Here is a 57671-nt window from a genome sequence, read left to right on the forward strand (position 1 = left end):
CAATCGTTGCAGTCGCTTGAGTCGGGAAGCCCGCAGGGTGGTTTGGTTGATAGCCAGACTCCATTGAGCCAATGAGGAGTCAGCCAGTTTCAAGAGGGCAATGATCAGCAGGGCCATAAAGCGGATACGCCGTTTATCACATTGAAAATGATCTTTGATGGCATCGTAGACAGCATCTTCGTTACTTTGCATAGGGAGTAGTTGGAGGGGTTTACGTTTAGCGACACAAAACTACCTCAACATCAGCTACTCCCTACTTTTGTCCTGTACTTAGGTTGAACCCATAACTATTAGTTTAGTGCGGAGCTGTTGCCGGAAGGGAGTTTTGCACTCTGAAGGCTAAACGACTGGTCGAGGTTATCACCCTGAGTTACGGTAAACGACCCGTCCGTTTCCAGCACAACGGCCGTCTTTTTACCAGGATGCGCCACGCCCGAATCCCGCAGGGCAGCCAGTACCTCATTTTCCGTAACCCGCTCCCGTTGTAAAGCCCGATGCAGAAAGTCTCCCTGATAGAACAGTAATGTCGGCTCACTCTTTATCGCGTTCCGGAACCAGGGCCACCGGACAGACAGCCACGCCACGCTGAACTGCAGCGCAATGAGTAACCCCAGCGCCGTCAGCCCGTCGGCCAGCCCCGTTTGCCGCGACACAATAATGGTCGACAGCGTGGAGCCAAGCGACACTGTAATGACCAAATCGAAGGCATTCATCTTTGACAGGGTACGTTTTCCCGAAAGGCGCAGGAACGTCAACAATCCGGCGTAGGCCAGTATGCCTACGAACAGAGCCCGCCAAATGCTTCCCCAGCCTTTGAAAACCCAATCGTAAAGCGTGTTCAGGAGGTCATTCATTCGTTTTGTCCGTTTATGCCACTAGTCTATTGTTTCTTTGAAGGCGGACGCGACAGGATAGCCGGTCCCTGAGGCTGTTGTTCCAACAGAACAACCGTGTGCGGGAAAGGCATATCGATACTAGCTTCGTCCAGGGCCAGCTTAATGCCCGTCACCACCTGATCGCTGACTTTCAGCACATTGGCCTGGTGCGACTCCGTCCAGAAGAAAACCGTCAGGTTAACCGACGACCCCGCCAGCTCTGTTACGTATACCCAGGGGGCAGGCTCTTTCAGCACACCTTCGATGCCATAGAGAACGGTGTGAATCACCTGCCGGGCTTCTTCAATGGAATCAGGATAGCCGATGCCCACCACAAACTTTACCCGGCGTATATTATAGGCGGTTCTAACCAGCATAACGCTGGTGTACACATCGCCATTGGGTAGAATAGCCCGTTCACCGTCATACGTTTTCAGGCGGGTGGAGCGCATATTGATCTCCTCTACCGTTCCTTCAAAATCTTTTACCCGAATCTGATCGCCCACTTTGAATGGTTGCCGCCATAGGATGAGTAACCCGGCAAAGTAGTTTTGCAGGATATCCTTGAAGGCAAATCCAATGGCTACTGTCGATATACCCAGACCCGCAATAATATCGCCGGGTTTGAACGAAGGAATCACAATGACGCAGGCCGCCAGAAAACCGAACACACTAACCAGAGCCCCTACAATACGGCTGATCAGGCTGGCCAGCATGTTGTTGATCGAATTCGAGCGTTTAGCCACGTTGTTGATGGCCTTCTTTACCAATCTGCTTACTACCCAGAAGAAGAAATAAACGAAGACCCCTACTATGAGATAGGGTAATCGCTCAGCAGTACCTTTCAGGAAATCGCGAATGGTACCCCAAAACAGCGTAATGCCGTCATTGATGGTGAATGGCGGTTGGTTTACCCTGTCAGGTTGTAAAAAAGACCACAGTAAAAGCATGTTATCGATAAAGCATTAGTTGATAAATCCCGGTCAGTAACAAGAGATTATATATAAATACAACCCACATACTCAACCGTTTGTTAAGTATGTGGGTTGTAAAAACTCAGCCTGTAAACCCGTGTGTACTATAACGACCGCGCTCAGGCGTTGCCTACCCCAGTTTTTTCCAGCTACCCGCATCATGCAAGTCAGCCAGACCCCTGCTGGTTAGCCCCGCCCCTGGCTACTCTGTAGTCATGAATAAATCTGCCTTTTCTACGTATAAGCTGCCCAGGATACAGTCAGTCAGCACCTGGCCAGATTAAGCGCGAAAGTGAAATTACAACCGACAGAATGTCAACAAATTACAAAAAATGCATGATTAAATGATATTATACTTATGTTTGTTACTGAGACGATTTATTGTTTAATATACACGATCCTATATGAAGACTTTGTACGAACAGAATCTGCTTTTGCGTAGTAACCGCGTACTTGTTCAGGCTAGTAAACGAATCAGCTGGCTATTTACAGCACTCGCGCTGTGGCTGACAACCAGTTATGTACAGGCACAGAATTTTCCCGACGGATTCAGTCAGCAATTGGTTGCCAATGGGTTCAATCAACCAAACGTGATTGCCTTCGCACCCGACGGGCGTGTTTTCGTAGCCGAACAGGGCGGGGCACTGCGCGTTATCAAAAACGGTAGCCTGCTGACGGCTCCATTTGTTGGGATTAGTGTCGATTCGGAAGGTGAACGGGGCCTGATTGGCCTGACGCTCGACCCGAATTTTGCCAGCAATCAGTATGTCTACGTGTACTACACGGTTCCTTCCACCCCCCGGCACAATCGTGTCAGTCGCTTTACGGCCAATGGCGATGTTGCCGTGTCGGGTAGTGAACTGGTTCTTCTGGACCTGGACCCGCTGAGTGCAACCAACCATAATGGCGGCTCGCTTAGCTTCGGAAAAGATGGCAAACTGTACGTTGGCGTGGGCGAAAATGCCGTTCCCACTAACGCACAGACGCTGGAAAACCACCTGGGAAAAATCCTGCGTATCAACGCCGACGGCAGTATCCCAACCGATAATCCATTCCCAACGGGTTCGTTATCCCGGCAGCGCATCTGGGCCTACGGTCTGCGAAACCCCTATACCATTGCTATTCAGCCTGGAACGGGTAAAATCTTTGTCAACGATGTTGGACAGAATACGTACGAGGAGATAAACGATGCCACCACGGGCGGCCTGAATTTTGGCTGGCCCAACGCCGAAGGCAGCAGTTCGAATCCGGCATACAATAACCCGCTTTTCTCTTATCCGCATGGTGCCGGGGATGGTAGCGGATGCGCCATAACGGGCGGTACCTTTTTCAACCCGCCAACCACCAATTACCCCACCAGTTTTGTGGGCAGGTATTTCTACCAGGACTTGTGCAATCAGTGGATCAACGTCATTGACGTATCCGGTTCGGGAGCGACCCGTGCGCCTTTCGGAACCGGACTCGCTGGTTTGCCGGTGGGGCTGTCAACGGGACTTGACGGAAATTTATACTACCTCAGTCTGAGCGACAATGCCCTGTACCGAATCATATACACCCCCGCCACGCCCCCACCAACGACCGACTTCACGATTGCGGGCGTGACCCAGGTCAGTTGCGAAACCATTTCGGCCGGGCAGCGCAGACTGACGTTTAGTCCGCAATACACCGGGCTAACGGGCCAGCCAGTTTCTTTTTCGGTCAGTAATGAACTGGTACCAACCACCAATCCGGGGCCGTACATCCTGAACCTATACACCGACAACCCAACTATCACCCTGAAAGCAACCCAGACGGGGACGGCCACAGCAGCCAGTTTTGCGTACAACTGGTTACCCGCCTGTTCGGGCGGTACGGCCCCCAATACCGCACCGACGGTGGCCAATCCAATTCCCGACCAACCAGCCACAGTAGGTCAGGCGTTTAGTTTTGGTATCCCGGCTAATACATTCACCGATGCCCAAACCCCCAACGGGTTGACGCTACAGGTTAATGGATTGCCAGCAGGGCTAAATTTTTCAGCCCCATCTACCATTAGCGGTACGCCCAGTGTATCGGGGGTATCGGAAGTGACGGTAACGGCTACGGACCCCGGCAATTTGTCGGTGAGTACGGTTTTTCGCATCACCGTAAGTCCGGTGGGTACACCACCCCCGCCACCCGCTGGTTTTGCTATCACCGGAGTGACCCAGGTACGTTGCGAAATTGTTTCAGCGGGGCAGCGCAGGCTAACATTTAACCCACAGTACACCGGACTAACGGGCCAGCCAGTTTCCTTTTCGGTCAGTAATGAACTGGTACCAACCACCAATCCGGGGCCGTACATCCTGAACCTATACACCGACAACCCAACCATTACCCTGAAAGCGATCCAGACAGGCACGGCGGGAGAAGCCAGTTTTGCGTACAATTGGTTATCTGTCTGTACCAGCCCAAATACCCGCCTGGGAGCTTCTGACCCGGGCTCGCTACGAATAATGGTATTGGGTAATCCAGTGGAGAACAATCTGACAGTGGAAGTATGGGGTGTAAACGACCAGTCGCTGCTGTTGCAGCTAGTGAATGAGCGTGGTCACTTTATTGAAACTCGCCGGGTGGACCAGTCACAGGATGGACAGTTTTATACGTTTGACGTGAGCCATCAACCCACGGGTATGCTGCTGTTGCAGGCCAGTACGCCCACCCAACGCAATCAGGTGAAAATTATCAGAAAATAGGTACTTGGTGATTTTGGCAAAACAATAGCCTGCCGGATGTTATGCCCGGCAGGCTACTAACCCAGCTTTTTCCAACTACCCGCATCATGCAAATCAGCAACGCCCTTGCTGGTTAGCAAAGCCGTTGCCTGACCGCTGCGCATACCGGATGCACAGCAGAGAATAATGGGTTTTTTGTATTTTTTCAGGGCGGCTACTTTCGAGTCCAGCGTATCAAGAGGCATGTTAACGGCTCCTTTAGCATGACCCGAGGCAAACTCGCCTGGTGAGCGGACATCGATAATAACGGCTCCCTGCGCCCGTAGTTCGTCGAACTTTCCGGTATCGCCCCCGCCAAACAGTGACTTCAATATATTCATCATCGGTCTATTTTTAGTTGATTTACAGGCCCAAGGTAGCAGGTAATCCGCTGATTGTCCGTGACATTTATCACCTTACTATCTTATTCGTCAACCGATGCCCTAGTTCATGGCCTGCGGCTCTTTGTCGGCCTTTTCCTGCCCCGATAAAAACCAGTGCTCACCCGCGTAGACCACCCCCATTATCCCGGCCGACAGCCCAACAACCAGTATGTCGCTGCTGGCTTTCATCCAGACAAAAGCACCCAGCACTACGGCATCAAGCAGAAGAGCCGTACTCACCAGTAATACGTTTGGTTTTATTTCCTTTCGCAGATGACGCAGCACACCCCAGTGAATACCCATATCCATAACGAGGTAAAATATAGCCCCCATGGACGCGATCCGGCTCAGGTCCAGAAAAACAGTTAGTCCAACGGCAATGAGGGCGACGTAAACCAGCATGTGCTGCTGCGTGTTTCCCGGCATACCAAAATCAGCCTGCGGAATGAGCTTCATATCGGTCAGCATCGCCGTCATCCGCGACACGGCAAACATGCTGGCAATAATGCCTGATACCGTAGCAATGATGGCGATGGCTACAGTAAACCAGAGTCCGTATTTGCCAAAAGCCGGGCGGGCCGCTTCGGCCAGCGAATAATCACGGGCTTTGACGATTTCGGCGATGGACAGGTTAGCCGACACGGAGAAGGACACCAGCAGGTAAATAACCGTGCAGATAAGCAGCGAGATAACAATGGCCCGGCCCACGTTTTTAGTCGGCTCTTTTATCTCACCGCCACTGTTGGTAATCGTCGTAAATCCTTTGTAGGCCAGGATAGACAGGGCCAGCGCACTCAAATAATCCACAACGGGTTTGTTGGGCGCATCGGGTACCAGTACTGTTCCAAAATCGAAACCAGCCACCCAGAGTCCGCCGACCGCAACGACCAGAATACCCCCTATTTTGAGTACCGCCATCACGAACGACGATTTCTCGATGAAGTTATTACCGGATATATTGACCAGAAAAGCCACGCCGATTAGGCCCACACCCAGCAAAGGCACCCACATACTGGTTTCGGCCACGTCGAACAACTGCAGCGTATAGGTGCCAAACGTACGGGCAACCAGACTCTCATTGATAATCATTGACAGGGCCATCAGCAGGGCGGCAAAAGCAGTAAACGTGCTCTTGCCATATGCCTTCTGGAGGTACATGGCAATGCCCCCCGCCGATGGGAAAGCATCGGACATTTTCACGTAGGAGTAGGCACTAAACCCAGCCACCACCGCCCCGGCCAGGAAAGCGTAGGGAAACAGGGAACCCGCCAGTTCGGCAACCTGCCCCAATAGGGCAAAAATACCGGCACCAATCATCACGCCCGTTCCTAATGAAACGGCACCGGTCAGGGAGAGACTATTCTTTTTGTAATCAGCCATCCGTTAAAATCGAATTGATAGGCCACCACCCGCCCCGAAGCGGTTGGCGTAGCTGGCCGTGAGTGACACATTACGGGATAAAAAGTAGGACATTCCCACCGACCAGACCGATTCGTATCGGTACGCCCCCGTATCGGTCACCCCTTCCAGCACCGGCCGTTTGGTCCACCCAAAGTCGGCCCGGTATTCGTAGGCACCAAAGAGCATGGTTCGGGGAAAGACCATGAGGGAGCGACTCAGGCTGACGCGGGGCCGCAACCGGCTATCGATGCGTGCATCGAGGTTGAACAGGTAAGGTGTCAGGAACCGGATACCGGCAACGGCAGTCGTGATGGCGTCTCTGGGTGAGGTATCGCGCTCGTTTTCGGTGTTTACGCCCACAAATACCCGGAAGTAGTCATAGAGGTAGCGCTCGTAGGTCACCTCGGCCTCCAGCCGCTGATTCCAGCCGTACACGGCCGACACGTTGAACTGGTTGCGAATGTTGGACGACACCAGGTTGAACTGCGTCATGTGCGACGCGACATCGGCCATGCCCCAGGTATAGAACCCGTTGCCTTCGTTGGTCAGATTCGTTAGCGGGTATCCCTTCAGGCGCGGGTCCCGAACGGTATCGTAACTAACAACCCGCGCCATGCCCCCCACCAGGTGATACAGCACGTGACAGTGGAGAAACCAGCCGCCGTACTCGTTGGCATCGAACTCAATGGTCACCTTCTGCATGGGCGGCACGTTGACCGTGTGCTTCAGCGGAGAGTACGCCCCGTTTTTGTTGATAACCCGAAAAAAGTGCCCATGCAAATGCATCGGGTGGTGCATCATGGTGAGGTTATTAAAGGTGATGCGCACGACCTCCCCCTGTTTTATGCTGATTTTGTCTGCTTCGGAAAGAGGCACCCCGTTCATGCTCCAGATGTACCGCCACATATTACCGGTTAGATTGAGCAGGATTTTTCGCACGGATTTGTTCGGGTCGAGTGTTGTTTTACCGGGCGATTTCAGGTAGTCGTAATTGTACTGAGCAAACATATTCATGCCGGGCATCTCCATGCCGGGCATGGAGGTGCCCTCTTTCATGCTACCCATATCCATCTTCATCCCGCTCATGCCCTCACTTTTTCCGGAATCCATTTTCATGGGCATGTTGTCCATACTGGCTCCTGCTTTGGTGTGGTCCATCATGGAATGGTCCATAGCCGCGTGGTTCGTGGTATCGGCAGACATGGGGTTGCTGCTCATGTCCATTTCCTTTTTATGGTGCATACCCGCCATGCCGCCCATCCCTTTCTTGTTGCCCATCTTCATGCCCCAGTTGTCCATGAGTTGCTGCGGCTCTTCCTCATCGGGGTTGAATTTCATGGCCGGGGCACCCATCCGCATATCCATTTTGGCCATCTGCTGCATCATCGCAATTTTATCGGGGCGGAGTACATTTGGGGCTGGCAAAATAGGGCCCTGTCCCAGGAAAGCGGCTGTTGTACCCGAACCATCCTGCACCGACCCGCGAATTTCAATCTTACCGCTCGGGGGCATAGTCACGATAAAATCGTAGGTTTCGGCGATGGCAATAAAGGTTTTGTTGTGTTTGACGGGTACTACATCCTGTCCATCTGCCGATACCAGCATCGGGTCTTCTCCCCCGAACGTCAGCCAGAACTGCGACGAAGCTGCGGCATTGATAAACCGAAGCCGAACGCGCTCGCCCGGTTTGAACTCCGGGTATTCCTGCGTTTTCTGGCCGTTGATCAGGAAGGCGTTGTAGTAGATATCGGCGATGTCGGCACTCTCCATCCGCTGTTTCCAGAAGTTCAGCTGCGCACCAAAAGCACCCCGGCCAATGACCCGGTTCAGCGGGGTCGAGGTGCCTTTGCGGATATTGTACCACTCGTTTCCCCGCTTCAGGTTACGGAGTACATTCATGGGTTTCTGGTTGGTCCAGTCCGATAGCACCAGCACCAGCTCCTTATCGTAAACCAGGGTCTGTTCTTTTGGCTCGATCACGATAGAGCCGAACACGCCACGTTGCTCCTGCAACTGCGTGTGAGCGTGATACCAGTAGGTTCCCGACTGTTTGAGGGGAAACGTGTACTTCTGGGTTTGCCCTGGCTTGATGGGTGGGGTTGTCAGGTAAGGTACGCCATCGTAGAAGTTCGGCACCAGCAGCCCGTGCCAGTGGACGGAGGTTTCGACATCCAGCTCATTTTTTACGTAGATAACGGCGGTATCGCCTTCGGTAAAGCGGAGGGTGGGGCCAGGAATCCCCCCGTTGACGGTCATACCGGTCACGTTTTTACCGGCCCGGCTCACGGTTTCCTTCCGGATAGTCAGCGTATATTCCCGCTTGGTCGAATCGACGCTGTTTTGCGAGAAGGCTAGTGGTGGCAGCAGTAACATTACCAGCAAAACAAGCCCGTACGGTAATACCTCTCTTCTTTTCACGTTACCACCCGTTTCAGCTACTGGTAAACATACATTCATCATCATACAGTCAGTGAATCAAGGTAGAATCTCCTATCTACAAAACAACTGGCAGGGGAAATCGTCTTTACAAGATTACCGGACTGCGTTATAAAATACGGGACGACCAAATCAGATACTATCCGGGAAGCCCCATTACCCTCGAATCCTTCGTTCCTATTCATTCTTCAGCGTGTCGGGCAGCATCGGGGCCGGGTTATAGAACATCACCAGGGTACCAAGCCGCTTATTGGGAGCCGTGATAGGAGCCGATAATTCGTAGGGTGTTTTATCGTCAAAATAGACTTCTTCCCGCTGAAGCAGGTAGCCCGGAAAACGGTCGGTGAATACAATACCTTGATTCTTCTTATTGGTAGAGATCATCACTTTCCCGTCATCACCTACCAGCAGCATCTCTTTGATGCCCCGGTCTTTCACCAGCGTGTTGAAGTACTCATTTATTTCCCCCGGTTTGTTTTGCAGCAGTGAGTTCCGAACAGCCCACGCAAAGGTTTTCATGCCAAACGTGAGTTGTTGCTGGTCGTTCTGCAACTGGTTCTTCCGCACCGTCGCCCGCATTTCGCTGCGTTCCTGCGCGAATTTCCGATTGAACTGCACGTTTTTGTACAACAGGAATGCTCCGCCAAGCAGTAGCAGAGCAATGACTCCATAAAGGATAAAAACAAGTTTTGAGTTAGTTTTCATAAGGATTGAATCGTTAAGGCAGCGACTGGTGCTGCTACATCATTAAACCATAATGACCTTAACGAGTCCTGAGTAACTCCTTAGAATTTGATTAGATCGTCTGTCTTTCTTCTACTAATGCTGACTTTTGGCTATGGGGCGTCTGATAATCAACTGCTTATCAGACGCCCCATAGTTTTTATTTCTTGTTCATCCATTCGAAACCCGCACTCATCTACCTGATTCAGGCACTCATCGTCTTTCTTTTTCCGGCTTATCAATCGGGTGGCAACTTTGTATCATCAAAAAGGAAAAATCAACCATCTGATTAAAAATAACCATGAAAAAAGTACTTACGCTGATGCTGGGACTGGTAGCCACTACCGCATCGTTCGCCAATCAACCAACCACCACACCCGAAGCCGCTCAGGCCCACGTGATGATGACTGCTACGCACAAAATTAAACTCTACGTTCAACCCATACAGACCAAAGGCCAGCTGGCGATCCTGGATGCCAGCGACCAGAAAGTCTACACGCAGTCTGTAGCGCTGAAAAAAGGACTTAGCCAGCAATTCGATGTATCGGGTTTAGGCAGCGGAACCTTTCGACTGACGCTGACAACGGGCAGCGAAACCCTAACCAAAACATTTGTGGTGCAGGCCAATCCCAATGAGAGTTTTATTGTTCAATAAGTAGGCACAATTCCCTGCTTCAGGGCCTCCTCACAAGTCTCCTTCCCAAATTGATATAGGTAAGGAGACCAATGGGGCCAATAGTCCGTTGCTCAGCCACTTGTTCAGCTTCGGCCTGGGAGCCGACCAGTATTGTTTCGGCATGGCACAGCTCAACGAGGCCTGTATTCCTGCTACACTCGTCAGCTACTAAAAAATGCGTGATACGGCTTCGACGCTGTACCACCAATCGGACCAGCAAGGTGTAAAATCGGGAGTTTGCCCACTTTCTATCCTGAGGTGAAGCATCAGCCTGTATCTTCGTACGTTGCTGAACTGAATTTCTTATGACGAACCGATTACCGGCCCGCCAGAAATGGCTTCTGTCGTTACAGTTGCTGCTATTGTACATGCCCGTGGCCCTCTATATAAATGTACCCGTAGCGGCCCGAACTGGGAAGGATTTCGTTTACTTCCTGCCACTACTGATTGTTTTTATTGTACTGGCTTTCTTCGTTTACTTCGTCTGGATTTCGGCTATCGACCTGATTCAGCAACGGCTGACAGAATGGTTTGGCGACGACTTTCTGCTTGAATTCAATCTGCTGGCCCTTGTTCTGACCATTCTTGTTTCGATTGGGCTGTCGGCCTTGTACATCGTCACGTTTCGGGAAATCACCCAGGGTATCGCTATACTGTATCTTCGGATATGGCCTGAAATACGACCCGAAAATCTGGCGCCTGCCATTTCGCCCGAAGCCCTTATTTTCGCCCAGCGGGTAGGCTACGCCTTTGCGGTTGTTATTATGCTGACGGCGTTTTACATCACCAATAACGCCCGCTCTTATCAGCAGCTAAAAGATGTGCAACTTCGGGCCGAGCGGCTGGAGAAAGGGGCGGTGGTAAGTCAGTTTGAAGCACTCAAGAATCAGATAAGTCCCCATTTTCTGTTTAACAGCCTGAGTATTCTTACCTCGCTGGTACACGAAGACCCAAATCTGTCCGAGACGTTTATCAAGCAGCTGTCCAAGGCGTACCGCTACATTCTGGAACAGCGCGACCAGGAGTTAGTGCCACTCGCTATCGAACTGGATTTCATTAAAGCCTACACCTTTTTACTCAAAATCCGTTTCGAAAAAAAGTTCGACGTCACGATTGATGTGCCCCAGGATATTCAGACTCAATGCCGCATTGCGCCCCTGTCGTTGCAGATGCTGGTGGAGAATACGGTGAAGCACAACCGAATGTCATTGCGGGAGCCGCTGCTGGTGCGGATATACACCAATAATGGCTTCCTGATTGTCGAGAACCCGATGCAGGCCCGCGACCAGCCCGAATTCTCAACGGGGATAGGCCTGAAAAACATCACCGACCGGTATTCGCTCCTCACCGACCAGGCGGTTGAATTTGGCGAACGTGCGGGGAGTTTTATCGTAAAAATACCTTTATTAATGAGCGAAAGAACGAAAGAGTGAATGAGCGAAAGTCGTATTTACCCACTAGTGATTTCCTCTGTTTCACTCTTTCGCTCTTTCACCCTTTCGCTCTTTAACTTATGAACGTAGTCATCATCGAAGACGAGGCCCGTACCGCCCGGCAACTGGAGCGGATGCTGAAACAGTACGACGAAACGATCCACATTCTGATCCAACTCCCCTCGGTGGCGGAGGCCGTGGCCTGGTTCAACGGTAACCCAGCACCCGACCTTGCCTTTATGGATATTCACCTGGAAGATGGACTGGCGTTCGGTATTTTCGAGCAGCTTCACCTAACGCTCCCGGTGATATTTACAACCGCCTACGATGAGTACATGATCAAGGCGTTTAAAGTCAACAGCATCGACTACCTACTAAAACCGGTGGACTACGATGAGATGGTGGCCGCGCTGGAGAAGTTCAAAACCATCCGTACCGTACCCACGCCGGGAGGAAATACCCCGGCCAGCCCCGACCTGAACATGCTGCTTCAGTTGATGCAGCAATCGCGCGACAAGCAGTACCGGGAGCGGTTCATGGTCAGCCTGGGCACCAAAATACGGAGCATCGAAGTGGCCGACATCGCCTATTTTTTCTCGGAAGATAAAGCCACCTACCTGGTCACCAAAGAAGGGCAGTCGCTCCCCGTAGAATACAGCCTCGACCAGTTGGTGAATCTGCTCAACCCCGACCATTTTTTCCGGGTGAACCGGCAGTTCTTCGTGGCCCGCCCCGCCATCCAGACCATCCACAACTACTCGGCAGGCAAACTAAAACTGGACCTGACACCCGCAGCCCGGCACGAGCTATTCGTCAGCATCAGCCGGATGTCGGAGTTCAAGGACTGGCTCGGCCGCTGATTACTCTTCGTCCCGCAACAATCAACACACCTGCGTTTACATAGTGAGCCGGAAAGCTCACTCACGCGGAGCAACTGCACCAAGTTGAGTACCTTTTTGTTGTATTTTTACAAAACAAACGAACATCACAACATGAAAGCAACGACCAAAGGTGCGTCTCAGCCAATAAAGCCAGTAACGACCAAAAAACCCGACGGAAAACCCAAAGTAAAGCTTGGCACTGGTAGAAATGTACTTTTCATGTCTGATACGTTGTTTGACGACGATTTGAAGTAATGAAGAGTTATCTGCTTGACACGCACATTTTTCTAAATGCCTATACTAGTCCGGAGAAAATTGGGAAAACAATCACCCGGATATTGTTAAGTAATAGTTCAAAGTACCTAAGTGCCATTTCGCTAATTGAGATAGCCCAATTGATTGAGTCCAAGCCAAAGGAAATCAAAACAACAGCCCCTTTGCACACATTCATCGACCAGGCGTTGAGTGACTTACAGGTGCAGGTATTGGCAATCACGGCTGAACACGCTCAACGATTTTTCGAAATACAACTGATAAAGGGGCATCGCGACCAGTTTGACCGCATTATCATTGCCCAGGGAGCCAGTACGGGTTTCATCGTTCTATCTGATGACGCCAAGTTTCCGCATTATCCAATTGCACTACTGTCAAACAATGATTGACAGGCGACTAACTTGTCGAAGATAAACACCTGCATCAGAGTTACCAGTCGCGAAACACCCCATCTTGCTACTCTTTCTGCCGGAAACGTTTCGGAGCAGAACCCGTTTTACTCCGAAAAAAGCGGGTGAAGTTGCCTGGTGACTGTTTGCCGATTTTGTAGGCAATTTCACTGATGCTCAAATCCGTTTGCGCCAGCAATAACTTAGCCTCCAGCAATACCATTTCGTCCAGCAGTTCGCGGGCGGATTGCCCCGTTACCAACTTGACACACTTGTTGAGGTGATTCGGTGAAATATGAAGTAGCCGGGCATAATCCGATACCTGTTGCTTCTCGTAAATGAGTTGAGCCAGCGCATATTTGTACAGCTGCGTGGTGCGCAGTGCGCCATGGCCCGACGGCGTATCGGGGGACAGAGTCGGTGGCGTGGCCTGTTTCAGCTCGGTGAAGAGGGTGAGCAGGTAAAGACGCAGGAGATCTTCCGCATCGCCCCGGCTGTTTTGATACACGGTTTCCATTCGGTTTACCAGCACTAACGTATCCTGAAACAGGGCTTCATTGAGGGTGATCAGCGGTTGACCCTGAAAGCGCAGAAAGGGAAACTCCTGTTCAAGGGGCTGGTTTGGACCGTGTCTGGTGAGCAATTCGGAAGCAAAGTGACAGTAAAACCCCTCAATGTCTTCACTCATCCATTCATCAGAACAGATCTGGTATGCGGGGAGAAAAATGAAACTCCGGGGCGGCACCTCATACCGGGTCAGGCCAATTTGCCTCACCATAGTTCCCCCGGTAAGTACCAGGAAATCAATGACCGTTTTGCGATGTGGGGGCACCGGAAAGGCGATCCCATTACGGGCATCTTCCAGCCGGTTCATATGAAACGTAGGGAGCTTCCGGTCGTGTAGCAGTTGCCAGCCCAGCCTGTTGAACACCACGTGGACCAACGCCCCGAGCGTCACCGTGGGTATGTCGGTCGACTTCTGTTTCATCGTGTTCCTGAAAAGGGCGTATTCATTCGTTGCTTCCCTTCAACCCAGTCCTGTTGCTGCCTGCAGTAGAAAGCCTGTTTATCGTATCCGGATTCAAGCCTGAAAATGATTTGGTCCTATCTGGTAAATCACAAAATCCCTGCTTCTACTCACAAGTATGGATTGATTGGGAACAGTTTACGATTGGTTGTGCATATAGACACAGGACGAAAAGTACGTCTTTTGTCATAAAATTAATTCGTATAGTAAAATTTTTACCCTATATGCCCGTCAGAACTTTACTTAATGCCTGTTTACTAAACATGCTCTTTCTCTCCTGTCTCCACGCACAGGGTCGTCTTTCGACAACGATTAACAGCAATTGGCAATTTATCAAGGGTGATACGACTAAAAAGGCAGCCGGAAATACCTGGCAACGGGTATCCATTCCGCACACCTGGAACACGCAGGATGTACTGGATGATGAGCCGGGCTATTACCGGGGCGACGGCTGGTACAAAAAAACGCTCTACATACCGGCGAGCTGGAAAGACAGGGAGGTGTACCTGTATTTTGAAGGAGCGGGGCAAAGTGCCGAGGTATTCGTCAATGGCAAGTCTGTTGGTAACCATCAGGGGGGGTACACCTTTTTCGCCCTGCCCATTAGCCCCGCCCTGCGTTTTGCCCAGGATGGCAACGCAGCCAACGAGGTAGTGATTCGGGTCAATAACAGTCCAGACGAAAACCTGCCGCCCATCATGGGTGACTACAACATCTTCGGCGGACTCTACCGGGATGTGTACCTCAACGTGCTGGATAAAGTCCACTTCGATGCCGATAACCAGGGGTCGAGCGGAATTTTCATCACCACTCCACAGGTAAACGCCACCAGTGCCGCCGTGCAGATAAAAGGCAGCTTTGTCAACAATAGCAGCAGCAGCCGAAACCTGCTGGTGACCCATCAGATCCTGACGCCGGAAGGAAGCGTGCTGGCCGAGCAAAAAGGGACGTTCAAAGCTAACGCGGGGCAGAAAATCGACTTCATACAGGACTTTAAAGCCATCAAAGGGCAGCGATTATGGTCGCCGGACGATCCCTACCTGTACCGGGTGCTGTCGACCATTACGGAAACGGCTTCCGGACAAAAGCTTGATGAAGTTTCTAATCCCCTCGGCTTCCGCTGGTATGCATTCAACGCCAATGACGGCTTTTTCCTGAATGACAAGCCATTAAAGCTTATCGGCACCAGCCGCCACCAGGATTATCCGGGCATGGGCAACGCCCTGCCCGATGCCATGCATGTACGCGATGTGGAACTGCTCAAAGAGATGGGCGGCAACTTCCTGCGGGTGGCCCACTATCCGCAGGACCCAACGGTACTGCAGGCCTGCGACCGGCTGGGCATCCTGGCTTCGGTGGAGACACCCGTCATGGGCTTTACCGACTCGGAAGCCTTCGCCAACAGCTCCAGGCAGCAGCATCTGGAAATTATCCGGCAGACGTATAATCATCCCAGTGTGATCATCTGGTCGTACATGAACGAAATGCTGCTCCGGGTGCCGTTCGCCAACGATTCGACCAAACAGCAGGCTTATTTTAATCACATGGCCAGTCTGGCGCAGGACCTGGAGACGATTGCCCGGCGCGAAGACCCGGCCCGCTACACGCTGATTCCCAATCATGGTGCCTGGGAGATTTATAACAAAGTTGGCCTGACTAAAATCCCCAAACTGGTGGACTGGAACCTGTATCAGGGCTGGTACAGCGGTAACTTCGATGACTTCGGAAAGTTCCTTGACCGGCACCATCGGGAACTGCCCGATAAGCCGGTGCTGATTACCGAATTCGGGGCCGACGCCGATAATCGGATTCATAATTTTACCCCCGTTCGTTTCGACAAGTCCGTGGAGTATACCATGGATTTCCACCAGGCTTACCTGAAGGCAATCATGGATCGGCCTTTTGTTGCCGCGGGCGTCATCTGGAATCTGGCTGAATTCAATACTGCCGTTCGGGCCGAGACCCTGCCCAATATCAACCCGAAAGGTATTTTAACGTACGACCGCAAGGAAAAAGACCCTTACCGGTTTTACAAAGCGAACCTGCTGAAAACACCCTATATCCAGGTAGGGGCCAAAGAATGGAACCGGCGCACGGGCATCGCAGAATCGGAAACCCAGCTCACCTGCACCCAACCGCTGGTGGTATACAGCAATCAACCGAACGTTACGCTGACAGTGAATGGAAAGGTGATTGGCACGGCGGAGACAAAACAGGGTACGGCCCGGTTTACGGTTGCCTTTGCCGATGGGCTTAACCGGGTTGTTGCGTCGGCCACCGGCGGTAACGCCGGGGTGTCCGATCAGGCCGATATTGTCTTCCATCTGCTCCCGTCAAACCTGAAAAGTCAAAAACTTCCCTTCGACGAATTGAATGTTAGTCTTGGTGATGTCCGCTTATTCTACGACGAGAAAACGGGGCAGAACTGGTTGCCGGAACAGGCCTACAAACCCGGCGGCTGGGGCTATGTAGGGGGCAAACCCTACGTCATGAAAAACAATTCCCGGGTAAGTTTCGGGAGCAGCCGGAATATAGTGGGAACCGACCTGGACCCCATCTACCAGACGCAGCGCACGGGCATTGAGCAGTTTACGTTTGATGTACCCGACGGCGATTACGAACTGGTCCTGCATTTCGCCGAACTGCTTTCCAAAAATTCGGGTAATGATGTAGCGTTTAACCTTGGCCCGCGCTCAGCGCCAGAGCCATTCATAGAGCGCAGTTTCGATGTAGCGGTCAATGGCACGGAAGTCATCACGGGCCTCAGCAACGGCGACGTGCTAAATACGGATCAGCCGGTTGTAACGAAGGTAATGGTGAGCGTTCACGGCCAAAAAGGAATTACGGTAAGCTTCAAAGCGAAGCAGGGCGAAGCGATATTGAATGGCATTCAGCTCAGGAAAACGCGCTGATTTACCCAGTGCTAACAAAGTTTCGGAACGCTACTAATCTGCGGTTGCCGTGTAGACTATCAGTGATGTCTGCATAGCAACCGCAGATTATGTTTATACCAGCTACTGCCAATGTGCTTACTACTTCTTTTCATGTCCACGCAACGCAGAGCGTACAACAACCGGTCCGCCGGTAAGTGCCTTACCAGCGGTTTATATGCGCAATTAACAAGCCGATATTAAAGGCAATTTATTCCTTTACTTTTGATGCGATAACGTTGCTAATAACGCTTCCAGATTTTTCAGTGTCATAGCCGTTCCTTCCTTGAAGCCCATGTCAATCATCTTCTCTAAGCGAACGAGTGATTCATTGTAAATACTGACACGTACGGTTGTCTTCCCGTTTTGCTCACTGAACGTTAAATCCCACTCAGAACCGGGTAGTTCTGGATTTTCATCTTTGTCGGCAAACGCGTTCAACAATTTGAAATTGGTTTTCGGACTAATGGCCGTGTATTCCTGGATTGACCAATGCTCTTGTCCTTCAGGACTTACCATCGCGTAAAACCGTCGGCCGCCAACGGCAAAATTCATAAATTTTGTTCTTGAGGTCCAGGGTTTGGGTGCCCACCATTGGTCAAGAATTTCCTGCTTCGTGTACGCATCCCACACCAGCGAAAGGGCGGCATCAAATTCTCGGGAGAAGGTGACCGTTTTGGTTGTTTTGTCAACGGTGAAATCGTTCATTTTTGTTGGTTTTTGAGGGTTGATAATACGTCGTCAAGTTGATTAAAACGAGTTTCCCAAATTTTCCTGAATTGGTTTACCCACTGATCGACCTCTTTTATTTTTTCAACTTCGAGTGAGTAGTAGACCTCCCTGCCTTGCTGTTCCTGTTTCACCAGTTCGCATTCCGTGAGTATGCGCAGGTGTTTGGAAACAGCTTGTCGGGTGGTGTTGAAGTTCTCGGCAATGGCGTTAGGTGTCATTGCCTGCAAGGCAATCAGGGCGATGATTGCCCGCCTTGTAGGGTCGGCTATTGCCTGAAAAATATCTCGTCTCATCTTGTTTACATTTTACCTTTCGAAACCGAATGGTTGCAAATATACGTGCAACCATTCGGTTTCGCAAATTTTTTCAGATTGAAAAAAAATCAGTTGGAATTGACGATCTGGAGGGGCATCATAAAATTGCTGATGACGCGCCGATTACCTCACTTTCAATGCAGCCATACAAACGACACATTTCGTTTTTTGTATCGCTGCATTTATTTCGAGCCCTGCCTGTCGAGACATGGGGCTTGGTGCCTTATTAACAGATAACCCGGCCTGAAAAGTAGACCGGGTCATCTAAATATGGAAGTAGCGTACCGTTGGCGTTGACTATTCCACATACACAACAGTGATAGTGATTAGCTAATTGACTAGCACTAACACGAGACCCCACTGCCATATTATTGGCAATCACTTATGGCCCAACCAAACAGGGGTTGATGGCGACCGTATGGAGCCTTTACACACATGGTGGCGTTGGGCTGAAAACATTGAGTAGGGACGTGCTGCCTGTCGCCGGGAAGCTGCCCATGCGGAGCTTGCCAAATACATATTCCATTTTTTCAACACCTCATCGGATTAACAAAACTTGGCCAATTATGCTGTACATTTCTTGTGAAAGAGGTGAAACTTGAATTGGCATTTCTACCCGCCAAGTGTATGTGCCGCTTTGACAGGGCACACCGCGATAAGTACCATCCCACACGGGCCTATCCGTTTGAAGCATCAATTCGCCCCATCGATTATAAATTGATAACATAAAGCCAGTTGTAAGTCTGCCCTTCAATTCAAAGACATCATTTACGTTATCGCCGTTTGGCGTAAAAGCGGTAGGAGCAAATAACGTGGGCTGACAAACTTCTTCCACCAACACGGTGTCACTATGGCTGCATTGTTGATCGTTCGTCAAACGGATCTGATACGAGCCAGCATTTTTGATGCTCACCGTTTGCGTAGTGCCTACCAACGAATCACTCAGCGTTGACCAGCGGTAGGTCATGTTCGGATTCGTACCGGCATCGAGGATGATTACGTCGGTCGACCCGCCTGAAAAGCAGCCTGAGTAACGTTTAGTTGCGAGACTTACCACTGGTGACTTCCTGATCTCAAGCTGCACCTTAGCTGCCGGGCTAACGCAGGTGTTAGATGCAGTTTGTGTCAAGTAATACACAAACAGACCATCCTGACTAGATGAAACAGGTGGCTGGAACGTAGCACCCGTTCCCACCCGAACCCGCAAAGTAGAATCGCTGTACCAGTCAATCATTGTTCCCACAGCCGTTAGAGCGGGAACCGATTCGCCAGCACATAGTATCTTATTCTGTATTGTTGGGGCTGGTGGAGTTAGCCCAAGACTGACAGTAACGGTATCCCGACTTTCGCAACCCGTGGAGGAACTACCAGCTACTATAACATATAGTCCGCTGCGCTGAGCCGTGATGGTTAGCTGATTAACAGTTGTTCCGTCTGGGAGTTGCCATTTGAGTCTATCCCAAACCCCTGATGAAACCGCATCAAGACGTACAGACGTACCGCACACCTTTTTTGTTTTATCAGTCAGCCGATATGGTACAGGTGGGCTAAAATTCAACTGTAGTTCCTTCTCAACAGAACACCTTCCGTCGGCAAAGCCCGATGCCCGAACTTTGTAGGTAGCCTGACCGCTGACGTTGACGGTCAGTGAATCTTGCGTAGCTCGGGCACCGGAAATACCGGGTCCTGACCACTGAACAAAGCCATTTGAATTGGCAGCGAGCAGAAACGTACCGCATGACTTCGGTACACTGGATGGCATAAGTACAACTGACGGGTTTACGGTAACGCGAACAGTGTCCTTTTTTGAACAATTGCCTTTGGTAGCTGTAACAATATACGTGTTGCTACCGGCTGGTGCTACCAACGGGTCTTTGCTGGCTGGATTGTCTAACCCTGTTGATGGTATCCAGGAAAAGCCAGTCGCGTTACTCGTTGTCATAAGTTTTATGGACTGCCCCTGACATAGGCTGGTATCTGCGATGGTTTTTAACGTGATATCGTTCTCCGTGTCAACCGTAACGGATTTACTCATTACGCAATTATTAGCGTCTTTTATGTAAACAGTATAAGCGCGGGGGACAACGCTGAATGTATTTTTGGCTTGGTAATTGATGGAATCTATTGAATACTGATAAGGCGACAATCCGTTTGTTGCGCTGGCGGTAATTACTCCATCACTATTACCAGAACAAGTTCCTTTTTGTGCCGATACGGATAAGGCCAAATTGCCAATCGTAATCTGTTTAGTTTTGATGAGCGGCTTACCGCAGGCGGTGCTTTTAACGGTCAGGATAACGTTCTTCGTGCCACCCGTGGGCCAGTTCACTACATAAGGTCCCATTCCTTGTCCTGACACAACACGCCCGCCGTCCCAATTCCAGTCAAGGGTGTAATCTGTCTCTGGAACTAATTTGTCGCCAGTATAGGTGACGGTCAGATTTTGAACGGGACTACAGACCGAATTAGGGGTAGCAGAAAAATCAGCGACGGGAACTGTATTTGCTATTGAACAAATATCATTATAAAATGCATTAACGTCTGCTTGCGAAGAGAATTGATTAGAAAAAGAAAGGTAAGCGAAGTTAGCTTCGCCTGACTCGCAATAAGCAAAGCCTTTGTCTCTAAATATGTATATCGGTCTTCCTGCCTGTGCTGCATATTGACCATTTGAATCATTATACGATATAAACAAAGTATTATTAACATACACATTAATTATACCTGATGCTCCATTTCTGGTGAAAGTGAGCAGGTAGTATTCTGAATCGTTGAAGAATGGACATTTTCCTACTATGCCATTGGGCCAGAAATCAAGACAGAAGTTGTTATTATCATAACGCTTGAAATAAATTCCTCTATCTGAGGTTTCCGAATCAGACAGAAAATCTATTATTCTAACCCAACTCGTAGGTCCCCATTTGTTAGTTTTTACATACATCTGGATCGTGTATGTTGTAGTAATACTATTATTTATGTTATCATATTTTAGGCCCCAATGCATATTATTATGGTAGACTATTCTATCGGTACCACATTTGGGTAAAACATCGTTAATAAAATTACCAGCCGTTGGGGCTGGGGAACAGGAACCACCAGTTATTGCCTGAGCTGGTGCTATGTCTGGCCCGCACTCAGGTGCGGCTACAGACAAGTTATCATAAAACCGGTAGGAATGCTTGACAACTTGGCCATTTGTAATAGTTACAATAAATAACGGAAGGAGGTATATTAATTTCATATATGGATAGAAGTAGCCTAGAGATATTGAATTTAGCCAAATTATACATGGACCTATTGTTCACAGTCCCCAAAATAAAATGCTAAGCGCCGACATATCAAGACAGTTCGCTTGCCAACCACAACCCGCCGAACAAGCAAAACCTAACCTCTGGGGCGTTCAATCTGTCGCGTCCAACCCGAAAAATGAAAGTCTTAAACCTGACCTCTGCGGCCTGTAACCTGTCGCCGGAACGCTGCCTTGCACGCCCATTTTAGTCTATTCACCCAACATACTATTGTACGCGATTTTGTGGAACTAGTCATTCCTAAACTATTCAGAATCAACCAGTTTTAGTTCCGAAGAATCGCGCACAACAAATCTGGACCAAATGCTATTCAGCAAATAAATACCTTTCGCCTAAATTAAGCCATATTAAAGCAGTCGAAGTGATTTAACGGTATGGAGAAGATAACTCTACTAAGAAAATGGGGTATTCTGGACTATCCGACCTATTTCTTCTCAGCAGCTAATGAACTCTACCGCATCACGAAACGAGGGGAGCTTCGGCGTATCCCAGCGAACTTCATGGAGGCACCGTTCATCTCAGGGCCAGTATCTCTAAAAACCGACTTTCATTCTTCCCGAAAAAACCAACGCTCATCCGGTTGATGGTTGCACTCGTCGCCTTTCTTTTTCCTCCGGTTGCAGTCTACCGCATCTTTGCGGCAGTCAAATGCAACCAAAATGAAGACGAACAACTTATTTCCCACCTTTCTACTGGCACTGTCCGCCCTGCTCCTGCCGCTGGGCAGTCAGGCGCAGGACACGGCTGGTAAGTCGCTGAAAGAGTGCATCGAATACGGGCTGAAGAACTTCGGCACCGTTCGCATTGCCCAGTACAAGGTCGAAACCGCCAACCAGCAGGGCCGCGAAGCCCTGAGCAAATACCTGCCGCAGGCTTCGGCCACGGGCACGTTCACCAACAACATCAAACTCCAGCAGTCGGTCATTCCGGCGGGCATTTTCGGTCCTGAGCCGCAGATACTGGTCATCGGCTCGAAGTTCCAGAACAATGTGGTGGCGCAGGCATCGCAGACAATCTTCGACCAGTCGCTGCTGCTGGGCATCAAAGCCAACAAACCCAATCAGCAACTGGCTGAACTCAACACCCGCCAGACCCGTGAGGATATCGTGTATAACATTGCCAGCAACTACTATCAGGTGTACGTGGCGCAGCAGCAGATTGGCCTCCTGAAAGACAACATGAAGCGTACCCAGCAGGTACTGGACGTACTGAAGTTGCAGCGCGACAATGGGGTGATTCAGACTATCGACTATACCAATACAGAGGTGACGTATAACAACACCCGGTCGCAGTTATCGCTGGCCGAAAACGACCTGAACATTGCGCTCAACCGGCTTAAGTACCAGATGGGTATGTCGCAGGATGCCGAACTAACCCTGGCCGATTCGGTCGTCAGCGACCAGTTGCCCGTTGTGGACAACACCCCTTTCGAGGCCAAAAGTCTGGTGAGTTTTCAGCAGGCAGCTTCCAATCTTGACTTGCAGAAAATCCAGCTCCAGCGCATCCGGGCGGGGTATTTGCCCACGCTTAGCTTTACCGCTAATTACGGAGCCCTGACAAACGCCCGCACCCTGGGCGACGCGTTTGTCAGCTTCAAAGGATTTGGCGCAGTTGGGCTAAAACTCAATATCCCCATCTTCGACGGGTTCCAGCGCGACGCGCAGGTGCAGCAGCAACGGCTGACCGTACTAACCCAGGAAGAGCAGCAAAAACTGAATACCGCATCGTATCGGCTCCAGTTCAGCAATGCCGTGTCGCAGGTGCAACGGGCGCAGACAAACGCTCAGAATGACCGGCGTACGGTAGAGCTTGCTCAAAACGTATACGACATCACCACGCTGCAATACAAACAGGGCGTGAAAACCCTGACCGACCTGCTCAACGCCGATACCTCGTACCGGCAGGCGCAGTTCAACTACGTCAACTCACTCATCAGTTTCTACACCGCGCAACTAGACCGGCAACAGGCGCAGGGTACCTTACTGGACTTTTATACCGGATTATAAATCAACTGACAACCACGAATTCAATCATACATCAATGAAAAAGTCAACCCTGTTAATCGTCGCCATTCTGATCGGATCTGTCGGTCTGATCGCCTTCCGACTGGCGACCAATAAAGAAAAAATAGACGCGCAGAATGCTCCCGTTGCCGCTGTAAACACCGCCATTCCCGTAACGGTCGCCACCGTTGCCGAGGGCGTTGTGGACCAGCAGCTCGTTAAAACGGGCAACCTGATTCCCTTCCGCGAAGCCAACATCACCGCCACCACCGCCGGTAAAGTGCAGCAGGTTAATTTCAACCTCGGCTCGTTCGTCAAGAGCGGGGCTACCCTGGTGAGCCTGGATAACGAACTGAAGCAGATTTCGCTACAGGCTACTCAACTCAACATCGACAAACTCAGGAAAGACGTAACCCGGTACAACACGCTGCTGGCCGGTAACGCCACCACCGAGTTGCAGGTCAACGAAACGAAGTACAACTACGAAAACGCCCTGAATCAGGCCGAGCAAATCAAAAAGCAAATTGCCGATGCCAACGTAAAGGCCCCCATCAGCGGGCAGATTGTGAAGCGCGACATCGAGCCGGGTGAATACATCAGCCCCGGTACGGTGCTGGGAACAGTGCTGGACGTTTCTCACCTGAAAGTAAACGTGCCCGTCAACGAAAGCGACGTGTATAAACTCAGCAAAGGCCAGTTGGTCAACGTATCGACCGAGATTTTTCCCGGCAAAACCTTCCGGGGGCAGATTTCCTACATTTCGCCCCAGGGCAGTACCGAACACAGCTACCCCGTCGAAATCACCATCGACCAGGCGGGTGTGCTGAAAGCGGGTACGTTCGTCAGCGTCGATTTCACCCGTAAGTCGAACCAGAAAGCGTTGCAGATTCCCCGCGCAGCTCTGGTCGAAAGCGTTCAGAATCCGTACGTGTATGTGCTGGAAGGTAATGTGGCGAAGCAGCGTAAAATTGAGATAGGTCGTGAATTTGGTAATCAGATTGAGGTGCGCAGTGGCCTGTCGGCAGGCGATAAAGTAGTCACCACCGGCCAGTTGAACCTGACCGATGGCAAAACCATACAGATCACCAATTAGTAAGTGAGCGAATGCGTGAATGAGCGAATATCTGTTCGCGTCAGTACCATTCACTCATTGAATCATTCACACAATCACTCATTAAAACTATGTCTATCACAGAAATTGCCATAAAACGGCCGCTGCTGATCACGACAATATTTGTCGTTCTGATTCTGTTCGGGGGGCTGGCGTACACCCAACTCTCGTACAACCTGCTGCCCAAGTTCGAGGCCAACGTTATCAGCGTAGCCACAACCTACCGGGGAGCCTCGGCCGATGAGGTCGAAACCAACGTGACCAAACGAATCGAGGATGCCCTGTCGGCGCTGGAAGGCCTGGACCGCATGACCTCTACCTCGCAGGAAGGCGCGTCCAGCATCGTTATCCAGTTGAAAAGTGGTATCAACACCACCGAAGCGCAGCAGGATGCCCAGCGCCGGGTGGAGCAAATCAGCAATCTACTCCCCGACGGGGCCGACCGCCCAATCATCAACAAATTCTCGACTGACCAGACGCCGATTCTGCAAATGGGCGTTACGGCGAAGATGACGCCCACGGCGTTGTATGATCTCATCGACAAAAACCTGAAACCCCAGCTCTCCAACGTGCCGGGCGTGGGCCAGGTTAACATCATTGGCGGCAACGAGCGCGAAATTCAGGTCAACGTCAGTCAGGAAAAACTGAAAGCCTACGGGCTGTCCATCGGTCAGGTGGCGCAGGCCATCAACGCGGCCAACGCCAGCTACCCCGCCGGTCAGCTTGAAACCCGCGACGCGCAGTATTCGATTCGTTTCGATGCCTCGCTGGAAACGATCAACCGACTGCGCGAACTAATCGTGAACCGCCGGGCCGACGGTGGTCAGGTACTGCTCAAAGACGTGGCCGACGTGGTGGATACCAGTGCCAAACCAACGGCTATCAACCACATCAACGCGCAGCCATCCATCGGTATTCAGATTCAGAAACAGTCCGATGCTAACGCCGTATCGGTAAGTGAACTTGTAAAAGCCCGAATTGCGGGTATCGAAAAGCAATATGCCGCTCAGAACGTAAAATTCAACATTGCCTCGGATCAGTCGATTTACACGCTGGCCTCCGCCGATGCCGTTGTAGACGATCTGGGTCTGGCCATCCTGATTGTTTCGGTGGTGATGCTGTTGTTTCTGCACAGTTTCCGCTCGTCGCTGTTCGTACTGGTGGCCCTGCCATCATCCATGATTCCAACGTTTGCGCTGATGTACATCATGGGCTTCTCGCTCAACCTTATGACCCTCATGGCCCTTTCGCTGGTAGTCGGTATTCTGGTAGATGACTCGATTGTGGTGCTGGAAAACATCAACCGACACCTGGAAATGGGCAAGAACAAACGGCAGGCCGCCCTGGATGGACGGAACGAGATCGGCTTCACGGCGCTGGCCATTACTTTGGTCGACGTGGTCGTATTCGTACCGCTGGCCTTCAGCGGTGGCCTGATCGGCAACATCCTGCGCGAGTTTTCGCTGGTGGTCGTCTTCTCGACGCTGATGAGTCTGCTGGTTTCGTTCACACTGACACCCCTGCTGGTATCGCGTTTCGGCAAGATGCAGGTGCTGAACCCCGGCACACTGTGGGGCAAAATGAACCTCGGCTTCGAGCGGTTGATCGAGACATTAACGGCGGGCTATGGTCAGCTACTGACGTGGAGTCTGGGCCACAAACGCTACATTTTTCTGACCGTGCTGGGCCTGCTGATTGGTTCCATCTACCTGATTCCTGCCGGCTTTATCGGGGCGGCTTTCATCCCGGCCAGCGACCAGGGCGAGATGAGTGTCAGCATCGAACTGGCTCCCACAGCCTCCATTTATCAGACAAACGCCACCTCGCAGCGGGCCGAGCAAATAATCATGAAGCATCCCGAAGTCACCAACGTATTTACCAGCGTCGGAACGGGAGGCAGCAACGGACTATCTACCTCCTCCAGCAGCAATATGGCCACACTGAACGTAAAGCTGGTCGACAAAAAGGAACGTACCCTCTCGACCGATGATATGGGCAAGTTGCTCAAACAGGAAATCAGCCAGATTCCGGGTACGAAAGTCACTGTGAGTCCGGCCAGCATCAGCGGCAATAGTTCATCGCCCATCGCCATTTCGGTGAAAGGCACCGATCTGCCCACTATCCGCAAAGTAGCCGAACAGGTGAAAGAGATTACGGCCTCGGTATCGGGTACGCAGGACGTGAAGTTTTCGGTGAAAGACCCAAAGCCGGAAGTAACGGTGAAACTGGACCGCGAGAAAATGACCCAGCTCGGCATCAGTGCCACGGAAGTTGGTCAGGCCCTCCAAAACGCGTTCCGCGGCAATACCCAGTCGAAATACAAGCAATCGGGCAACGAATACGACATTCTGGTACAACTGGACCAGTACGACCGCAGCCAGCCGTCGGACGTTCGGCACCTGAGTTTTGTGAACAAAGACGGCAACACCGTCGAGTTATCGCAGTTTGCCAGCGTACGGGAGCAGATTGGCGAAAGCGTGCTGGAGCGTATCGACCGGCTGTCGTCCATTACTATCAACTCGCAGGTATTTGGCCGGCCGGTGGGTACGGTTGGTACCGAGATTCAGGAGAAGGTGAGCAAACTACCGCTGCCCGAAGGCATCTCGATCTACTACGGCGGACAGATGCAGCAGCAGGCCGACGCCTTTGGCAGTCTGGGCCTGGCTCTGGCTATCGCCATCCTGCTGGTGTACTTCGTAATGGTGGGATTATACGAGAGTATAGTGTATCCGTTCGTGGTGCTGTTCTCAATTCCGGTCGCCCTGATTGGTGCCCTGCTGGCCCTCGCCCTGACGATGGAAACACTCAATATTTTCTCCATCGTCGGTTTGATTATGCTGCTGGGTCTGGTTGCCAAAAACGCCATTCTGCTGGTCGATTTCACCAATCACCTCAAAGAACAGGGGCATGATGTGGTCGACGCGCTCATCGAAGCGGGCAAAGAACGACTGCGCCCCATCCTGATGACTACTTTGGCGATGGTATTCGGTATGTTGCCCATCGCTCTGGCCTCCGGGTCCAGTGCCGAAATCAAGAACGGCATGGCCTGGGTTATCATCGGCGGTCTGCTGTCGTCGCTGTTACTGACCCTGTTGCTGGTGCCCTCCATGTACCTGGTCGTGGACCGAATCAAGGAACGCTTCTCGGGCAAGAAAAACACAACTCAGAAAGAACTGGAAGCCGAAATGGTATAATAACGGTTTGTTTTTCTGAACTGGTAAGCCCACAAAAAATGGAATTTCCCGTAAGTCGCTAATCGTGTATCTTACGGGAAATTCCATTTTTCGATAAATATCCCTTGCAAAAGCATTACCGTCAAGGACTGATAAAATCGTTATCTTTGGTAAACCGTCGAAAAAGAAATGTCTGACCTTCTGCTCCGGATTTTGGATACGCCCCAGGCCCCGCTCATTCTGCAACGGGCGCAGGCTATTCTGGACAGGGAAGCGCGAAATCGACAGAAGTTTTACAAATGGCGAGATGAAGACAAAAAGGCGGAGTTCATTAACGGCGAAGTAGTCGTGCATTCGCCCGCGCTGCATCGTCATAATTCAACAATGCTACTGTTGGCTTCTCTGCTGAATATGTACGTTAATGACCGTAAGTTGGGTCTTGTTCTTGCTGAAAAAGCGTTAGTTGAATTGACTCGCAACAGTTATGAACCGGACGTGTGTTTTTTCGGTACGGAAAAAGCCAGCCAAATTACCGACGACCAATTGTATTACCCGGCTCCGGATTTCATTGCCGAAGTACTTTCCAAAAGCACCGAGAAGTATGACCGGGAAACCAAATTTGCCGATTATGCGGCTCATAAAGTAGCGGAATACTGGATTATTGACCCGCTCCGGCGCACCATCGAGCAGTACGAAATTGACGCGGATACGGAGGAATACGCATTATGCGGCTCATAAAGTAGCGGAATACTGGATTATTGACCCGCTCCGGCGCACCATCGAGCAGTACGAAATTGACGCGGATACGGAGGAATACGCACTAACGGGTGCATTTGGCATTAAAGATACGGTTACCAGCCAGGCTGTTTCTGGTTTTTCGATTCCCGTACGGGCGGTATTCGATGCGAATGCTAATATGATGGCATTACGCAACCTGTTGATGTAATGAAAATAGATTATCAGCTATCGATTCTTAACCCAATCCCCCTGGTTGAGGTACCTTTTTGCAGGTAGGCTCCGTTTTAGTGCCCCATCAAAACTCCGGGAAACTGTCCAGCCGCCGGTTCAGGTCATAGGCGGCACTAATCAGGCCCAGGTGCGTGAACGCCTGCGGGAAATTACCCAGCTGCTGCCCCCGACGGCCCAACTGCTCGGCAAACAGGCCCAGGTGATTGGCGTAGCCCAGCATCTTGTCGAACAGCAACCGGGCTTTTTCCACCTGTCCCGACCGCGACAGGCACTCGATGTACCAGAAACTGCACATCGAGAACGTCCCTTCCTCGCCATCCAGCCCATCACTAGCTCCTGAATCGAGCCGGTAGCGGTACACCAGCGAATCGGAGACGAGTTCGCGCTCAATGGCTTCCAGCGTACTGAGCCAGCGCGGCTCTTTAGGGTTAATAAACCGCACCAGGGGCATCAACAGGGCCGACGCATCCAGAATGTCGGAGCCCTTATATTGGACAAAAGATTGCTTTTCTTCACTCCAGAATTCCTCATAAATAGTCCGGTAAATCTGGTCCCGTACCGACCGCCACCGCTCCAGGGGTGATGGAAACGACCGGTGCTCTACCACTTTGATGGCCCGGTCCAGAGCCACCCAGCACATCAGCCGCGATTGCAGAAACTCGCACTGCTTACCCCGCACTTCCCAGATACCATGGTCGGGTCGTTGCCAGTTGTTGCAGACAAACTCAATCTGCCGCTCTACGTGCTGCCAGAACGACCAGGTAATAGCCCCGTGAAATTTATCGTAGAGGTAAATGGAATCCATCAACTCGCCGAAGATATCCAGTTGAAACTGGTCGTAGGCTGCGTTGCCAACACGCACCGGGCTCGACTGCCGGTAACCGGCCAGATTCGTCAATACCTTCTCCGGCATTTCCTCCTCGCCATCGATGGTGTACATCAGTTGCAGTGTGCCCTGGTGCTGTTCGATGGTGGCCATTTCCTTACCAATCCAGTTCATGAAGGCGGCTGCTTCTTCCATGAAACCCAGTCGAATAAAGGCGTACATGGCAAATGCCGAATCCCGAACCCAGGTGTAGCGATAATCCCAGTTCCGGCTCCCACCAATAACGGAAGGCAACCCAAACGTAGGCGCGGCCACCATCGAGCCAAATTCGCAGGAGGTCAGTAACTTGAGGGTTATGGCCGACCGACTGACCATTTCGTGCCACCGCCCATTATACTTCGATTTACCAATCCAGTTTTTCCAGAAGTTGAGCGTCTTCTCAAAATCATCGACCGTGTAGTGGTGCAGGGCTTTTTTCACCGACTGTTGCTTATCGCCTGTAGCCGATTCAATCACAAAATGCGCCGTTTCTTTCTCGGCCAGTGTGAACTCCGCGTACACATCTTTACCGTCAATAACCAATGGAACGTCGCAGATGAGTCGAAACGACAGGACGGGTTCGGACTTACTTGTGAAGGTTACTTCATGTTTTGTACCATCGACGCTGTGTTCGGCGCGGGCGTAATCGAACCGGGGCTGACAACTCATCCGAAACGGTATTTTACCCCGTGTTACTACCACGCTGCGTACTAAGGCACAGTTTTCTTCCGTAGTTTTTACCGGCATAAAGTCGGTTATTTCAGCCACGCCCTCCTCGGACAGCGAACGGGTAAGCAACACCGCCGTATCGGGCAGGTACATCTGCTTATAATCGACATCGTCCAGTTGGGGTTTTATGTCGAAAAACCCGCCCTTATCCGCATCCAGGATGGAGGCAAAAATGGTGGGCGAATCGAAGCGGGTAAAGCACATAAAGTCAATCGATCCCTGTATGGACACCAGCGCAACCGTGTGTAAATTCCCAATGAGGCCATAATTGCCAATGGGCTGGTAATCAGTATTAGTCATAGGGTAATGAGCGTTATGCGTACGAATGATCAGAAGAGATACGTAGTAATAACGTCCAAAGAGCAGTGGCTGTTAGAAATGAGTGCCGGACTTTCGTGTATTGTAACGTTCGTTTAGATCTTTGATAAAGTTTTGAACTCTGTCAAAGATCTAAACGAACTTACTCACGGATCAATAATGTATTCGATACTCAACTTCTCTACGATTTAAACTGACGCAGATTATAGGTGAACGTCAGCATAAAATACTGCTTCAGCACCAGCGAGCGGTTATCCTCCAGATACGTCTCTGAAAAAGACCGGCTCACACTGGTATTCTGATTGAGCAAATCGAACACCGATACTTTCAACTCGCCGTTCTGGTTTTTCAGGAATCGCTGGGCAAGGCTGGCGTTCCAGAGCGTAAACTGCTGATTGAATCCGCTCGATAGTCCCGCGTACCGCTGGTAATTCACATCCGAACGCACCACCAGTCCTTTCCAGACATTCCAGACCATGTTGGCCCCGGTTATCTGGGTATTGTAGGACGTATTGAGCTGAGGTTGCAACGTATTCATGACCTTGTTGTAGCCATAATTATACGACAGGGTGAAGTCGATTTTCTCACTGATGTTGCTGCTCAGCACCACGCCCTGACTCACCCCGTACGCATTTGAGTTGTTCACCAGACCATTTATCAGGCTGGGCGTCTGGTTGTACGTTACCGACGTATTCAGATTCAGGTTGCTCTTCATGAAGGTTAGCGGACTACCGAACGACACGAACGCCCGCGAGTTCAGCGACGGGCCGGTGTTAATGGGCCGGGTCAACTGCGTACCCTGCTGCAGATAAATCGTTGTCCCCGCCGAGGAAGTAACGCCCGGCACCACGCCCGCCTGTTCGGCAATGTACAGCGACGAGCCGATGGGGTCCTGCGTGTAGTTGAGGCTCAGCAACGCCACCAGGCTGTTCGCCTTCTGGATAGACGTTTTGGTCAACCGGGCTGTTATAGCGTGGCTGTAGCTTTGTTTCAGATCGGGGTTACCGATGGTTTGCTGCAACGGGTTGGTGTTGTTCAGCACATTCTGCAACTGGGTAATACTGGGTGCGTCGGTGCTGGTGCGGTAAGTGAACCGCAGCCGCAGATCATCCGTAAAGCGGTAGTCGGCAAAGACGGTTGGCAGCAGGTTGGTAAACGCCCGGCTTACCTGCCCCACGCGGGGAAAAAGCTGGTCGCTCTGCAAATCGGCCCGTTGCAGGTTCAGTTGTGCCGAAAGCCGGACTATTTTATTGGACAGGTTATAGCCGAGACCCGCCCGTTGCGTCAGGTAGTCATTGTCGAAACGGTTGCTGAGCAGCGAATCCAGTTGGTCATACTGGTCCGACAGCGGGTTGAGCCGGTAGGTGAATCGGTCGGAGTTGCTGTGATTAAGCCCGGCATTGTACGAAAACTGCATGATGCCCTTGCCCAGCGGCTCGGTATAATTCAGCCCTGCCGAAAACTGATACCCATTCGAGGTGGTATTGGTCCGCTGGTCGATGACCTGACGGGTGGTGTCGGCCTGGAAAAATTCGTTAAGCGACGACAGTGTACTCATACCCGTTTTGTCATTGAGCGCCGTACCGATATTGAGCGAAATGGTGCGCCCCCGCGTCTCGAACCGGTGCCGAAACAAGAGTGTATTATTGAATGTGTAGCCCTGATTGCGGGCCGTATACGTATTGGTCGACTGGTTCAGCAACGCGTCGCCAAGTTGCGTATTGCTGTTGGTGTAGGAACTGGAATTATTGGTCTGGAAACTCAGGCGGGGCGTAATCAGCAGCGAGTTATTCTTGTCGAACGCGTAATCGAGCCGGAAGTTGAGCCGGTGGTTGATATTGTTGCTGTTACTCGTCGACTGTTCGCCGTAGGTTTGGGTTAAATCGTTGATTGTCTGGTAGTAATTCCGCAGTAACGACTGCTCGCTCCGGTTCTGAGTCTGGTTCATAAAGTACGAGCCGCGCACGGTGAGTTTCTCGCCCCATTTATCGGAATAATTGACCCCCAGCGCATTAGTCGTGTTGATACCATTTTGCTGGCCGATCAGAAAGTTATCGGTAGCAGCACCGGCCCCTCCGCCGGAACCACCCCGGCCACCACCACCACGTCGCCCCCCTCCTCCCCGACCACCACCGCCCCCGCTGCTCTGCACGCCGAGTAAATCCTGGCTCGAAAAATTCTGCTGGTTGATGTCATTGCTCTGCCCGATGATGGAAATGCGCTGGTCGCCGTTGAAGATATTTACGCTGGCCCCGGCAGAATATGTCCCGTTGGTACCGACTCCGCCGTATACCCGGCCAAACTGCCCGTTCCGTTTATCGGGCCGGGTTACGATGTTGATAGTTTTGGTGGTATTCCCGTCGTTCACGCCCGTAAACTGCGACTGGTCGCTCTGACGGTCAAAAATCTCGATCTTGGCGATTACTTCGGCGGGTAGGTTTTTGAGAGCAATGGTCGGGTCGTCGCCGAAAAACGGTTTTCCATCCACCAGCACTTCGCGGACGGTTTCGCCCTGCACTTTTATGTCGCCCCCACTCATGTCGATGCCCGGCATCTTTTTGAGCAGGTCTTCGGCCTGGGCGTCGCGGTTTACTTTATAGGCGTCGGCGTTCAGCTGAAGTGTATCTCCTTTTTGTTCGGCACTCACAATCTTTCCCTTCACCACCACCTCGTTAAGCTGCCGGGCTGATTCGCCCAGTACAATGCGCAGTGGTCTCACCTCGCCCGTATCGACCCGTACCGTCTGCGATTTCGTGGCAAAACCCACGTAGGAAACCTGAAGGCGGTAAGCACCTACAGATACGTTTTCGAACAGAAATCGACCGTCAACGTCTGTCACCACACCCCGCTGGGTACTACTGTCGGGCAGACTCGCGAGCCGGACGGTGACGCCAATCAGCGTTTCTCCTTTGGTATCAACTACGGTGCCGCTCAGCGACTGGCCGTAGCCAAACGTAGCTGTCAATAACAGCAACACGTATAGCAGGTGTATTTTCCGGGTTTTCATAAGGTCGAGGGATGGTTTGGTGAATTGGTATCAGGAGTTGGCCGGGAGTTACTAAACCGGCCAACCCCTGCTTACTGTTTTTAACTCTGCTTCTTACCACCGCGGCCGCCTTTACGGGCAGGCATTTCGCGGTCTTTCAGGATGTTGCCTTTACTGTCAGCAATCAGCATGTGCCGGGGCTTGTCCGTTTCGGTCAGCACGACGTAAAACTTGTCTTCTTTGCTTTTGGCAATCCGCTTCATCTCGGCATTTGGGTACTTGCTTTTGATGAACGACGTGGTGGAAGCGGGCAGGTCTTTGGCAGTCAACTTCTCCATCTCGCGGAAGTTATGACCACTACGGTCTCCCCGCCGATGCGTGCTATCCTGTTGCATTCTGACCGGTTTTCCAGTCGTCGTGGCAGTTTGCGCCATGGAGTCAGAAACGTAGAAAAGCGAGGCAACAGCGATGGCAATGAGTGTCTTTTTCATGGTTGTTTTGTGTTTACTGGTTTGATTTGTTGTTTACTGTTCAAGGGTAATGTATTGGGTAATAATTCAGACGTTGTTTGATTTAGCGATTCCCGACTACCTCGTAGGAAGTATAGCCCTGATTATCCGTAACGGCCCGGTAGTAGATACCATCGAATAAGTAGTACGGTATTCCATCGATGTACACCTGGTCGTAGCCGTTGGGCAACTCAGGAATACGGGCACCCACGGGGGGCGCAATGACCTGATAACCGGCATTGTAGGGTAAAGGCTGATAGAATGCCCCGTAGTAATAATAATATGGGTTCGGGCCGACCATAATCTGGGAATACCCCAGGGGCAATACATTCAGCCGGAAGCCGATGGGCGCACTAACGATTTCGAAGGAAGAACCAACGGGCCGGTAATACAGGCCGTTATGGTACCGGTACGACACGCCCCCCAGCGGATAAACCCTGGCTCCGGCCGGAACGACCGCAACGCGGCTACGGTAGGCGGGCAACGCACTGTACCGCGACCGGGCTGCGGGTCGGGTAACGACGGTGGTGCGGACGGGCTGCCGGACAACCACCGTATTACGCACGGGCTGGCGGACGACGATTTCCTTACGAACCGGTTGCCGGACGACTACATCCCGACGGCCGGACTGCCGAACTAGTGCGGTTTGCCGACCTACAGCATTGTTACGATTGTCGCGGTTTTGATGCTGGGCCTGCACCTTTTGGTTGTCACTCAGCAAAGGGCTAACCGTCAGGGCGAGGGTTAAAGCGAGGTATTTTGTGGTTGTGTTCATGATTGTATGCTGGTTGAGTATTAATTCTCTAAAGGCTTTTCACATACTTAGGCCCCATGCCGGATGATAACTTGCGGTCGGTTTGGAAAATATTTTTCACGGAGGATTCTTTACTATCCTGGAGTTATTTGGGCTTCCTCTTTTCGCTTGCGTACCGTTGTTCTTTAGCCAATAGCACTCTGCAACAAAAAAGGGGGGAGAGTCAAAAATGACCCTCCCCCCTTTTCGTGCGTGCAATCGCTGCATTAGTTCGGCGCGTCGGCTGGCGGATTGCGTTCTCCCCGCGCCCGGTTCCCCCGGCCACCCTGCCCCGGCATTCGGAAGGCACCGCCCGCCGTGGCGCGACCCGGCAACTCACTCAGCAGATGGTTGAGCAGCAGCCGTTGTTCCGGGTTGCAGATGGCCGCTACTTTATCGAAGTGAGCCAGCGTCATGAGTTCCACTTCGGCCGACTGCCAGTGAAAAGCCAGGGCTTTCTCCCGTCGCTGCGCTTCGGTAAACGACGAATCAGTTAGCCGGAAATAGGTCTTCCGCTCCTGCCGAAGTTGCCGCTGCCGGGGGCGTACCTGCTTAAAATACACCGTCTGCAAGTCGGCCAGTTGCTGTTTCTGCCGGGCATCCAGGCCAAGCGTGTCGGCCAGAAGGGTACGGCTGCTGGTTCGGGAGGCCCGGTGTGCCGATCGGTTAGACCGTAACCATATCCAGCCCAGTAAGCCAATATTCAGGGCTACCAACACAATGATAATGCCCGTTAGTAAACGGGTACGTCGTGGGTCATTCATAAGGCGTGATGGTAGAATCTACAGAATAATCGCTCTGGAAGGCACTGGCCACCGTCGTCGGCTCATCATCAGCGGCAGGGGTGTTGGCTATGGTAGTGGCCACACTCACGTTGAGAAGCACCAGCATACACAACGCCGAATAGGCGTAGGCGGGTCGGCGCAGCCACCAGGGTAGCCATGTAGCCGACTCCACCGACTCGTTCAGCCGCGCCTGTAGTCGGGTGTAAAAAAACGGACGCGGTTCGGGTTGGGGTCGCTGCCCCCACTGCCGGAAGTCGGTTTCCCACCGGTCCGGCTCATTAGGTTCATTCGTTGATTGATTCATGACCTGAGAGGGATTAATTTTTTACGTAATGTTTGCCGGGCACGAAACAGCAGCGATTCCACTGCTGACACCGATGTTTCCATGACGGCTGCTATTTCCTGGTACGACAGTTCTTCCTGATAGTGCAGGGTAAAGGCTATCTTCTGCGATTCGGCCAGCCCCTGCACGGCCTGACTGATCTGGCGCGTCTGTTCGCTGGCTTCCAGCGTGGTTTCGGGCGTCTGGAAATCGGGCGGGTCATGGCTCGCTTCACCGTCATCGCCAAAGAGTGTGGTCATAAAGGCAAACCGTTTCTTGCGCTTGCGGTCCCGCTCTTTTTTCAACGCTCTCGACGTAGTCAGCCGGTAAAGCCAGGTGGCCAGACTGGCCTCCCCACGAAAATTACCAACCGTCCGAAACACCTCGACAAACACCTCCTGCGCCACATCTTCGGCCTCTTCGGGCGAGGAAACGATGGCCAGTGCCGTTCGGAATACCCGCTTCTGGTAGGTATCCACGAGCCACCGAAAAGCGGGTTCGTGCCCCTGCCGTAGCTGGTCGAGTCTGGTGGTTTCATCAACGGTTTCGTTCACCCTGGTTGTATTCTTTATGTAGTAGGCCCCAAACGGATTCAAAACTTGCGGTCGAAAGAAAAAATAATTTGAGGCTGCTTATCAGGGACACGATCGCTGGAAAATGCCTCTGACTGCTTTCGAGATAATTACATACCCACTTTTGTCAACTTCCTCTTCCAAAGCGACTTCAGGATTGAGTTAACGGCCAAATGTGCCAAAATAATAGTCAGTAAAAAAGCCGCAACAGCTATAGTTGTTGCGGCTTTTTTACGGAGAACCTGTTTAAACTCCTGGGTCATACCCGTAAAATCACCAGGTTTATAACGGGGCAACTACCATCCTTCAGGCAGTTGACTTTTGGGGATGAATTACAATTTATAGTTGAGAACTACATTCAGTTGATTCATATCCACCTTATTAAACACATACTTATCTGTGTTATAGGTAGAGCCAACCGCCCATTTATGTACCCAAAGGAACTGGCCATCGAAGCCGTTCAGGAAACCCGCGAATTGGTAGGTTACATTCAGGTTGGTTTGCACATGGGAGGGCATCCCATATTTATTCAGGCGGTAGTCTTTTACGTCAGGCAGGGCCAGATAGCCCACGCTGGCTTCAAGTTTCAGGCGCCTGACGGGCGTATAAAACAGGTTGATGCCCGTTGCCGTGACGTTGCCGAAGCCTTCGTTTCGTTCACGCATCAGAAACGTATAAAATGGCTCACGACCCCACTCGCGGGGCATCAGAAAACGTCCTTCGCCCGTAATATGGGTGGCGTTCAGAAAAGCCGCCCACTTAGCCTGCTGATAACCAATCCGCCCCGATACCACCGTCGACCGATTGCCGGGTGGGCTGTATGCCTGCATCACTTCGCTATTTCCGCCTGTGCCGACCGTGCACTCACGCGCCAGTTGCAGACCCACCACAACCTGCCGATCCGTGCCGACGGGCAGGGCGGCATCGGCCCGGGCGTAGGCAACGTTGAAGACGTTAAGAACATGGGTGTCCCAGAATTGCCAGGTAATCGGTCCCCGTTTGTGCGTAATTCCAAGCTGAACAATACCGGCTGAGGTCGTGTAACCGGCATACTGCGAGGGTTTGCCCATAGCATCGACGCCAACCGGATACAGGCCAATGCTTTCGCCAATGCTATGCCAGCCGATGGTTGAGCGGGGTGCCATCCGCCACCAGTATTCTGCCTGTATCTTCGTCTGTCCCAACTCGTCCCATTCTATCTTTACGCCCTCGGCAAACGTAGGTGACAGCCGCCCGTCCTGACCGTTGATAAAAGGCGAACGGGGTAGCTGCCGCCCAACTGTGATTACTGATCTTTCGCCGAAATGGTACTGTGCATTCAGTTCTTCCAGGCGGGTGATCAGGGCGTGACTACCCGGGTTTTGCAGATTGAACAGCCCCACTTCGTAGCGGTTTGGCTGATTGGTCAGCGGATCACGCAGGGCTAGGTCCGACGATACCAGGTTGCCGCTGAAGAAGGCCGAACCGCGCAGTTGAAGGTGTCCAAACAATCGGGGCGTTTGATAACCAAGCCCTATCCCCATGCCCAGCGCATACGAATCGGTTAACCCGGGCTTATTGTCAGTAGCTATAAACATGGACCGTACCCGTACCAGAAACCGCTCCTGAGATGCCCATTTTCGCGGTCGGGCCAGGGTGTCAGGCAATTCGGCGCGCACTGCCTTCCCGCTCAGGAGCAGGTAAGTTGTCAATAAAATAAACGGTATAAGTCTGGTCATGCCCCGTACAATCTGATTCGACGGTGTACAAAGCTACCCGACCCGTTACGGCTGGTCAGTGACAATTATCACAGGCATGGCAACAAATGGACAGGGTTGAGAGGCTGGCGCGTAAAGCAGTTCAATAGCCGGCCTTGATGTAACTCCAGCCTGCTTCCTGTTTCAGGACCAGTTCGGCCAGGGCAACGGGCACAAAGGTGGCCTGGGGCAGCAAATCGTCGGGGGTGAGATGCCGGGCGTTGAGGGTATTTTCACACACGGCAAAGACAACTCCTTTTTCGTGAAGTTCCGCAATAGCCCTTCCTAACGGATTGCTGTCATTGCGCATAAAGTCGATGCCTTTATTATGAATGACGACTTCAAGCCGTGCCGCAGGCCAGACGGCCAGCACATTGTTGAGTTGACCAATCAGGGCGCGGTAGGCGGTGGTGTCTGGCGTGGCCAGGTGAAAAACAATGCGGTGTTCGCTGAGGGTATTTTCCATTCGATAGTAACAGGTTTTGGTACCAGCCGGTTTTTATCGGGCAATCCACATAGCAACTGGCCTGGCGTTTTATTTCCTGTGCCCCTGTTTGCAGTCTTGAGGCCGTTCGTAAGTCGTGCCAGGCGGCATACTGCACTTTACATACCACCCTAATGCACCACTTATTGTCTTCATAACAGGTTGTGACGGATGCGTAACACCAGTATCCGTACTAGCAACAGCCAGGGTGTCAGGTGAAGCAGCAGGTCAAACCAGTCCGTGCCCGTCATACCGGTGGCTCCGCCCAGCACCCACCGTATTTTACCCACTACATGCGGTTCGGGCAGAAACGGTGCCAGACCCAGCGTCAGGCTGACCAGTACCCACAGGTTCAGGTTGTTGAGAATCGGTTTCAGGTTGTTCATCGGCTTACTTTTTCGACAAGTTTTGATTTGGGAATGACCCTGCCGGTTGGAACTGGTTTTCGCCACGGATAAAGCAACTGACCCAGAAATGTTTTAGGAAACTGCCTGACACCCTGAAATCCCAGTTTGATGTGACTGCCTTCGTACGGTACATAAGCCGTTCGGTACAGAAAATCCCAGACGCTGAGTGTAATCCCAAAATTAACGCCATCGTGGGCCTGTCGGGGAAGTTTTTCGGCATGGTGCCAAAGGTGCATCTGTGGGTTATTGAACACATATTTTAGCGGACCAATGGGCAGGTATATATTGGCATGATTCAGGTGTCCAATGGCCAGTGTAAACAGATGGACCAGAATAAAGTCCTGAATACCAAACCCGATCATGGCCAGCGGAATGTATTCAAGCGTGCGGTAAATAATCGTTTCCATCCAGTGATAACGCAGGTGCGCGGCAAAGCCCATTTGCTCAACTGAGTGGTGTACCTTATGAAACTCCCACATCCACGGAGTCCGGTGTAAAAGCCGGTGAATGTGCCACTGCACAAAATCGCGTACCAGAAACAACACCACCAACTGCCCCCAAACCGGCAAAGCACCAACCCGGATGGCTACCAGATTAGCGATACCAAACCAGCCGAGAAAATCATTGAAGGCCTGCACGCCCACGTCAGACAGGGCGTTGTAGCCAATGAGCGAAAACAGAAAGTAGTTAAAAAACAGGTAAAACAAATCCAGCCAGAAGTCGTGCCGAAACACAGGCTGATCGGTTCGCCACGGAAACAGTAATTCCAGTAGCCAGACGAAGGCCGAGATGCCCACGAGCCAGTAAAAGTAATTATGCCAGTTGGGCGACAGCAACTCATGGACGAAGTAATCCGCGTAGTTGCGGTAGCCGTCAATGAGGGTGGTGATGTAAGAATAGCTGGTATTCAATTGCAGTGAAGTATCAGGCGTAAAAATATATGGCTCTGAAGCAGGAAAGCCTGCTGAAATACCAGCGGGCTTTCTTAATTTTTTGCATCCATAAAGCCTACTGTTTTGTGGGTGCTGTTTTAATGCCTAACAGGGCGTAGAGCGGGCAGAAGCTGACAAAGCTGGTGAGCAGAAAAATACCCGACACAACGAGTGCAACAATACCGGCTACTCCGGAAAGGATACCCGTAAAGTAGAGCACGATAGCTACCAGGGCTACAATAAACCGGATTATGCGGTCCGTACCGTTCATGTTCGTTTTCATGGCAATTTGAGTGATTGGTTAAGTGATGGAACATGTTTCATTTTTTGATGGCAATCATCCGTACCACATGGGCTGTGCCCTGGTGATACGGACCTTCGTCAAGTTCCACAATTCGGTCTTCGAGCAGCGTAATGGTCAGTTCAGCAAAGGCCTCCTGTAGTTCTTCGACCGAAAACAGCATTGTTTCGTCTTTAGGCCCGCCCGATGTGTAGCGGGGCTGATTTTTATGAAAACCTTCCAGTATGACGTACCCGGCGGGTTTCAACGCCCGAATCAGTTTGGGGAAAAGATCGGCACGGAGGGGCGCGGGTAAATGCGTGTAAAACAACCCAATGACATCGAACTCCCTGTCAACCGGCTCAAAATCCTGACTCGACTGGGTGGTATAGTGAATAGTTACACCCCGTTGTGCGGCCAGTTGGTACGCTTTGTTGCGGCCCTCTGCGCTGAAATCGAAGGCCGTTACCTCCCAGCCGAGTTGGGCGGCATAGACCGCATTCCGGCCTTCGCCCTCGGCGGGTAGCAGCAGTCGGCCAACCGGCAGGCTGTCTATCGTTTCCCGAAAAAATACGTTGGGCTGCGTTCCGTAGGCAAACTCCGGTTCGGCGTAGCGGCTGTTCCAGTAGGCTTCCATAAGTTAGTGCGTAGTAGGTTTGATGAAATTAGTGACCAGATACCCCAGCAGCATACCGTAGGGAACCATGGTTTGCCACTGCTATTTGAGCGGGCAGGTACCGGTTAAACAGCCCACTTCGTTCCAGTACACAAACCCGCCAATACCACCCAGCAGTGTACCCATAACAGGCCACTTATACCTGATTAACGTCTTCATAGTCAATGACTTCAGTTTTTAGTGTTTTTTTACTGGTCGAGCGGGGAATCTGGCAGCCAGTTGCGCCACAACCGGTGTTCATCAGGGCCTGAATGACGAAAAAAGCCCCCAGTAAACCCAGTATGGGTTGTTGTTCGCCCACGGACTGGTAGATAACGATACTGCCTATAACCAGTCGTAGTATGCGGATTAAGCCCCAGGGCTGACGAAGTGCGTTCATAATTCGATAGATTGAAAGTACTGTTTATGCTACTGTGCCGGACCTGTTTTCGGTTGCTTTTCTCCTGGTACCGAATACCCCAGCCGAAACAATTCACCAGCGAGCGCTTTGCGGCTGAGGGTCGCTGAATGAACAATAGTCAGTTGGCTACCGGCAGCATCACTGCGAACCGAAAAGACGCCTTTCAGATTCTTTATTCGTTGACAAACAACCTCCTGTCCGTTTGTTTCAAGGAAGGGGAAAACGGAAAATTGATCTATTTTCATGGAGGCTAGCGTAAAAGGGGATTAATAAGCAGCCGGTTCAGCTACCTCGTTGACAACCGGATTGCCGTTGGCTACCCATTCGTTCATACTGCCCGAGTAGTTCTTCACATTCGTGAATCCATGGCGAACCAGCATCGAATAGCCAATAGTGGCCCGGTCGCCACCCTGGCAATAAATGATAACGGGCCTGTCGCGGCTGATCTTGTCGAGGTTTTTGTCGAGCGTACCGATAAATACATTCTCAGCGCCCTCAACATGACCGGCATTATATTCTGCCGAGCCGCGCAAATCGACAACCTGCACATCGTCCTGATTCAGGTACGTTTTGAACGTATCCAGATCAATGATGTCGCTGGTCTCCAGGTCGATGCCCGGCCAGGTTACATCGTCGATATAGCCCAGCATGTTATCCAGGCCGATGCGCATGAGTTTGCGGGTGAGGTCTTCGATCTGGTCTTCATCGGCCACCAGCATAAAGGGTTCGTTGTAGGACATAAGCCAGCCCATCCAGGTGGCAAAGGCGTTGTTGCCCTGAATATTCAGACTACCCGGAATGAATCCTTTGGCAAAGTCCGCCTTGTTGCGCGTGTCGATCAGCTTCACGCCTTCAACAAATGCTTTTTTTGCCTCTTCAGGCGACAGCTTTTGCTGCGCGGGTATGCTGGTCAGCAGCGGGCGATCCACCTTGTTGAGTTTCTTCATCATAGCGAAATACCGGGGTGGCTCGGGCTGATCGGTCAGCAGATACTCGGTGAAGCCCGACTCATCATCGTCGTACTGGAATGCCCAGTTCCGAATTTTCTCGTAGCCAACGGTGGTACTGGCTACGGCACCGAGCGCTTTCCCACAGGCAGAACCCGCCCCATGACCGGGCCACACCTGCACATAGTCGGGTAAGTCGCGGAATTTCTGGATAGACTGATACATCTGGTGGGCACCTATATCCTGCGTTCCGGCCAGACCAGCCGCTTTTTCGAGCAGATCGGGGCGGCCAATATCGCCCACGAACACAAAGTCGCCCGTAAACAGCATGACCGGCGCCAGGGTAGCGGGTTTATCGACCAGCAGGAAACTGATACTTTCGGGCGTGTGGCCCGGCGTGTGCATCACCGTCAGGGTGAGGTTACCAACGGTAATTACATCGCCATCTTTCAGCCCCACATGGTCAAATTCGTAGGCCCAGTCGGCACCGCCCTCATCGGAGAGGTACAGGGGTGCCCCCGTAAGCGCGGCCAGTTCACGCGAGCCAGCCAGGAAGTCGGCATGGATGTGCGTTTCGGTAATGTGGGTGATACGCAGTCCGTTTTGCCGGGCAATATCGAGGTATGTATCGACATCCCGTTTTGCATCAATGACAATCGATTCGCCCGTTTTCTGGCAACCGATCAGGTAACTTCCCTGTGCTAAACTTTTGTCGTATATATGCTGAAAAAACATGGTCGTATTTGTTTTACTGGTTCTAAAATTTATGAATCAAAGGTAGGTGCCGGGCGAAGGCGAGTCAGTGATAAATATCACTTACCCAGCGTGAAATCAGTGATATTCATCACCTACCCGGCGTTAAAAAAAAGTTCGCGGCTAATGATGTACACGCCCATGATGAGCACGAACCAGCCAAAGGATTTTTTTAGTTTCTGCCCCGGAATGAAGCGGGTGAGGTAGGTGCCGACAAAAATGCCAACGACCGATAAAGCCGTGAACTTGAGCAGGAACGACCAGTCAACAGCAACAGCGAAGGAGTTACCGAAGCCAATCAGCGAGTTGGCCGCTATGATCAGCAGCGACGTTCCGACGGCAACTTTCATGGGCAAACGGGCCAGTAATACCAGTGCCGGAATAATCAGAAAACCACCGCCTGCACCAACAATACCCGTCAGGATACCTACCAGCGCCCCATCCAGAACAATAACCGGCCAGTTGAACGGCCGTTGTTCATCCGTTTCTGTCGTTACGGCCGGGCTGTTGTTCCGTATCATACTCATGGATGCGGCCAGCATAATCAGGGCAAAGAAGACCATGACAGCCACATTTTTGGTCAGCACAAACGTATCGATCGTAAAAACGGGATCGGGAATGGCTGGTACAATAAAGGTACGGGTCAGGTAGATGGTCAGAAAAGACGGAAGGGCGAAGAAGAGGGCTGTTTTGTAGTTGACCTGCTGCTGCCGCATGTAATTGACGGAGCCTACCAGGGAGGTGGTGCCGACAATAAACATCGAATACGTGACCGACAGAACCGGATTGATTCCCAGCAGATACACTAATACCGGAAGCGTCAGAATACTCCCCCCGCCCCCAATCAGGCCAAGGCTGATACCAATGAAAATAGAAGCCAGAAAACCGGCCATGTGAAGAATTGTCATACCGCTTTAATTTTAAGCGAAGTAACAGCATCAGCCCAGCTTAATCAGTGACAGAAGTTACACAAGCAAAAAAAGTCAGGCTGGCAGTTCTCTATTGGTACGCATCAGTGAACAACCGCCTTCTGAGAAGGTGGTTTAAGTATCGGGCAAAGCCCTCTTAAGTTGACTCAAAACGAACGGTTCATGTTTTTGGGCCCTAATCCTATAGAACCAAATGGAATACATGATGCCAATCTACACCATAGAAAACGCAACTTGTGTCTAAAAATCTGTGGGCGTAACCCGTCAGCACGGGCGGGCCCCGCTGCCAGGCAAGTGGATTTCCAAGGTTCATTAAATAGCGGGAATAAGCATAGGGGTCCGCTGTCGGTAGCGTATGTAGGCATCACCAAACGTTCTTACCAGTTTCTTTTCTTCAAAATGAATACCGATGCGGATATACAGAAAAGCCGACAGGCCGAAGAGTACGTGTTTCCAGTCGGGGTGTTGAACAACAACGCCACCAATAGCCAGTATTGTAGCCGAATACAATGGGTGTCGCACGTAGCGAAGTAGTCCAAGCTGCTGAAGATGTTCTGCTCTGGTAGCCTGACTGGCAGGCCAGCCGATGAATTCAGCCAGATTGTAGCTTTTCAGGGCAAACAGGCCAAGTAAAATACCCATCCCAACCACCAGATTCCCGACCCACGCTGACCCGGGCCAGGCACTGAGGAAGTTAACCGGTGCCACATTCAATGCAACCAATACGGGTAAAAACGTAAGCACGGAAAGGCCATTGTACAGCAATCGATAATAGCGTTGTATAAATGGGGAGACCGACTGGAATCGCTGTTTGAACCGGCTTCCAGCGGTAATGCTGTGTATACCACCAAACACCAGCCACGTTAAAACTATCGGCAGATAAGCTGTCATGAATTTCATTATTGACTCTGTTTACAGGAAACTGATTATAAAACCAATAACCCAGCGGCCCGCCAGTCGGCCCAGCCCTCGGTTTGCCGGAATGCCACGAAGCTACCAAGACCAGCTTCCTCAAACAGGGTACCGGCCTGGTGGATGGTCAGCGGTTCGGGCGCGTTCTGGCTCAGTTGGGGCCAGTGCTGCATGAGCCATTGACCCATCGGCAGGGGGAGGTCCAGCACCAGCTCGTCCTGCCGACGGGCAAAAGTCAGTTCTGCCTGCTGCACCGCTCTTGCCCGCTGGCCCGCCCGCCGTTCCCGGCGCGGCTGCAACTCCGCCAGCGTGGGCGCGTGCCCCGGCCATACCACCAGCGCGTGGCTGCGCACCAGGTCTTCGCTCGTATCGGCAATGGCCGTTTCAATGTAATCGGGCGGCACGGTGGTAGGCGGCACCCGGAAGGTAAACCAGTTGGCCAGCGGCATATCCAGCCCAACATCGTGCATGTAATTGAACAGGGACTTACGTAATCCTTCGGCAAACCGGTCGTGGTCGGCGCCCAGCGGGTCGGCGTGGTCAAGATCATTATCGGCAAAGGGACCGTCGGCGGGGCCAATGCGCTGCACGTCAAAACCGGCCGGGTGCAGGCCCACCGGGCTGTGGGCCGTCATGGCAAACCGATGCCAGAAGCCGGACTGTACTACACCGATGCCAAACAACTGCCGCACCATTTCGAGCGAGTCGATGGTTTCCTGCGTGGTCTGCGTCGGAAAACCGTACATCAGGTAGGCATGCACCATGATGCCGGCGGTGGTGAAATGACCGGCCACGCGGGCCACCTGCGCCACCGTAACCCCTTTCTTCATCCGCTCCAGCAACCGGTCCGACGCTACTTCCAGCCCACCCGACACGGCAATACAACCCGACAGTTTGAGCAACTGGCACAAATCGGCCGTGAACGCTTTTTCGAACCGGATGTTGGTCCACCAGACCACCGTCAGCCCCCGGCGCAGAATTTCCAGGGCCAGGTCCCGCATGAGCGCGGGCGGGGCGGCTTCGTCCACAAAGTGAAACCCGTTCTGTCCCGTTTGGGCCATAATGGTTTCGATCCGGTCGCAGAGCAGCCCGGCGGTGAGGGGTTCGTAGCGGGCAATGTAGTCGAGGGAGATGTCGCAGAAGGAACATTTACCCCAGTAACAGCCGTGGGCCAGGGTCAGCTTATTCCAGCGGCCATCGCTCCAGAGCCGGTGCATGGGGTTGGTTACCTCAATCACCGACAGGTAATCGTTCAGGGGCAAATCGGCATAATCGGGGGTACCGGTATCGCGCTGGGCCACATCCCGGTCGGTGGCACCATTCTGATACACCACCTGCCCACTTATCCGCATGAATGTCCGTTTCAGGCTGGCGGCTGGCCGCTGGCCGCGCAGGTATTCGAGCAGCGAACGCAGGGGTGCTTCGCCATCATCCAGACTCACGAAATCCACGTAATCGAACAGGCGCGGTTCACGCAGGCTTCGGAGTTCGGTGTTGGCATAGCCCCCGCCCAGCACCACCCGAACGGCGGGATACTGTTGTTTCAGGTGCCGCCCGCACAGCAACGCGCCAAATAAATTCCCCGGAAAGGGCACCGTCAGGCAAACCACTGTCGGCTGATACTGATCCATTTTCTCATCCAGCAGCTGTAGCAGCGTCTGGCCAACCAGCGTATCGGGCGCGGTAAGGGCAGCGTGTAAGTCATCGAAGTGGGTAGCGGTTCGGCCCAGCCGTTCGGCGTACCGGCTGAAGCCAAAATGGGGGTCGATGGCATCGGCCAGTAAATCGCCGATGTCCTCCAGATAGAGAGTCGCCAGATGGCGGGCTTTGTCGTGTAGTCCCATCGTGCCGAAGGCCCAGTCTAGTTCGTCGACTTCGGCAAAACGCGACGCTTCGGGCAGGTAGCTCCGGTCGGCAATGGCGTGGGCGAGGGTTGGGTTTCGGTGCTGCAAAAACCAGACTGTCGGGTCAATCGTGGCTACGTAATCGGCCCGAAGCCGCAGCATCCGCTGGCTGTTCTCACTTAGGGTCGGCACGCCGGAAGCCCTTGCAAACAACGCAGTCAGCCCTTGTTTAGAGAAAAGACGCAGGATCGTTTCAATACCCAGGTCCGCCTGATGCGCCACTACGGAACCCCCATCAACCAGGGGGAGCGTATTCAGGTATCCTTTCAGATAGGCAGTGGCCGGGTAGGGGGTGTTGAGTTGGGTAAACGGGGGCGTCAACAGCAGCACGCGAGTGGTCATACGGTAGCCCGGACTGGCATTCCGGGTGTTATTGATACTTCCCCAACGAATACCGCCGGTATATCATTCCGGAGTTTGCATTCCTGACAGCGTGAATCGTGGGTCAGGCCAGTACATTTGGGTATAGTTCAGCAAGATAACACGCCTGAAACCGTCCGTTTTTGGACGTAAGAACCAATCGCTTTATCTTACAAAATAGCTTACTTTACGTCGTTGAGAATTGTCAACTACCCCTTCTCCTACTGACTCATGCACAAAAAACTCGTACTACTATTACTGCTGGGATTCCTGGGATTGTCAATCGCCAACGCGCAGATTAGGGTAGGGAACGTTAACGTCGACAGCCTGGACATACATTACATTGAACTGATTGGACAAAACCGGTCTAATTACGAAGCCAGCATCTGGGTGGACTTCGGACGAGGCTATGAATTGAATAGAGCCGGTGAGTTTTTGAAGCCCATCAATGACCACGAACGGGTACGGTTTAAGTCTGTCGTTGACGCGTTGAACTACTTTTACAAAAATGGCTGGGAGGTTATCCAAGCCTATGCTACCGGTGACTATCAGCATTATGTGCTTCAGCGGAGAAGCCGAATCAGCAAGTGAATCGATACCATTGCATTAACTCTTTATTAATCAGCGCTATAGTACAAAATAAATACGATGGATTATTTCTATCTTTCAACCGCGTTAAAACCTCAGGCTGATTATGAAAACGACCATTTGTACCTGTCTGCTCTGTCTAATAGCTTTGGTTGGCCATGCCCAATCAAAGCCCACCCGAATTTACATTGTTAAGAATGGAGCTAACACATTAGCCGCACTCCAGTTCTATACTACCCTCAATCCTGACTTGCTAATCAAAGTAAAAAACAATGGGTACGTGTTGATTGAAACGAATGCGGATAGCCTGGGGGTTTTTAAAGAAACTTCCTACTCTGAGGAGTACCAGACTCCCGCCAAGAAGCAGAAACCAACGTTCATAAAACTTGAACACGGTGAAACCTATTATTTTAAAGTCGGTCCTGCCATCTATAATCAGCATTTGGACGTGGAAGAAATGACAGAACGCGCTTTTAAACTTTACATCGGTCTGAATGATTTGACAGATAATCTGAAGAAATACGTTCTGAACAGTTCGAAATCAGACGCATCAGGGAATCCCAATTAATCCACAGGCTAACCTTGCGAATATAAGTCTGATGTATTGGAAATCTGTGTGCGTTACTTTTGGGAAAGTAAGCTAAAGTTATCGTCTGAAGGCAGGAGATTCCTTTTTGCCGAGTGGCACATCACCTTGTTCCTGCGAAAGGGAAAATCCTGGGCAGGCATGGGCTGATTCCTCCTAACCCGTCACTCCACGAGTTTGTGATTAACTTCTACATTTTTAAGCGTAAACCCGTTGACCAGCTTTTTATCGATAGCCGCATTTTTACTGTCGACTACGAAGTTTTCGAACGTAAAATTAGACAGCCGGTCGTGTTCCGAAATGGCAACGTCGAAGAACGTATCGCAGCTAAGCTTTATGTTTTTTAGACTCACATGGTCGCAGTAGGAAAGTGGCACATCCGGACGGCCCTGTAAATCAAAAAACTGCGTCCAGGGCTTCACGTACAGCAGGCTATGCGCCTGACCCGTTATGTTTTCGACCGAAATGTATTCATACAGCTGCGGAGTATCGGGCCGCATCTTTAGCCATAACACCCGGCTGGCCTCGCTGACATGGCAGTTGCGCATAACGATGTTTCGGTTATGAACCGCTTCACTGCCGCAGGTTAGCGCCGAATGGCAAAAGCCAAATTCGCAGTCTTCGATGATGATATTGGTATTGGCTCCGTTATTGGGTACCCGGTCGGCCCAGGGCCCTTTGCCCCCTTTGAGGGCAATCGCGTCATCATTGACCGACATATAGCAGCCCTTAATGAGTACGTTGGCACAGGCATCAATATCTATGGCATCCGTACTGGGTGCTTTCACGGGCTGGTAAGGTGAATAGATGTGTACGTTCAGCACTTTCACGTTCTGACACTGGTAGTAGTGACTTGTCCAGAAACCCGAATTATGCAGTTTCACGTCCTGAACCTGTACGTTGTTGCATTTCCAGATAAAGACCAGCCGGGGTCGGGAAACCTCCAGATTCGTACAGTTGGGGTTTTCTTTACGTCTGGCCCAGAATGCCTCCCAGAAACGAAGCCCATTGCCATCAATCGTCCCTTTTCCCGAAATCGTGAAGCCATCGACCTGATAGGCATTAACCAGAGCCGCGAAGTAATCCAGACTCTGACCTTCCATGCGGGAGGGCAATTTCGGGTAGTCGGCAATATTGTCAGAGCCTTTCAGAACGGCCCCCTCCGCTACGTGTAAGTGCGTTTTGGGCTTGAAAAATAACGCCCCGCTCCTAAACGTACCTTTCGGAACCACAATGACACCCCCGCCCTTTTGGGCTGCCAGATCAATGACTTTTTGTATCGCGTCGGTCTGGACGAGGGTACTGTCTGATTTTACGCCAAAGTCCGTAATTACATAAGCATTTCCCAGTTGGGCAAGGGGTATTTTCTGATTTTTTGTAAACCAGCTACTAATCGGACTTCCATCGGGGAACGACCCTTTTACCGCGTTTTGCGCACTAAGTTTTGCACTTAGTACCACCATACAAACCAGTACAACTACTATTGTTTTCATATCGAATACATTCTACCCCCACAATTTCCTATTACGTGAGAGAGCATTGCTTACCGAATTCCATGGCTTACGGGCGACACTTACACCTACTATAACAATAGTATCCTCCTGATGCTGGGAAACCCCGTTGCACTCCGCCTGAAGGAGTAAGTCATTTGATTAGCTTTTGTACTCCAATTGGTGGAACCGTTCGTTCGAGAATCCACCTCACAAACCAGTTTCATGGGCATAAACCAACCCCCATCAGAACGGGATAATGACCTTCATGCTAGTGTTGCGCCCCTGGTTGTAGATACCAAAGCGGCCCGTTGGCGAAGCCGTGTAATACTCGAAATACTTCAACCGGTTCAGGTTCGACTGGTAAGCCGTGTCGAACAGGTTATCGACCTGAAAAAACAGTTGAAACAGGGCTTTTTCTTTCCGATTGTTCACCGTTGCCCCGCAGCCAACACCAAAAAGGGAGTAGCCGGGCGTGGCCGTTTCGGTATTATCGACTCCGTAAAATTTATTCTGAGCACCATAGTAATCAACGTCGGCACGGACGTAAATTCCCGACAACCGGCCCACCGGTTCGCTAAAGGAGGCCCGGATTTCGGAGCGGCCGTGCAGGGGTGGGATGAAAGGCAGGTAGCGGGCGGCATCGCCTTCCAGGGCAATCAGTTTGTCATTCAGGTTCAGCCCCCGGATAAACGCCAGACTATTATTGACCGCCAGCCACTTTACCTTTTGCGGATGCAGGTTCACGCTGAACTCAGCCCCGTACAACTGCGCTTTCGACTGTTGGTATTTGTACGTAAAGTTACCCGGTACAATTACGACCGGATTACCCGCATCGTCGTACAAGCGGGCCTGGTAGATGTAGTTGTCAATGGTATTATTGAATACCTCAACGCTTAGGTCCACTTCCTTCAGATAAGCCATGAAGGCAATATCCGTTTGCAGACTGAATTCAGGGTTGAAGTCCCGGTTCCCCTGGTACACAATGTGTGCGCCGGGGTCAAGGCCATTTGAGCCAACTTCAGTGCTATTGGGAGCACGATACCCGCGAGACAGGTTGGCCTTGATCAGCAGTCGTTCGGAGAGATTATAGGTAGCCCCCAGGCTACCCGAAATGCCGGTAAATGAGCGTTGGTAGGCCGGAAACTGAAGTGATGCGCTAGTATCAGTGGGTACGTTAACGAGTTGATTAAATTCCGTTTTCGGGTTATACTGCACGTACTGATCGGCCCAGTTGTACCGGCGTGAATCGTACCGAATACCCCCACTGATGTCAAGTTTACCGAGCGATTTTTTAACGAACAGAAACGAGCCGATGTCCAGAAGCTGATAATCAGGAATGGGAAAATCGGTGCCCTGTACATTCTTATTGGTCTGATACATCCCGTTCAGCCCTAGGGTCGCTTCCAGTCCGTTCCAGGTGGGGAAGTTGTATTTAAGGTCGTAATTGTAGGTGTTGAGCTGCACGTACAGGCCGGGCTGATTGGGCACAGTGGGGTGGTTATACTCCCGCCGAATGCTTTGCTGAAACCCGATGGTAGCCGTCAGATCACTCTTGCCAATAATAAGATGATTCCGGGTAAACAGGCGGTAGTGCTGAATGTGCTGGTGCAATGGATTGATGCGATACGTCCGCAAATCGCCGGCCGGTACAATTGGCCGGTCTTTGATATCATCTTCCTCATTTTCGAGCACCTGACGCGTAAACCGGCGGGTCAGCGAGTCGCGGCTACCGTCAGGAATTTCCTGCAAATTGTCATACAGCGTGGCGTAGAGGTAGGTAGATCCCCATTTTTTTTCCACGCCCGTCATGGCCGACAGATTCAGTTCGTTGAACGCCGTGCCATACACCCGCCCATCCACGCTGTTTTTGTAGGCAGTAGCCATTTTCCGGGATACGCGGAACGAACCCTTCCAGCCATTCCTGTTGTAAGCAGCCCCCGCCGACAGGCCAATCATACCGTTATTGGTGTGGTACTCGCTGATCAGATCCCCTTTGAGTTTACCTTCCGGCCCTTTGGGAATGTACGGAATAAAGTTGATGACCCCGGCCACGGCATCGGAGCCATAAATAAGACTGGCCGGCCCTTTTACCACTTCGGCCCGCTCTACGCCGTATTGATCGACTTCAATACCATGCTCATCACCCCACTGCTGCCCCTCCTGCCGAACACCGCTATACATGGTCAGCACGCGGTTGTAGCCCAGTCCGCGAATAAATGGTTTCGATACATTGGGTCCTGTCGTTACCGCACTCATACCGGGAACGCCCTTCAGCACCGCATCAATGATGTTATTGTTGACGTTGTAATTCATTTCCTTCCGGTTCATTACCGCAATCGCCACCGGGCTTTTGCGCAGTTCGGTAGCCCGGGAAACGCCCGTTACTACCACTTCGCTAAGCGTTGTATTGGTCGATGCCAGATCAATAGTAAGGTTCAGGGGGTTATCGGAACGAATGTCGATAGTCCGGGTGTAGGGTTGAAAACCGATGGCTGATGCCTGTAGTACGTAGCGGCCATCGGGCAAATTCGTCAGCGAGAAACGCCCGGCACTGTCGGCCTGAGTACCGTGAACAGTTTTAGCCAGTGCCACCGAAGCAAACTCCACTGGTTTGCCATCCGATCGGATAATACCAGACACCCTGTTGGTCTGGGCATTGACGACGGTTATTGTGGCTAATGAAACAGCCAGCAGGAAGGTAAATAACTTCATAAATTCTGCGGTAAAACAGGATGCTTTACTACCCTATTCGGTTTTGCGTGTTGCTGATTGAAACACCCTGGGTTCCGATTCAGGTAAACCTCAGTTAATGAATAAAATACCATACAATGGACAGACCTAAGCAACTAGGTCCTCAATCGCTCCATAAACGATGTATCCTTATGCCAATAGAACAGTCTACAAAAATAAAAGTTTAGACAAATCTAAAAATATTTTTCTTATCGGCAAAATCCAGTAAAAAAGGCGGTGCTGTTCTAAAACAACACCGCCTTCCCTAACCAGTAAATCTGGTCTACTCAATGATTGCTTACTTGGTGGTCAGAATGATCTGCCCTTCCGGCACTTGCCTGTCAACGCCTTCCTCGGCCGTGATAAATACCCGTGTGGGTTCGGTTACGGATGTAGCAGTCAAACTAGCCTTGAGCGAACTGGAAAGCATACCCGAACCGGGGCTTAACTGACCCAGTTTCTTCACCGCATTCCGGCCATCTTCCATCCAGACGACATAGGCTTCGTGGGGTGGCGTAAGGCTTTTAGGTTCGGCCAGATTCTTCACATCCAGATTCAGAACGTAGTTGTTGTTGTTATCCTTTTTCACCTTTACTTCACCGGTTGCCGCCGGGACGATGGCCGACGTCAGGAATTTCATATTCGTCGCGCATGAACTTAGGGTAAAGGCCAGCAGACAAAAAATAGCGATTGGTTTAATTGTTTTCATAGGATTAGAATGATTGTTACTTAATTAACCGTCAAACTGACAGAGAGTTTTGCCATGACACACTCCAAGTGGCATTTGACGAAAATAAACACCAACCCTGAACGACGTTTACCATCTCTTGGTGCTGCTATACTGCTACAGGCATGGGCGGTCATCACCCTATTTGCCAGCGGTATTTGTACGAATACCGTCCCGCTGCTCGGCATTACGCAACTCCCGTTCAAGGAAATAGTTAAGCGCTGTTCGGAGTACGGCAATGGCGGCCAGCAAACCAACATCGTTCCAGTTGGGTGCTACGGCCGTTTTAAGAATATCGGCGCCTAATTCAAGTTCCAGGGCCAGGGCCAGCGACCGACCCAGCGTTAGCCGGATCTCTTCTTTGGGCACCATCAGGCTCCTTCCCGCTTCGGCGGAGCGCAGTTCCCGGCGAATGGCGAGGAGAGCAGCCATAAAATTCCATAAGGCACGCAGGGAGGCCAGCGCGATAACAATAGCCGCTCCGGCTTCAATCCAGCGGGCCAGAGACAGCGTAACGGTTTTGATTATCTCTTCCATCCTCTTGACCTCCCCCTACCGGTCAGGTCCATTTTTCTTTCATCGCATCATATAGCGACCGTACCTCCTTTTTTTCGTAATCGGTAGCCAGTGTTTCCTGAGCATGGGCTACCACTAGCAAAGCCTGCTCACGGATAATAGCTTTTCGGTTCTCGTCTACTATACAGTCGCTTATCAGCGCCAACGCCTGAATTATCCGCCGGAGAACAGCGTGATTTCCTTTGGCATTAATCCGGACCAGATCGAAAGCCAGTCGGATATATCCTTCAAAATCAGCCGATAACACAAATACCCTCAGGTGCTTACCGTCAGAGCGGAGGGGAGTCGGAAAGTCGCGGTGAGCCAGCTGCGACACGATGGCTCCCAGGTAATCGACCGCCATAACAGCCGTTGTGGTGTCGTTGATACCGGGCGACAAAGCTTTTAGCGCGATATCGACCAACTGTTGAATACCGAAGGACACATCCTGACTGATACTCCGGTTCCGGCCAATGCTAACGTATTTGATCAAATCATCCGGCCAGTCGGCTTCATCCGGATCCGGCCGTTCCATACCACTGCGCACGCTGAAAATAACCGAGTTCTCACCCACAAAGGCGCCCATGTCCCGGTCAATCCGCAGCACCACCTTATGTTCGATAGCCCACTGGAGTAACCCATCCGTATTAATTCGCTGCAGATAGCCCGTATGGCTGGACACGACTGGATGCCAACCCGTGTTGTCATTGCTGTACTCCAGTGCGGTTTTTGTTTCTTCCGGATCATCAATAGGATCACCAAACTTATCGGGATAAAGGCTTTTAATGGCATCGACCGTTTCCTGGTGGATGTGCCGAACTATGGTACCCGTTTGTAGCGATTCGGCAATGTGGTGGATGAACAAAATGAGGGCAGCTACTCCACCTAAGGCCAGAATGAGCCCCACCAGCACGGCTGTGCCAGGTACGAACTTATTTTCATCGGTTCCCCGAATGGTACGCAGCACAATCAGGCAGTACGTAAATATGGCCACAAAATAGCCCATCACGATCTGATTGATCCGATCGGCCATAAAATTCCGCAACAGCCGGGGTGAGTACTGGCTACTCACCTGTGTTATGGTCGTTAGCGTCAGGGAGAAAGCCAGGGCGGCAACGGTAAGCATGGAACCGGCAATAGCTGTGAGCATCCCCCGCGACCCTTCCGCTCCTACGCCAAACAGTAATGGATACTGTTTGGTACCATTCCAGGAGGTATTGGCATCGAATTCGATCAGCCCACCAGCCAGCCCTATGGCCGTAATGACCAATAGCCCTGGTACAAACCAGAGTGATTCCTGTAGTTGCTGCCAGTAGTGTCGAAACCGTGTATTCATCGAGAAACCATTTATAGCTATTCTGATTAACCAGGTCTGTAAAAAATGGTTACAAAAACCGGCTGACCGTGCCTTTCAGATTACCAGGGTATTTCCCGAATACCCTTTTCATTTCGCAGAAAATAGGGTAAACCAACGCCTTTTCGTTTGTCTGCCGATACACAATGCGGCTAACATCTGCGGGTTTTGGACAATTGTAGCGTAAAACACAGTGAATATACTGATTCAGACGAAGCTAAATATAAGAGAAAAAGACATAAGCTACTGGCAGTTAATGCCTTGCACTTCTTCTCTTACGTCCTTTCAACGCTGAGTTAGTATTACTCCCAGCCACCACCCAGCGAACGATACAGTTCCGTTAGCGCCAGAAACTGAGCCTGCTTGGTAGTGATCAGTGCCAGTTCCGCTTCCAGTACGCTGCGCTGTGCCGTAATCACTTCCAGGTAAGAAGCATACCCTCCCGCAAACAGGTCATTGGATGTAGCCACAGCCTTACGTAATACGTCGACTTCCTGGCTCTGCAAATCAGCTACGGCCCGATAGTTCTCAACACCCCGCAAATTGGTAACCACCTCGCTGAAGCCCGTCAGCACGGTCTGCCGATAGCGGTAAAAAGTTTCCCGGCTTTGGGCAACCGACTGCCCGTAATTGGCTTTCAGAAACCGGCGGTTGAACACAGGGGCAGTCAGGCCGCCCAGCAAACCAGCCGCAATGGACGCTGGATTAAGCAGCGTTTCAGGCCGGAACGAATTCACTCCTACGTAGGCCGACAAATTGAGCGAAGGCAGGAACGACGCACGAGCTACATCGATGTCGATATTGGCGGCTTGTAATTCCAGTTCAGCCTGCCGGATATCGGGTCGGCGGGTAAGCATCTGGGTGGGTAACCCCACCAGCACCTGACCGGGCAACTCCCACTCCTGGAGCGATTTACCCCGTTCGATGGGTTGCGGAAAGCGGCCCATCAGCCGATTCAACTGGTTTTCTGTCTCGATAATTTGCTGCAGAATCCGACGCTGCCGACTTCGGGTGTTGAGCAACTGGGCCGTAAACTGCTGCACAGCCAGTTCCGTTACCCGCCCCGCCAGTTTCTGCACCTTCACCAGTTCGACCGCATTTTGCTGAAGATCGATATTTTTCTGGATAATCTCCTGCTCACCGTCCAGGGCCAGCAGCGCGTAGTAGTACCGGGCAACTTCAGCCACTAAAGAGGTAATCACCAGATTACGGCCTTCCTGCGAAGCCAGGAACCGGATGTAAGCGGCTTTCCGGCGGTTGCGCAGTTTTCCCCAGAGGTCAACCTCCCAGGTACTGCGGGCACCCAGAAAAAAATCGGGCGTGGGATTAGGAGCCAGTTGATTACCCGATACATTATCGGATAAGTTCGTGTCGTAATTACCCACCCCACTCATGGTGTACTTCCCAAACCGGTCAACACCCGCCGAAGCCGCCAGATCGACCTGCGGCATCAGAAAACCCTGACTGTAGTTGTAACCCGCCCGCGCCACCTCGATCCGTTGCGTAGCTATCCGTAAATCCAGATTGCCAGCCAGCGTCGTATCGATGAGGTGAATCAGATACGGATCATTGAAAAAGGTATGCCAGTTTTCGGTACCGATACTGGTCGAATCGTCACTACCAACAAAGAAAACGGGCGTTGGCCGGGCAGATGGCTGTTGCAGAGGCTGGTAGATCATCTGACAACCACCCACGGCAAACAACAGAAAAAGGGGAAGATAATACTGTATTTTAATCAATTTGTTCTTGAATGACTGCACCATTGGGGTGGGATTGGCTAATTTCTAAAACAGACTCGTCTTCGTGGGCAGGCTTGGAGTGGTCATCCTTGCGGGATGATTTACCGGATTTAAGCCGTTCGGCCAGTTTGGCAAAGGCTACATACAGGCCGGGTACCAGCACCAGTCCAAAAATAGTACCGGTAAACATACCCCCGGCGGCTGCGGTACCAATAGACCGGTTACCGATCGCACCGGCACCCGATGCTATACAGAGCGGAATAAGGCCCGCAATGAACGCAAACGAAGTCATTAAAATAGGGCGGAGACGGGAAACGGCTCCTTCCATCGCGGCTTTCACAATGGGTACCCCTGCTTTTTGTCGCTGGTTGGCAAACTCCACAATGAGAATGGCGTTCTTGCCCAGCAACCCAATGAGCATAACCAGGGCCACCTGAGCATAAATATTATTCTGCAAACCAGCCAGTTGCAGGAAGGCAAACGACCCAAAAATACCGGCGGGTAAGGATAGAATAACGGGTAAGGGNAAGAATATGCTTTCATACTGCGCCACCAGC

Annotated in this window: 51 protein-coding genes (1 of these 51 running past the window's edge); 14 read left to right on the top strand and 37 right to left on the bottom strand. The window is 51.6% G+C overall.

Annotated features, from left to right (window positions below):
* The 3 genes from B157_RS35615 to B157_RS0117920 all read right to left on the bottom strand — a co-directional run.
* Positions 1-192, bottom strand: a 192-nt coding sequence (locus B157_RS35615) for a hypothetical protein (protein ID WP_041952176.1), incomplete at its 3' end; no start/stop codon positions are given.
* A gap of 98 nt (positions 193-290) precedes the next feature.
* A complete protein-coding gene (locus B157_RS0117915) occupies positions 291-854 on the bottom strand; it encodes a DUF421 domain-containing protein (protein WP_020604688.1) in 564 nt (187 codons plus the stop codon).
* A gap of 26 nt (positions 855-880) precedes the next feature.
* Entirely contained in the window at positions 881-1825 is a 945-nt protein-coding gene (locus tag B157_RS0117920; RefSeq protein WP_020604689.1) for a mechanosensitive ion channel family protein, read from the bottom strand.
* 428 nt (positions 1826-2253) lie between these two features.
* On the opposite strand from B157_RS0117920, the gene B157_RS0117925 reads away from it, so the two are divergent.
* Positions 2254-4563, top strand: coding sequence for a PQQ-dependent sugar dehydrogenase (locus B157_RS0117925; protein ID WP_020604690.1), 2310 nt, complete (start codon positions 2254-2256; stop codon positions 4561-4563).
* Between the two features lie 56 nt (positions 4564-4619).
* On the opposite strand, the gene B157_RS0117930 is transcribed toward B157_RS0117925, so the two are convergent.
* The 4 genes from B157_RS0117930 to B157_RS0117945 all read right to left on the bottom strand — a co-directional run bounded on the left by B157_RS0117930 (position 4620) and on the right by B157_RS0117945 (position 9506).
* On the bottom strand, positions 4620-4925 hold the full coding sequence (locus B157_RS0117930) for a rhodanese-like domain-containing protein (protein WP_020604691.1): 306 nt from the start codon (positions 4923-4925) through the stop codon (positions 4620-4622).
* 99 nt (positions 4926-5024) lie between these two features.
* The gene (locus B157_RS0117935) at positions 5025-6344 is read right to left on the bottom strand and encodes an APC family permease (RefSeq protein ID WP_020604692.1); all 1320 of its coding nucleotides are present in this window, start codon (positions 6342-6344) and stop codon (positions 5025-5027) included.
* Between the two features lie 3 nt (positions 6345-6347).
* Positions 6348-8738: a multicopper oxidase domain-containing protein gene (locus B157_RS0117940; RefSeq protein WP_041952179.1), complete on the bottom strand. Its 2391-nt coding sequence runs from the start codon at positions 8736-8738 to the stop codon at positions 6348-6350.
* Between the two features lie 240 nt (positions 8739-8978).
* A complete protein-coding gene (locus B157_RS0117945; RefSeq protein WP_020604694.1) occupies positions 8979-9506 on the bottom strand; it encodes a hypothetical protein in 528 nt (175 codons plus the stop codon).
* Between the two features lie 319 nt (positions 9507-9825).
* Between B157_RS0117945 and B157_RS0117950 the strand changes: the two genes are divergently transcribed.
* From B157_RS0117950 to B157_RS0117970, 5 genes are all read left to right on the top strand, one after another.
* On the top strand, positions 9826-10179 hold the full coding sequence (locus B157_RS0117950) for a hypothetical protein (protein WP_020604695.1): 354 nt from the start codon (positions 9826-9828) through the stop codon (positions 10177-10179).
* Between the two features lie 326 nt (positions 10180-10505).
* A complete protein-coding gene (locus tag B157_RS0117955; RefSeq protein WP_020604696.1) occupies positions 10506-11633 on the top strand; it encodes a sensor histidine kinase in 1128 nt (375 codons plus the stop codon).
* Positions 11634-11713: 80 nt separating this feature from the next.
* Positions 11714-12493 carry a LytR/AlgR family response regulator transcription factor gene (locus B157_RS0117960; protein ID WP_020604697.1) on the top strand — a complete coding sequence of 260 codons (780 nt, stop codon included), beginning with the start codon at positions 11714-11716 and terminating at the stop codon, positions 12491-12493.
* A gap of 132 nt (positions 12494-12625) precedes the next feature.
* Positions 12626-12769 carry a hypothetical protein gene (locus B157_RS38340; RefSeq protein ID WP_020604698.1) on the top strand — a complete coding sequence of 48 codons (144 nt, stop codon included), beginning with the start codon at positions 12626-12628 and terminating at the stop codon, positions 12767-12769.
* Positions 12769-13176: a type II toxin-antitoxin system VapC family toxin gene (locus B157_RS0117970; RefSeq protein WP_020604699.1), complete on the top strand. Its 408-nt coding sequence runs from the start codon at positions 12769-12771 to the stop codon at positions 13174-13176. Before B157_RS38340 ends, B157_RS0117970 begins: the two co-directional genes overlap by 1 nt.
* Positions 13177-13243: 67 nt before the next feature.
* Here the strand turns inward: B157_RS0117970 and B157_RS0117975 are convergent, their stop codons facing one another.
* Entirely contained in the window at positions 13244-14164 is a 921-nt protein-coding gene (locus B157_RS0117975; protein ID WP_020604700.1) for a helix-turn-helix domain-containing protein, read from the bottom strand.
* Positions 14165-14466: 302 nt separating this feature from the next.
* Between B157_RS0117975 and B157_RS0117980 the strand changes: the two genes are divergently transcribed.
* The gene (locus B157_RS0117980) at positions 14467-17115 is read left to right on the top strand and encodes a glycoside hydrolase family 2 (protein ID WP_020604701.1); all 2649 of its coding nucleotides are present in this window, start codon (positions 14467-14469) and stop codon (positions 17113-17115) included.
* Between the two features lie 237 nt (positions 17116-17352).
* Here the strand turns inward: B157_RS0117980 and B157_RS0117985 are convergent, their stop codons facing one another.
* The 3 genes from B157_RS0117985 to B157_RS36885 all read right to left on the bottom strand — a co-directional run bounded on the left by B157_RS0117985 (position 17353) and on the right by B157_RS36885 (position 21420).
* A complete protein-coding gene (locus B157_RS0117985; protein ID WP_020604702.1) occupies positions 17353-17841 on the bottom strand; it encodes an SRPBCC family protein in 489 nt (162 codons plus the stop codon).
* Positions 17838-18158: an ArsR/SmtB family transcription factor gene (locus B157_RS0117990; RefSeq protein WP_020604703.1), complete on the bottom strand. Its 321-nt coding sequence runs from the start codon at positions 18156-18158 to the stop codon at positions 17838-17840. The genes B157_RS0117985 and B157_RS0117990 overlap by 4 nt, the downstream gene beginning before the upstream one ends.
* A 559-nt stretch (positions 18159-18717) precedes the next feature.
* Entirely contained in the window at positions 18718-21420 is a 2703-nt protein-coding gene (locus B157_RS36885; RefSeq protein ID WP_020604705.1) for a T9SS type B sorting domain-containing protein, read from the bottom strand.
* A 726-nt stretch (positions 21421-22146) separates the two neighbouring features.
* Between B157_RS36885 and B157_RS0118005 the strand changes: the two genes are divergently transcribed.
* From B157_RS0118005 to B157_RS40110, 5 genes are all read left to right on the top strand, one after another.
* Complete coding sequence (locus B157_RS0118005; RefSeq protein ID WP_020604706.1) at positions 22147-23493, top strand: TolC family protein; 1347 nt, start codon at positions 22147-22149, stop codon at positions 23491-23493.
* A gap of 34 nt (positions 23494-23527) precedes the next feature.
* Positions 23528-24583 carry an efflux RND transporter periplasmic adaptor subunit gene (locus B157_RS0118010; RefSeq protein WP_020604707.1) on the top strand — a complete coding sequence of 352 codons (1056 nt, stop codon included), beginning with the start codon at positions 23528-23530 and terminating at the stop codon, positions 24581-24583.
* 89 nt (positions 24584-24672) lie between these two features.
* Positions 24673-27795 (top strand): efflux RND transporter permease subunit, encoded by a 3123-nt coding sequence (locus B157_RS0118015; RefSeq protein ID WP_020604708.1) that lies wholly within the window; start codon positions 24673-24675, stop codon positions 27793-27795.
* A gap of 168 nt (positions 27796-27963) precedes the next feature.
* Entirely contained in the window at positions 27964-28512 is a 549-nt protein-coding gene (locus tag B157_RS35625; RefSeq protein WP_041952181.1) for a Uma2 family endonuclease, read from the top strand.
* Positions 28472-28720: a Uma2 family endonuclease gene (locus B157_RS40110; protein WP_041952177.1), complete on the top strand. Its 249-nt coding sequence runs from the start codon at positions 28472-28474 to the stop codon at positions 28718-28720. The genes B157_RS35625 and B157_RS40110 overlap by 41 nt, the downstream gene beginning before the upstream one ends.
* An 87-nt stretch (positions 28721-28807) precedes the next feature.
* Here the strand turns inward: B157_RS40110 and B157_RS0118025 are convergent, their stop codons facing one another.
* The 19 genes from B157_RS0118025 to B157_RS0118125 form a co-directional block, all read right to left on the bottom strand.
* Positions 28808-30637, bottom strand: coding sequence for a glycoside hydrolase family 15 protein (locus tag B157_RS0118025; protein ID WP_020604709.1), 1830 nt, complete (start codon positions 30635-30637; stop codon positions 28808-28810).
* A 199-nt stretch (positions 30638-30836) separates the two neighbouring features.
* Positions 30837-33662, bottom strand: a complete 2826-nt coding sequence (locus tag B157_RS0118030; protein ID WP_020604710.1) for a TonB-dependent receptor — start codon at positions 33660-33662, stop codon at positions 30837-30839.
* Between the two features lie 80 nt (positions 33663-33742).
* Positions 33743-34132 (bottom strand): hypothetical protein, encoded by a 390-nt coding sequence (locus B157_RS0118035; protein ID WP_020604711.1) that lies wholly within the window; start codon positions 34130-34132, stop codon positions 33743-33745.
* An 82-nt stretch (positions 34133-34214) separates the two neighbouring features.
* Entirely contained in the window at positions 34215-34925 is a 711-nt protein-coding gene (locus B157_RS0118040; protein ID WP_020604712.1) for a DUF6515 family protein, read from the bottom strand.
* A gap of 245 nt (positions 34926-35170) precedes the next feature.
* On the bottom strand, positions 35171-35707 hold the full coding sequence (locus tag B157_RS0118045) for a Spy/CpxP family protein refolding chaperone (protein ID WP_020604713.1): 537 nt from the start codon (positions 35705-35707) through the stop codon (positions 35171-35173).
* Positions 35700-36032 (bottom strand): hypothetical protein, encoded by a 333-nt coding sequence (locus B157_RS0118050; protein WP_020604714.1) that lies wholly within the window; start codon positions 36030-36032, stop codon positions 35700-35702. Before B157_RS0118050 ends, B157_RS0118045 begins: the two co-directional genes overlap by 8 nt.
* Positions 36029-36604 (bottom strand): RNA polymerase sigma factor, encoded by a 576-nt coding sequence (locus B157_RS0118055; RefSeq protein WP_020604715.1) that lies wholly within the window; start codon positions 36602-36604, stop codon positions 36029-36031. Before B157_RS0118055 ends, B157_RS0118050 begins: the two co-directional genes overlap by 4 nt.
* A 350-nt stretch (positions 36605-36954) precedes the next feature.
* Positions 36955-38340, bottom strand: coding sequence for an OprD family outer membrane porin (locus tag B157_RS0118065; RefSeq protein WP_020604717.1), 1386 nt, complete (start codon positions 38338-38340; stop codon positions 36955-36957).
* A 121-nt stretch (positions 38341-38461) separates the two neighbouring features.
* Positions 38462-38824: a DsrE family protein gene (locus B157_RS0118070; RefSeq protein WP_020604718.1), complete on the bottom strand. Its 363-nt coding sequence runs from the start codon at positions 38822-38824 to the stop codon at positions 38462-38464.
* Between the two features lie 170 nt (positions 38825-38994).
* Positions 38995-39228 (bottom strand): hypothetical protein, encoded by a 234-nt coding sequence (locus tag B157_RS0118075; RefSeq protein ID WP_020604719.1) that lies wholly within the window; start codon positions 39226-39228, stop codon positions 38995-38997.
* On the bottom strand, positions 39225-40160 hold the full coding sequence (locus B157_RS0118080; RefSeq protein ID WP_020604720.1) for a sterol desaturase family protein: 936 nt from the start codon (positions 40158-40160) through the stop codon (positions 39225-39227). The genes B157_RS0118075 and B157_RS0118080 overlap by 4 nt, the downstream gene beginning before the upstream one ends.
* A gap of 97 nt (positions 40161-40257) precedes the next feature.
* Positions 40258-40464 carry a YgaP family membrane protein gene (locus B157_RS0118085; protein WP_020604721.1) on the bottom strand — a complete coding sequence of 69 codons (207 nt, stop codon included), beginning with the start codon at positions 40462-40464 and terminating at the stop codon, positions 40258-40260.
* 37 nt (positions 40465-40501) lie between these two features.
* Positions 40502-41098 (bottom strand): class I SAM-dependent methyltransferase, encoded by a 597-nt coding sequence (locus B157_RS0118090; RefSeq protein ID WP_020604722.1) that lies wholly within the window; start codon positions 41096-41098, stop codon positions 40502-40504.
* Positions 41099-41273: 175 nt separating this feature from the next.
* Positions 41274-41516, bottom strand: a complete 243-nt coding sequence (locus B157_RS0118100; protein WP_020604723.1) for a hypothetical protein — start codon at positions 41514-41516, stop codon at positions 41274-41276.
* Between the two features lie 29 nt (positions 41517-41545).
* Positions 41546-41782, bottom strand: coding sequence for a hypothetical protein (locus B157_RS0118105; protein WP_020604724.1), 237 nt, complete (start codon positions 41780-41782; stop codon positions 41546-41548).
* A gap of 21 nt (positions 41783-41803) precedes the next feature.
* A complete protein-coding gene (locus B157_RS0118110; RefSeq protein WP_020604725.1) occupies positions 41804-43219 on the bottom strand; it encodes an MBL fold metallo-hydrolase in 1416 nt (471 codons plus the stop codon).
* Between the two features lie 113 nt (positions 43220-43332).
* Positions 43333-44145: a sulfite exporter TauE/SafE family protein gene (locus B157_RS0118115; RefSeq protein WP_026308783.1), complete on the bottom strand. Its 813-nt coding sequence runs from the start codon at positions 44143-44145 to the stop codon at positions 43333-43335.
* 333 nt (positions 44146-44478) lie between these two features.
* A complete protein-coding gene (locus B157_RS0118120; protein ID WP_020604727.1) occupies positions 44479-45066 on the bottom strand; it encodes a methyltransferase family protein in 588 nt (195 codons plus the stop codon).
* A 26-nt stretch (positions 45067-45092) separates the two neighbouring features.
* A complete protein-coding gene (locus B157_RS0118125; RefSeq protein ID WP_020604728.1) occupies positions 45093-47324 on the bottom strand; it encodes a B12-binding domain-containing radical SAM protein in 2232 nt (743 codons plus the stop codon).
* 249 nt (positions 47325-47573) lie between these two features.
* On the opposite strand from B157_RS0118125, the gene B157_RS0118130 reads away from it, so the two are divergent.
* Together B157_RS0118130 and B157_RS0118135 are read left to right on the top strand one after the other, a co-directional pair.
* Positions 47574-47933, top strand: coding sequence for a hypothetical protein (locus B157_RS0118130; protein WP_020604729.1), 360 nt, complete (start codon positions 47574-47576; stop codon positions 47931-47933).
* Positions 47934-48036: 103 nt separating this feature from the next.
* A complete protein-coding gene (locus B157_RS0118135; protein ID WP_020604730.1) occupies positions 48037-48498 on the top strand; it encodes a hypothetical protein in 462 nt (153 codons plus the stop codon).
* Between the two features lie 182 nt (positions 48499-48680).
* Here B157_RS0118135 and B157_RS0118140 read toward each other — a convergent pair whose 3' ends face one another.
* The 7 genes from B157_RS0118140 to B157_RS0118170 form a co-directional block, all read right to left on the bottom strand.
* A complete protein-coding gene (locus B157_RS0118140) occupies positions 48681-50009 on the bottom strand; it encodes a rhamnogalacturonidase (RefSeq protein ID WP_026308785.1) in 1329 nt (442 codons plus the stop codon).
* 243 nt (positions 50010-50252) lie between these two features.
* Positions 50253-52721, bottom strand: a complete 2469-nt coding sequence (locus tag B157_RS0118145; protein WP_020604732.1) for a TonB-dependent receptor — start codon at positions 52719-52721, stop codon at positions 50253-50255.
* A gap of 316 nt (positions 52722-53037) precedes the next feature.
* Positions 53038-53448, bottom strand: a complete 411-nt coding sequence (locus B157_RS0118150; protein WP_020604733.1) for a hypothetical protein — start codon at positions 53446-53448, stop codon at positions 53038-53040.
* Positions 53449-53607: 159 nt separating this feature from the next.
* The gene (locus B157_RS0118155; protein ID WP_020604734.1) at positions 53608-54003 is read right to left on the bottom strand and encodes a DUF1622 domain-containing protein; all 396 of its coding nucleotides are present in this window, start codon (positions 54001-54003) and stop codon (positions 53608-53610) included.
* 22 nt (positions 54004-54025) lie between these two features.
* Entirely contained in the window at positions 54026-55357 is a 1332-nt protein-coding gene (locus tag B157_RS0118160; RefSeq protein ID WP_020604735.1) for a DUF2254 domain-containing protein, read from the bottom strand.
* A gap of 320 nt (positions 55358-55677) precedes the next feature.
* Positions 55678-57138: a TolC family protein gene (locus B157_RS0118165; RefSeq protein WP_020604736.1), complete on the bottom strand. Its 1461-nt coding sequence runs from the start codon at positions 57136-57138 to the stop codon at positions 55678-55680.
* Positions 57107-57671 carry the final stretch of an efflux RND transporter permease subunit gene (locus B157_RS0118170; RefSeq protein ID WP_020604737.1) on the bottom strand. 2660 nt of this gene lie beyond the right edge of the window, so only the last 565 of its 3225 coding nucleotides appear in the window; its start codon lies off the right edge, out of view; the stop codon is at positions 57107-57109. The genes B157_RS0118165 and B157_RS0118170 overlap by 32 nt, the downstream gene beginning before the upstream one ends.

The organism is Spirosoma spitsbergense DSM 19989 (genome assembly GCF_000374085.1).
GTDB classification, from domain to species: Bacteria; Bacteroidota; Bacteroidia; order Cytophagales; family Spirosomataceae; genus Spirosoma; species Spirosoma spitsbergense.

Coding starts and splice junctions, on each gene's coding strand:
- B157_RS0117990 (WP_020604703.1), bottom strand. CDS start 18,158: ATGAGACGAGATATTTTTCAGGCAATAGCCGACCCTACAAGGCGGGCA.
- B157_RS0118035 (WP_020604711.1), bottom strand. CDS start 34,132: ATGAAAAAGACACTCATTGCCATCGCTGTTGCCTCGCTTTTCTACGTT.
- B157_RS0117970 (WP_020604699.1), top strand. CDS start 12,769: ATGAAGAGTTATCTGCTTGACACGCACATTTTTCTAAATGCCTATACT.
- B157_RS35625 (WP_041952181.1), top strand. CDS start 27,964: ATGTCTGACCTTCTGCTCCGGATTTTGGATACGCCCCAGGCCCCGCTC.
- B157_RS0117925 (WP_020604690.1), top strand. CDS start 2,254: ATGAAGACTTTGTACGAACAGAATCTGCTTTTGCGTAGTAACCGCGTA.
- B157_RS0118010 (WP_020604707.1), top strand. CDS start 23,528: ATGAAAAAGTCAACCCTGTTAATCGTCGCCATTCTGATCGGATCTGTC.
- B157_RS0118090 (WP_020604722.1), bottom strand. CDS start 41,098: ATGGAAGCCTACTGGAACAGCCGCTACGCCGAACCGGAGTTTGCCTAC.
- B157_RS0118085 (WP_020604721.1), bottom strand. CDS start 40,464: ATGAAAACGAACATGAACGGTACGGACCGCATAATCCGGTTTATTGTA.
- B157_RS0118135 (WP_020604730.1), top strand. CDS start 48,037: ATGAAAACGACCATTTGTACCTGTCTGCTCTGTCTAATAGCTTTGGTT.
- B157_RS0117955 (WP_020604696.1), top strand. CDS start 10,506: ATGACGAACCGATTACCGGCCCGCCAGAAATGGCTTCTGTCGTTACAG.
- B157_RS0117980 (WP_020604701.1), top strand. CDS start 14,467: ATGCTCTTTCTCTCCTGTCTCCACGCACAGGGTCGTCTTTCGACAACG.
- B157_RS0118115 (WP_026308783.1), bottom strand. CDS start 44,145: ATGACAATTCTTCACATGGCCGGTTTTCTGGCTTCTATTTTCATTGGT.
- B157_RS0118015 (WP_020604708.1), top strand. CDS start 24,673: ATGTCTATCACAGAAATTGCCATAAAACGGCCGCTGCTGATCACGACA.
- B157_RS0118165 (WP_020604736.1), bottom strand. CDS start 57,138: ATGGTGCAGTCATTCAAGAACAAATTGATTAAAATACAGTATTATCTT.
- B157_RS0118150 (WP_020604733.1), bottom strand. CDS start 53,448: ATGAAAACAATTAAACCAATCGCTATTTTTTGTCTGCTGGCCTTTACC.
- B157_RS0117985 (WP_020604702.1), bottom strand. CDS start 17,841: ATGAACGATTTCACCGTTGACAAAACAACCAAAACGGTCACCTTCTCC.
- B157_RS0118025 (WP_020604709.1), bottom strand. CDS start 30,637: ATGACTAATACTGATTACCAGCCCATTGGCAATTATGGCCTCATTGGG.
- B157_RS0118075 (WP_020604719.1), bottom strand. CDS start 39,228: ATGAACAACCTGAAACCGATTCTCAACAACCTGAACCTGTGGGTACTG.
- B157_RS0118160 (WP_020604735.1), bottom strand. CDS start 55,357: ATGAATACACGGTTTCGACACTACTGGCAGCAACTACAGGAATCACTC.
- B157_RS0118065 (WP_020604717.1), bottom strand. CDS start 38,340: ATGACCAGACTTATACCGTTTATTTTATTGACAACTTACCTGCTCCTG.
- B157_RS0118145 (WP_020604732.1), bottom strand. CDS start 52,721: ATGAAGTTATTTACCTTCCTGCTGGCTGTTTCATTAGCCACAATAACC.
- B157_RS0118100 (WP_020604723.1), bottom strand. CDS start 41,516: ATGAACGCACTTCGTCAGCCCTGGGGCTTAATCCGCATACTACGACTG.
- B157_RS0118005 (WP_020604706.1), top strand. CDS start 22,147: ATGAAGACGAACAACTTATTTCCCACCTTTCTACTGGCACTGTCCGCC.
- B157_RS0117945 (WP_020604694.1), bottom strand. CDS start 9,506: ATGAAAACTAACTCAAAACTTGTTTTTATCCTTTATGGAGTCATTGCT.
- B157_RS36885 (WP_020604705.1), bottom strand. CDS start 21,420: ATGAAATTAATATACCTCCTTCCGTTATTTATTGTAACTATTACAAAT.
- B157_RS0117940 (WP_041952179.1), bottom strand. CDS start 8,738: ATGTTACTGCTGCCACCACTAGCCTTCTCGCAAAACAGCGTCGATTCG.
- B157_RS0118140 (WP_026308785.1), bottom strand. CDS start 50,009: ATGAAAACAATAGTAGTTGTACTGGTTTGTATGGTGGTACTAAGTGCA.
- B157_RS0117935 (WP_020604692.1), bottom strand. CDS start 6,344: ATGGCTGATTACAAAAAGAATAGTCTCTCCCTGACCGGTGCCGTTTCA.
- B157_RS0118120 (WP_020604727.1), bottom strand. CDS start 45,066: ATGAAATTCATGACAGCTTATCTGCCGATAGTTTTAACGTGGCTGGTG.
- B157_RS0117950 (WP_020604695.1), top strand. CDS start 9,826: ATGAAAAAAGTACTTACGCTGATGCTGGGACTGGTAGCCACTACCGCA.
- B157_RS0118070 (WP_020604718.1), bottom strand. CDS start 38,824: ATGGAAAATACCCTCAGCGAACACCGCATTGTTTTTCACCTGGCCACG.
- B157_RS0117975 (WP_020604700.1), bottom strand. CDS start 14,164: ATGAAACAGAAGTCGACCGACATACCCACGGTGACGCTCGGGGCGTTG.
- B157_RS0118050 (WP_020604714.1), bottom strand. CDS start 36,032: ATGAATCAATCAACGAATGAACCTAATGAGCCGGACCGGTGGGAAACC.
- B157_RS0118110 (WP_020604725.1), bottom strand. CDS start 43,219: ATGTTTTTTCAGCATATATACGACAAAAGTTTAGCACAGGGAAGTTAC.
- B157_RS0117960 (WP_020604697.1), top strand. CDS start 11,714: ATGAACGTAGTCATCATCGAAGACGAGGCCCGTACCGCCCGGCAACTG.
- B157_RS0118105 (WP_020604724.1), bottom strand. CDS start 41,782: ATGAAAATAGATCAATTTTCCGTTTTCCCCTTCCTTGAAACAAACGGA.
- B157_RS0117915 (WP_020604688.1), bottom strand. CDS start 854: ATGAATGACCTCCTGAACACGCTTTACGATTGGGTTTTCAAAGGCTGG.
- B157_RS0118125 (WP_020604728.1), bottom strand. CDS start 47,324: ATGACCACTCGCGTGCTGCTGTTGACGCCCCCGTTTACCCAACTCAAC.
- B157_RS0118040 (WP_020604712.1), bottom strand. CDS start 34,925: ATGAACACAACCACAAAATACCTCGCTTTAACCCTCGCCCTGACGGTT.
- B157_RS0118130 (WP_020604729.1), top strand. CDS start 47,574: ATGCACAAAAAACTCGTACTACTATTACTGCTGGGATTCCTGGGATTG.
- B157_RS0117930 (WP_020604691.1), bottom strand. CDS start 4,925: ATGATGAATATATTGAAGTCACTGTTTGGCGGGGGCGATACCGGAAAG.
- B157_RS0118155 (WP_020604734.1), bottom strand. CDS start 54,003: ATGGAAGAGATAATCAAAACCGTTACGCTGTCTCTGGCCCGCTGGATT.
- B157_RS0118030 (WP_020604710.1), bottom strand. CDS start 33,662: ATGAAAACCCGGAAAATACACCTGCTATACGTGTTGCTGTTATTGACA.
- B157_RS38340 (WP_020604698.1), top strand. CDS start 12,626: ATGAAAGCAACGACCAAAGGTGCGTCTCAGCCAATAAAGCCAGTAACG.
- B157_RS0117920 (WP_020604689.1), bottom strand. CDS start 1,825: ATGCTTTTACTGTGGTCTTTTTTACAACCTGACAGGGTAAACCAACCG.
- B157_RS0118045 (WP_020604713.1), bottom strand. CDS start 35,707: ATGAATGACCCACGACGTACCCGTTTACTAACGGGCATTATCATTGTG.